This is a genomic window from Microcosmobacter mediterraneus (assembly GCF_031846265.1).
In the GTDB taxonomy this organism is placed as follows: Bacteria; Bacteroidota; Bacteroidia; order Flavobacteriales; family Flavobacteriaceae; genus Microcosmobacter; species Microcosmobacter mediterraneus.
Genome location: NZ_JAVRIA010000004.1, coordinates 173014 through 230684, shown reverse-complemented (window position 1 = coordinate 230684; position 57671 = coordinate 173014). Strand labels below are relative to the sequence as shown.

51 protein-coding genes (2 of these 51 only partly in view) are annotated in these 57671 nt (G+C 32.9%); 26 read left to right on the top strand and 25 right to left on the bottom strand.

Annotated features, from left to right (window positions below):
* Together RM697_RS09285 and RM697_RS09280 are read left to right on the top strand one after the other, a co-directional pair.
* Window positions 1–3852, top strand: partial view of a T9SS type B sorting domain-containing protein gene (locus RM697_RS09285; RefSeq protein WP_311427606.1) — the end only. 4359 nt of this gene lie to the left of the window's left edge; 3852 of the gene's 8211 nt are visible here — the last part of the coding sequence; the start codon falls outside the window, past its left edge; it ends in the stop codon at window positions 3850–3852.
* A gap of 30 nt (window positions 3853–3882) precedes the next feature.
* Window positions 3883–4866, top strand: coding sequence for a PorP/SprF family type IX secretion system membrane protein (locus RM697_RS09280; protein ID WP_311427605.1), 984 nt, complete (start codon window positions 3883–3885; stop codon window positions 4864–4866).
* A 2-nt stretch (window positions 4867–4868) separates the two neighbouring features.
* Here the strand turns inward: RM697_RS09280 and RM697_RS09275 are convergent, their stop codons facing one another.
* Entirely contained in the window at window positions 4869–5729 is an 861-nt protein-coding gene (locus RM697_RS09275; protein ID WP_311427604.1) for a winged helix-turn-helix domain-containing protein, read from the bottom strand.
* A 120-nt stretch (window positions 5730–5849) separates the two neighbouring features.
* On the opposite strand from RM697_RS09275, the gene RM697_RS09270 reads away from it, so the two are divergent.
* Window positions 5850–6413, top strand: a complete 564-nt coding sequence (locus RM697_RS09270; protein ID WP_311427603.1) for a YceI family protein — start codon at window positions 5850–5852, stop codon at window positions 6411–6413.
* A 9-nt stretch (window positions 6414–6422) separates the two neighbouring features.
* Window positions 6423–7019, top strand: coding sequence for a hypothetical protein (locus RM697_RS09265; RefSeq protein WP_311427602.1), 597 nt, complete (start codon window positions 6423–6425; stop codon window positions 7017–7019).
* Between the two features lie 3 nt (window positions 7020–7022).
* Here the strand turns inward: RM697_RS09265 and RM697_RS09260 are convergent, their stop codons facing one another.
* Genes RM697_RS09260 through RM697_RS09250 form a run of 3 tightly spaced genes read right to left on the bottom strand, consistent with a single transcriptional unit; the run spans window position 7023 to window position 10077 of the window.
* Window positions 7023–8873 carry an adenylate/guanylate cyclase domain-containing protein gene (locus RM697_RS09260; RefSeq protein ID WP_311427601.1) on the bottom strand — a complete coding sequence of 617 codons (1851 nt, stop codon included), beginning with the start codon at window positions 8871–8873 and terminating at the stop codon, window positions 7023–7025.
* A 39-nt stretch (window positions 8874–8912) separates the two neighbouring features.
* A complete protein-coding gene (locus RM697_RS09255) occupies window positions 8913–9491 on the bottom strand; it encodes a hypothetical protein (protein ID WP_311427600.1) in 579 nt (192 codons plus the stop codon).
* 22 nt (window positions 9492–9513) lie between these two features.
* The gene (locus RM697_RS09250; RefSeq protein WP_311427599.1) at window positions 9514–10077 is read right to left on the bottom strand and encodes a hypothetical protein; all 564 of its coding nucleotides are present in this window, start codon (window positions 10075–10077) and stop codon (window positions 9514–9516) included.
* A 171-nt stretch (window positions 10078–10248) separates the two neighbouring features.
* Here RM697_RS09250 and RM697_RS09245 point away from each other — a divergent pair, with 171 nt between their 5' ends.
* Window positions 10249–11172 (top strand): peptidoglycan DD-metalloendopeptidase family protein, encoded by a 924-nt coding sequence (locus RM697_RS09245; protein WP_311427598.1) that lies wholly within the window; start codon window positions 10249–10251, stop codon window positions 11170–11172.
* On the opposite strand, the gene RM697_RS09240 is transcribed toward RM697_RS09245, so the two are convergent.
* The 3 genes from RM697_RS09240 to RM697_RS09230 all read right to left on the bottom strand — a co-directional run bounded on the left by RM697_RS09240 (window position 11169) and on the right by RM697_RS09230 (window position 13943).
* Window positions 11169–11570, bottom strand: coding sequence for a DUF2452 domain-containing protein (locus tag RM697_RS09240; protein WP_311427597.1), 402 nt, complete (start codon window positions 11568–11570; stop codon window positions 11169–11171). The two genes, RM697_RS09245 and RM697_RS09240, sit on opposite strands and share 4 nt — an antisense overlap.
* Before the next feature lie 2 nt (window positions 11571–11572).
* Window positions 11573–12214, bottom strand: a complete 642-nt coding sequence (locus tag RM697_RS09235; RefSeq protein WP_311427596.1) for a protein-L-isoaspartate(D-aspartate) O-methyltransferase — start codon at window positions 12212–12214, stop codon at window positions 11573–11575.
* Between the two features lie 70 nt (window positions 12215–12284).
* The gene (locus RM697_RS09230; RefSeq protein ID WP_311427595.1) at window positions 12285–13943 is read right to left on the bottom strand and encodes a SulP family inorganic anion transporter; all 1659 of its coding nucleotides are present in this window, start codon (window positions 13941–13943) and stop codon (window positions 12285–12287) included.
* A gap of 222 nt (window positions 13944–14165) precedes the next feature.
* On the opposite strand from RM697_RS09230, the gene RM697_RS09225 reads away from it, so the two are divergent.
* From RM697_RS09225 to RM697_RS09205, 5 genes are all read left to right on the top strand, one after another.
* Window positions 14166–15128, top strand: coding sequence for a Gfo/Idh/MocA family protein (locus tag RM697_RS09225; protein ID WP_311427594.1), 963 nt, complete (start codon window positions 14166–14168; stop codon window positions 15126–15128).
* Window positions 15129–15137: 9 nt separating this feature from the next.
* Window positions 15138–16025, top strand: coding sequence for a 3-hydroxybutyryl-CoA dehydrogenase (locus tag RM697_RS09220; protein ID WP_311427593.1), 888 nt, complete (start codon window positions 15138–15140; stop codon window positions 16023–16025).
* A gap of 84 nt (window positions 16026–16109) precedes the next feature.
* Window positions 16110–16508, top strand: a complete 399-nt coding sequence (locus RM697_RS09215; protein ID WP_311427592.1) for a YcxB family protein — start codon at window positions 16110–16112, stop codon at window positions 16506–16508.
* A gap of 2 nt (window positions 16509–16510) precedes the next feature.
* The gene (locus RM697_RS09210; protein ID WP_311427591.1) at window positions 16511–17734 is read left to right on the top strand and encodes a DUF1015 domain-containing protein; all 1224 of its coding nucleotides are present in this window, start codon (window positions 16511–16513) and stop codon (window positions 17732–17734) included.
* Window positions 17735–18400, top strand: coding sequence for a YggS family pyridoxal phosphate-dependent enzyme (locus RM697_RS09205; protein WP_311427590.1), 666 nt, complete (start codon window positions 17735–17737; stop codon window positions 18398–18400).
* Window positions 18401–18444: 44 nt separating this feature from the next.
* Here RM697_RS09205 and RM697_RS09200 read toward each other — a convergent pair whose 3' ends face one another.
* Entirely contained in the window at window positions 18445–20061 is a 1617-nt protein-coding gene (locus RM697_RS09200; protein WP_311427589.1) for a thiol-activated cytolysin family protein, read from the bottom strand.
* A gap of 20 nt (window positions 20062–20081) precedes the next feature.
* A complete protein-coding gene (locus tag RM697_RS09195) occupies window positions 20082–21014 on the bottom strand; it encodes a hypothetical protein (protein ID WP_311427588.1) in 933 nt (310 codons plus the stop codon).
* Between the two features lie 384 nt (window positions 21015–21398).
* Between RM697_RS09195 and RM697_RS09190 the strand changes: the two genes are divergently transcribed.
* From RM697_RS09190 to RM697_RS09180, 3 genes are all read left to right on the top strand, one after another.
* Window positions 21399–23165, top strand: a complete 1767-nt coding sequence (locus RM697_RS09190) for a tetratricopeptide repeat protein (RefSeq protein ID WP_311427587.1) — start codon at window positions 21399–21401, stop codon at window positions 23163–23165.
* 19 nt (window positions 23166–23184) lie between these two features.
* Window positions 23185–23604 (top strand): thiol-disulfide oxidoreductase DCC family protein, encoded by a 420-nt coding sequence (locus RM697_RS09185; protein WP_311427586.1) that lies wholly within the window; start codon window positions 23185–23187, stop codon window positions 23602–23604.
* Window positions 23605–24150: 546 nt separating this feature from the next.
* A complete protein-coding gene (locus tag RM697_RS09180) occupies window positions 24151–24936 on the top strand; it encodes a M15 family metallopeptidase (protein WP_311427585.1) in 786 nt (261 codons plus the stop codon).
* On the opposite strand, the gene RM697_RS09175 is transcribed toward RM697_RS09180, so the two are convergent.
* From RM697_RS09175 to RM697_RS09165, 3 genes are all read right to left on the bottom strand, one after another.
* Window positions 24933–25553, bottom strand: a complete 621-nt coding sequence (locus RM697_RS09175; protein ID WP_311427584.1) for an L-threonylcarbamoyladenylate synthase — start codon at window positions 25551–25553, stop codon at window positions 24933–24935. The two genes, RM697_RS09180 and RM697_RS09175, sit on opposite strands and share 4 nt — an antisense overlap.
* A 52-nt stretch (window positions 25554–25605) precedes the next feature.
* Window positions 25606–26301, bottom strand: coding sequence for a hypothetical protein (locus RM697_RS09170; protein ID WP_311427583.1), 696 nt, complete (start codon window positions 26299–26301; stop codon window positions 25606–25608).
* 114 nt (window positions 26302–26415) lie between these two features.
* Window positions 26416–28746: an ATP-dependent helicase gene (locus RM697_RS09165; protein ID WP_311427582.1), complete on the bottom strand. Its 2331-nt coding sequence runs from the start codon at window positions 28744–28746 to the stop codon at window positions 26416–26418.
* Window positions 28747–28882: 136 nt separating this feature from the next.
* On the opposite strand from RM697_RS09165, the gene RM697_RS09160 reads away from it, so the two are divergent.
* The 3 genes from RM697_RS09160 to RM697_RS09150 are packed head-to-tail and all read left to right on the top strand — an operon-like array spanning window position 28883 to window position 32241.
* On the top strand, window positions 28883–30151 hold the full coding sequence (locus RM697_RS09160) for an amidohydrolase (protein ID WP_311427581.1): 1269 nt from the start codon (window positions 28883–28885) through the stop codon (window positions 30149–30151).
* A 3-nt stretch (window positions 30152–30154) separates the two neighbouring features.
* Complete coding sequence (locus RM697_RS09155) at window positions 30155–31717, top strand: FMN-binding glutamate synthase family protein (protein WP_311427580.1); 1563 nt, start codon at window positions 30155–30157, stop codon at window positions 31715–31717.
* Window positions 31718–31722: 5 nt separating this feature from the next.
* A complete protein-coding gene (locus RM697_RS09150; protein ID WP_311427579.1) occupies window positions 31723–32241 on the top strand; it encodes a DUF7935 family protein in 519 nt (172 codons plus the stop codon).
* Between the two features lies 1 nt (window position 32242).
* Here the strand turns inward: RM697_RS09150 and RM697_RS09145 are convergent, their stop codons facing one another.
* The 7 genes from RM697_RS09145 to aroC form a co-directional block, all read right to left on the bottom strand.
* Window positions 32243–33403: a peptidase MATCAP family protein gene (locus RM697_RS09145; protein WP_311427578.1), complete on the bottom strand. Its 1161-nt coding sequence runs from the start codon at window positions 33401–33403 to the stop codon at window positions 32243–32245.
* Window positions 33404–34234, bottom strand: coding sequence for an N-formylglutamate amidohydrolase (locus RM697_RS09140; protein ID WP_311427577.1), 831 nt, complete (start codon window positions 34232–34234; stop codon window positions 33404–33406).
* A 4-nt stretch (window positions 34235–34238) separates the two neighbouring features.
* Entirely contained in the window at window positions 34239–34571 is a 333-nt protein-coding gene (locus tag RM697_RS09135; RefSeq protein ID WP_311427576.1) for a hypothetical protein, read from the bottom strand.
* 1 nt (window position 34572) lies between these two features.
* Entirely contained in the window at window positions 34573–35397 is an 825-nt protein-coding gene (locus RM697_RS09130) for a sulfurtransferase (RefSeq protein WP_311427575.1), read from the bottom strand.
* Window positions 35390–36427 carry a glutathione synthase gene (gene gshB, locus RM697_RS09125; protein ID WP_311427574.1) on the bottom strand — a complete coding sequence of 346 codons (1038 nt, stop codon included), beginning with the start codon at window positions 36425–36427 and terminating at the stop codon, window positions 35390–35392. The genes RM697_RS09130 and gshB overlap by 8 nt, the downstream gene beginning before the upstream one ends.
* Window positions 36428–36488: 61 nt before the next feature.
* Window positions 36489–37811 (bottom strand): dicarboxylate/amino acid:cation symporter, encoded by a 1323-nt coding sequence (locus RM697_RS09120; RefSeq protein ID WP_311427573.1) that lies wholly within the window; start codon window positions 37809–37811, stop codon window positions 36489–36491.
* Between the two features lie 42 nt (window positions 37812–37853).
* A complete protein-coding gene (gene aroC, locus RM697_RS09115) occupies window positions 37854–38918 on the bottom strand; it encodes a chorismate synthase (protein ID WP_311427572.1) in 1065 nt (354 codons plus the stop codon).
* Window positions 38919–39104: 186 nt separating this feature from the next.
* Here aroC and RM697_RS09110 point away from each other — a divergent pair, with 186 nt between their 5' ends.
* The gene (locus RM697_RS09110; RefSeq protein WP_311427571.1) at window positions 39105–39959 is read left to right on the top strand and encodes a UDP-2,3-diacylglucosamine diphosphatase; all 855 of its coding nucleotides are present in this window, start codon (window positions 39105–39107) and stop codon (window positions 39957–39959) included.
* Between the two features lie 26 nt (window positions 39960–39985).
* On the opposite strand, the gene RM697_RS09105 is transcribed toward RM697_RS09110, so the two are convergent.
* Window positions 39986–41383, bottom strand: a complete 1398-nt coding sequence (locus tag RM697_RS09105) for an FAD-binding oxidoreductase (RefSeq protein WP_311427570.1) — start codon at window positions 41381–41383, stop codon at window positions 39986–39988.
* Window positions 41384–41602: 219 nt separating this feature from the next.
* Here RM697_RS09105 and RM697_RS09100 point away from each other — a divergent pair, with 219 nt between their 5' ends.
* Window positions 41603–42085: a hypothetical protein gene (locus tag RM697_RS09100; protein ID WP_311427569.1), complete on the top strand. Its 483-nt coding sequence runs from the start codon at window positions 41603–41605 to the stop codon at window positions 42083–42085.
* On the opposite strand, the gene RM697_RS09095 is transcribed toward RM697_RS09100, so the two are convergent.
* Both RM697_RS09095 and RM697_RS09090 read right to left on the bottom strand, forming a co-directional pair.
* Window positions 42086–43108, bottom strand: a complete 1023-nt coding sequence (locus RM697_RS09095) for a threonine aldolase family protein (protein WP_311427568.1) — start codon at window positions 43106–43108, stop codon at window positions 42086–42088.
* 1 nt (window position 43109) lies between these two features.
* On the bottom strand, window positions 43110–45509 hold the full coding sequence (locus RM697_RS09090) for a zinc-dependent metalloprotease (protein ID WP_311427567.1): 2400 nt from the start codon (window positions 45507–45509) through the stop codon (window positions 43110–43112).
* Window positions 45510–45579: 70 nt separating this feature from the next.
* Here RM697_RS09090 and prfB point away from each other — a divergent pair.
* The 4 genes from prfB (at window position 45580) to RM697_RS09070 (ending at window position 50047) form a co-directional block, all read left to right on the top strand.
* Window positions 45580–46684, top strand: a protein-coding gene (gene prfB / locus RM697_RS09085; RefSeq protein ID WP_311427566.1) for a peptide chain release factor 2 whose coding sequence is annotated in 2 segments (ribosomal slippage) — window positions 45580–45642 and window positions 45644–46684 — 1104 coding nt in all. Because the reading frame shifts where the segments join, the coding sequence is not laid out codon by codon here.
* Window positions 46685–46688: 4 nt separating this feature from the next.
* Window positions 46689–47111, top strand: a complete 423-nt coding sequence (locus RM697_RS09080) for a hypothetical protein (protein ID WP_311427565.1) — start codon at window positions 46689–46691, stop codon at window positions 47109–47111.
* A 5-nt stretch (window positions 47112–47116) separates the two neighbouring features.
* A complete protein-coding gene (gene arsC / locus RM697_RS09075) occupies window positions 47117–47470 on the top strand; it encodes an arsenate reductase (glutaredoxin) (protein ID WP_311427564.1) in 354 nt (117 codons plus the stop codon).
* Between the two features lie 96 nt (window positions 47471–47566).
* Window positions 47567–50047: a TonB-dependent receptor gene (locus RM697_RS09070; RefSeq protein ID WP_311427563.1), complete on the top strand. Its 2481-nt coding sequence runs from the start codon at window positions 47567–47569 to the stop codon at window positions 50045–50047.
* A gap of 92 nt (window positions 50048–50139) precedes the next feature.
* Here the strand turns inward: RM697_RS09070 and RM697_RS09065 are convergent, their stop codons facing one another.
* From RM697_RS09065 to RM697_RS09055, 3 genes are all read right to left on the bottom strand, one after another.
* Window positions 50140–50316, bottom strand: coding sequence for a hypothetical protein (locus RM697_RS09065; protein ID WP_311427562.1), 177 nt, complete (start codon window positions 50314–50316; stop codon window positions 50140–50142).
* Between the two features lie 221 nt (window positions 50317–50537).
* Window positions 50538–51593, bottom strand: coding sequence for a hypothetical protein (locus RM697_RS09060; RefSeq protein WP_311427561.1), 1056 nt, complete (start codon window positions 51591–51593; stop codon window positions 50538–50540).
* Window positions 51594–51883: 290 nt separating this feature from the next.
* Window positions 51884–52684, bottom strand: coding sequence for a DUF6090 family protein (locus RM697_RS09055; RefSeq protein WP_311427560.1), 801 nt, complete (start codon window positions 52682–52684; stop codon window positions 51884–51886).
* A 370-nt stretch (window positions 52685–53054) separates the two neighbouring features.
* On the opposite strand from RM697_RS09055, the gene fumC reads away from it, so the two are divergent.
* The 4 genes from fumC to RM697_RS09035 form a co-directional block, all read left to right on the top strand.
* Entirely contained in the window at window positions 53055–54452 is a 1398-nt protein-coding gene (gene fumC, locus RM697_RS09050; RefSeq protein WP_311427559.1) for a class II fumarate hydratase, read from the top strand.
* 41 nt (window positions 54453–54493) lie between these two features.
* Window positions 54494–55900 carry a T9SS type A sorting domain-containing protein gene (locus RM697_RS09045; protein WP_311427558.1) on the top strand — a complete coding sequence of 469 codons (1407 nt, stop codon included), beginning with the start codon at window positions 54494–54496 and terminating at the stop codon, window positions 55898–55900.
* 83 nt (window positions 55901–55983) lie between these two features.
* Window positions 55984–57219 (top strand): imidazolonepropionase, encoded by a 1236-nt coding sequence (hutI, locus tag RM697_RS09040; protein WP_311427557.1) that lies wholly within the window; start codon window positions 55984–55986, stop codon window positions 57217–57219.
* Window positions 57203–57671: the 5' portion of a hypothetical protein gene (locus tag RM697_RS09035; RefSeq protein WP_311427556.1), read on the top strand. The gene runs 101 nt beyond the window's last position; only the first 469 of its 570 coding nucleotides appear in the window; its start codon is at window positions 57203–57205; the stop codon falls past the right edge of the window. The genes hutI and RM697_RS09035 overlap by 17 nt, the downstream gene beginning before the upstream one ends.

The window sequence follows — 57671 nt, the reverse complement described above, 5'->3', positions numbered from 1 at the left end:
ATTAATGTTACTGCTACTGTAGACTGTGCCACTGGAGGGCAAGCTGTGGTAAGTATTGGCTCATCTTTACCAAGTGCAGGACCATTTCATTTTAGTATTTATCAAGGTCCTATTTCAGTATATCCTAATCCACCAGGATCGTGGATTCCTGAGGACTCAGTAGGTAGTCAATCTGCTACTTTTAATGGTCTTATTCCTGGTGTTACTTATACCTTTATAGTTTATGACGAATCTACATTATGTAGCTATTACGAACCTGCCACTACTCCAGTCCCTACGAATTCAACTCTGACTTTAAGTGCAGTGAGCTCTAATAATATTACGTGTACTGGTAGTGCTGATGGCAATGTATCCTTTACAATTAATAGTATTTATACAAGTTCTGTAAATGTTGACTATGAAATATTTGATGCACTATCATTAAATTCTACAGGTATTACTGGTTCTGCAGTTGTACCTGCTAATGGATCACTTTCGGTAACTGATTTAGGTCCTTTACCATTTGGGAACTATTTTGTATCAGTTACAGAAACATCAGGAGCAAATTCTGGTTGTGGAGTTGTTACTATACCTTTCAATATAACAGAATCTGCAATACTTTTAGATGTGGCAGTTACCATAGATCAGAATGCAAATTGTAATACTAATTCTGGTGTAATTAGTGCTGTTGCACAAAATGGTACAGCACCTTATCAATATCAAATCACAACTACAGCAACAGCACCTTTAGCAACTGATACAGGATGGAATACTACTAGTACATTTAATGCAGATGCTGGTGATTACTATGTACATGTTTTAGATGCTTATGGTTGTATTGTTTCTAGCCCTGTTGTGGTTTTACCAATGGATCAAACTCCAGTAATTTCAGCAACTACAAATAATCCATGTACTCTAACTGATGGTGATTTTGAAATTGATGTTACTTTAGATACAACAGGAACTCCTCCATACAGCTTTAGTATTGATGGTGGAGCATTCCAAACTCAATCTGCCCCTTTTACAATTTCTAATCTTTTTGCTGGAATCCATACTATTGAAATACAAGATATTAATGGTTGTGGCAATTTAGTTTCGGTTGATATTCCTGAACCTTTAAGCATCTCACCAACTATAAATACAGATCCATCATGTAATGATGATGATGGTGAAATAGCAGTAGCCACGCTAGGTGGATCTGGTACGTTTACATACACAATTAGTCCTAATCCTGCTTCAATTAGTTTGACAGGTAATGTGTTTTCTGGAGTTCCTTCAGGAATTTATACTATTACTATAACAGATACTGTAACCTTGTGTTCAGAAGATGTTACAGTATCCCTTGCTGAAGCTATTCCACCAACTTTAACAGCAGTTGGAACTTCTTTAATATGCTTTGGTGATAATTCTGGGAGTATAGATTTAACAGTTAACAACTACAATGGAGCTTATACATATGAAGTATTTAATGCTTCAGGAACATCGTTAACTGGACTTGTTAATGTAAACACGTCAACTAATCCAATTACTATTAATGGGTTACCAGCTGGTAACTTAACAATAACTATAACAGAAACTGAAGCACCATTTTGTTCAGCTTCTACAACTACAATTATTTCATCTCCAACAGATACCTTGGTATTAGACGCTACAGAAACTTCAAATGTTACTTGTGATAACAATCAAGGAACTATAACAGCAATTGCGTCTGGTGGATGGGGAAATTATCAATACGAATTAACAGGTGACGCAACAGTTCCGTTTTCATCAAATGGAACCTTTACAAATCTCTCTGCAGGAAATTATACAGTAAATGTTATCGATGATCAAGGTTGTATAGATTCTATATCGCTTACATTAACAGAGCCTGGACCAATTGACGCAACTTTTACTACAAGTGCTAATACTTTAGCATGTTTTGGAGACCAAAATGGATCAATAACTGTGACCAATGTTACTGGTGGTCAAGGCGTAGATTACATTTACACGCTCAATACCATTTCACCAACAGTAAGTACTTCTGGACCACAAACCTTTAATGTATTCAATAATTTAAGTGCTGGAACTTACTCAATTACTGTTTCTGATGGAAATGCTTGTATATTAACTTCAGTTGATATTAGTATTGCTGAACCTACACCAATTGCAGCTAATTTAATAGCAGCAACATCTCAGACATGTTTAACAGATGCTACACTAACATTAAGTGCCTCTGGAGGAACAGGAACTTATAGTTATAGTAATGATAGTTCTTTCTCTACTGTTATAGGAACATTTAGTACATCAACAACGTTTTCAGTAACACCTGGAACTTATCAATATTATGTAAGAGATGCTAACGGTTGTATTACAAATGTCTCTAACAGCATTACTGTTGAGCCACTATTAGACCTAGAAATTAATTTACAGTCTATTAATCCAACTATTAATTGTGCTGGAGATAATACAGGTTCAATTGTAGCTAATGCTCAAGGTGGTTTAGGCAACTATATCTACACACTCGAAGATACCTCAGGAACACCTATACCAGCAACACAAAATAGTCCTGGTGTTTTCACTGAATTAGTCGCAGGAACATATGTAGTTACCGTAGAAAGTGGAGATTGTAATGAAGACTCTGCTCCTATTACTATTACTGAGCCAACTGCACCTTTAGATGTAGACTTTAGTGTTACAGAAATTACATGTAGTGGTAATGATGATGGTATCTTAGATATTATCGCTATAGGAGGAACAGGTGTTATTAAATATGCTATTTCGCCACAGCTTAATCAATTTTTTGAAACGAGTACGTTTGAAAACCTTGCCGCTGGAACTTATACTGTAATTGTACAGGATGAATTAGGATGTTACATCACCTTTGATTTTACAATTGATGATCCTGAGCAAATCATTTTAAGCATTGTTCCTAATTCATTAATTGAGGAAACTTGTGAAGGTGAAAGTAATGGTGAATTTAGTATTGATATATCTGGTGGAACACTTCCTTACAGTGTAAGTTTAGATAATTATGATGGGCCTTATACAACTGGTGGAGCTACACAAACGGTATTCGATTTTACTAACCTCATTGGTGGTGATCATTCAGTTTTTGTAAGAGATGCTCAAGGTTGTGAATCTGAATGGAATATTACCTTTCCAGGACCAATCACTATTAATCCAACTTTAGATATTGAATACTTATGTGAAAACAATAGTCTAATTAATACAGTTACTGTAACTGTTGATGAGAGTATAACAGATTTATCTGAAGTTGATTATGCTTTAAATGGTGGTGATTTCCAGACCAGCAACGTATTCACTAACGTAGTTCCTGGAACAGATCATTATATTGAAGTAAGACATATTACAGGTTGTATTGTTATTACAGAATTTTTTGATATTGAAGATTACACACCATTGTCTTTATTACTAGAACAAGGACAAGATCCAGGTGAATTTACAGCCAACGTAACAGGTGGAATCGGTACTTACCAATTTACAATGAACGATGAAGATTATGGAACAACAAACGTTTTTGTTGTTACTGAAGAAGGCACATATACAGTAGTTGTAACAGATGAAAGTGGATGCCAAGCGGAAGCAATAATTACCATAGATATTGTTGGTCCTTGTATTCCAAATTATTTTAGTCCAAATGGAGATGGTACAACAGATACTTGGTCTCCAGGTTGTATAGAAGATTTCCCTAACCTAACATTCGACATTTTTGATAGATATGGACGTAAAGTAGCTACATATAGAGCTGGCGAATATTGGGATGGAAGATATAACGGAACCGAACTACCAACTGGTGATTACTGGTACGTTGTAAGAACTAATGATTCACTACTCGATAAAGAGTATGTAGGACATTTTACACTTTACAGGTAATAAAGCTAAGTGAATTATAACACGAAACAGATGAAGAAATTTACACTATATATACTTTTACTGGTCTTTAGCAAGAGTTTTGCTCAAGAACTTAACTTACCAGTATTTACGCAGTACTTAGCAGACAACGCTTTTGTTATCTCACCTACATATGCAGGAATTGGTGACAATTTTAGAATACGAGCTAATGGATTAACACAATGGGTTGGTATTAAAAATGCACCAGATAATCAGTCTCTCTATGCAGATTTTAGAATCTCAAATAGGTCTGCAGTAGGAATTTCTGCCTACAATGATAGAAATGGTAATACAAGACAAAAAGGGTTAAAACTTTCTTTTGCACATCATCTTACATTAAATTATACAACAAAATCTTTTTTATCCTTTGGAATCTCATATAATATAAACGCGTTTAGAATAGCTATTGAAAACTTTAATACAACAGACGATATTCCTATTGTAGACCCTAGTATTGTTGATGATAGATCAACATCTAATAGTAATTTTGATGTTGGTATTTTATATCGTTATAAAGATTTTTATATAAGTTTTAATGCCAATAATATTTTAGGTAAAGACATAGATCAATTCTTTGAAGAAGAACCAAGTAAGCTCTTGAATTATCAATTGTATACAGGTTATGTATTTACAAATCCTTACAACAAAAAAATAGAATACGAGCCATCCTTATTTTATCAAAGGTTTGACAGTGATGGTCGTTCTAGCACAGATCTTAACTTTAAGTATAGAAAGTGGAATAGAGATGGCGATTATTACTGGATTGGTGGTTCTTACAGATTCCTAAACGATCAGTTTTTCAAACCTCTAAACGTTGGTCCTATGGCAGGTATTATGCATAACGGATTGTACTTTGCTTACGCTTATCAATTAACTATTAACGATTTATCTAGGTTTAACTCAGGGACACATGTTATTACCATTGGTATTGACTTTATGCAAGGTGCAAGTAATTGTCCTTGTACACAAGGTACTAGTTGGAGAAAATATAGATAAGGCTAAGATATCTCAAGCTTATAACCAACACCATGTACGTTAGTTAGCTTTATGGAATCATCGTCCTGTAGTTTTTTTCTGAGTTTAGAAACATAGGTATCAAGACTTCTACCTACAATAACTCCATGGTCTTCCCAAACACGTTTGGTTAACTCGTCTCGTTTAACAATAGTATTGGTATTGGTTACAAATATTTCTAATAACTCACACTCTTTTTTAGATAAGCTAATTTCATCAGTTGCCTTAACTAGTTTATTTTGTTCAGGATAAAATTTAAAACTTCCTACTGTAAAAGAAACTGTATCAGTATCATGCAACATAGCTTGTCTTTTTTTATAAAAATATAGAATAAGTAATGTAACCACTAATAAGACATACCCAAAAAAGAAGCCTTGTCGTGTAAATGGCACCTCTATATTCTTACTAAATTTAACCTTAATAAGATAACAATTATAAGGTAAAACTCTACCACTACAAGGGATTATAGTACTTTCCTCGTCAACAGTAATTTGATAACTATAAGCAACTTCGTTATCTGAACATTGTATAACTTCTACTCTGTAATACTTTGGCAATTTGGCAGCTTCAATACTTTGCCTCACATTAGAAACTAAATCTGAAGGTTCAAATGATAAGTGAGAACTAAACGATAATTGAAACGTCTTGGGCTCAATTTCTAAAACAGGTCTAATTAACGATGTAGAATCATTAATTTTTAATAATAAGGTGTTACCAACATCGCGTAACGCAATTTTTGTACGCTCCGAAAATTCTTCATCCTTGTCTTCTGAACATGAAGATAACATTGCTATTAATGAGAAAGCAACAACCTTTAAGAAATAATATTTAGCATTCAATGTCATAAACACTGTAAAGAACATACAATTCTGCGAGATTTTACAACTGTTGACACTTCTTTTACATTTTTTTGACATTTTTAACCTGAGTCCATTCTAGTTTAGCCTCATAATCAATAAAAAAATATGAAAACAAAAACTTTACTCATTGTATGTATACTATTTGCATCTGTATTTAGTTATGCACAAGAAAAACTTAACATAGACAACTCTAAAAGTGAATTAAAATGGTTTGGAGAATACACCTTCTATTTTGGTGGACACAACGGAACCATAAATTTTAAAGAAGGCTATTTTATAAAAACAAATGATGTGATTACTGGTGGCGAATTTAGCATTGATATGACTAGCATTGCATGTGATGATATTGAAACAAAAGATGCCAATGAAAGCTTAGTAAACCATTTAAAAGAACCAGATTTCTTTGACGTAGTAAACTATAAACTTGCAACATTAAAGATTACTAAAGTTAAGTATCACGACAATTACAGCATGAAAATTTATGCAGATCTTACCATTAAAGGTGTAACCCAACCGATTAATTTTCAAGCAAAAGTAAATTATGATAAAAAAGAGATGACTACACGTTTTAAGATAGACAGGCAACTCTGGGGAATTGATTATAACAGTAAACTTAGAGATGGCGCTATTTCTGATGCCATTGGGTTTGAAGTTAAATTAAGTTTATAACTTTAGGGTATGAAAAAAGGTCTTATTATTTTACTATCACTTCTACTCTACTCAACATTAAGTTTTAGTCAAGAAGATATTGAACCTACATTATTAAAAGCAGATACTACTTGGTTTAAAGAAAGTATAAAATTTCCAATTGGTTTTGCCAGAGAGATACCTTACAAAGGCTTTGGAGATTTGAGATTTGCTCCAGGGTTTACCAAGGCAGATCATCCAGAATTATGGAGTTATACTTGGGCTTGGTGTTTAGATAATATTAAGGATGTTACAGTACAGGAATTAGAAGATCACCTAGAACTATATTTTAATGGCTTGTTGGGTTTAAATTCTGAAGAAAACAAATTAAAATATCAATCAACTGTGGCGTTGTTTATTGCTAAAGATATAACCGAAAACACCTCAAAATTTATTGGCAAAATTAAAACCTATGACACGCGTTACACCAAAAAGCCACTAACACTCAATGTAAGTGTTACTGCAAACTTTTGTAAAAACGAAAAGAAAAGCATACTCGTATTTAGGTTATCTCCTAAAGCTTTTGATCATGAAGTATGGCAAAAACTTAATGCAGTGGTATTAGAGAAACCAGGTTGTGATTTTTAAATCTTAGCCAACATAATCCACAAAAAACATGTCTATTTTGCCTTTACCTTTAGCTTCTAGAGCGCCACGCTCTGTAAACTCAAAGACATCGTATTTTTCTAAAGCTTTTTTGGTGCTTTGACTAATATTAACACGTCCTATTTCACTAGAGCTTTCCATACGTGCCGCAGTATTTACTGCATCGCCCCAAATATCGTACTGAAATTTTTTGGTACCAACAACTCCAGCAACAACTGCACCAGTATTTACACCAATTCTAATATCAAATTTTGCTAATTTATGATTAATACTACGCTTGGTTTTCTTTACAAACTCAGCCATTTCTAATCCTGCTTGGCAAACTTTTGCTGCATGATCCTCTAGAGGATGCGGTAAACTACCTGCACACATATAAGCATCTCCAATAGTTTTAATTTTCTCCAAGCCATATTTCTCAGTGATAGCATCAAACTCGGCAAAATAATGGTCGATACTTTTTACAACGTCTTCTGGACTTAATTTCTCACTCTGTGAGGTAAAGCCTTTAAAATCTGTAAACAGAATGGTAACATCATCAAACTTTTTAGCCTCAACCTTACCTTTTTCTTTAAGTTCATGAGCTGTTTCCTCTGGAAGTATATTAAGCAATAACTTCTCGGAGCGTTCCTTTTCATGTGCAATAACCTCGTTGGTTTTCTTGATATATTTATTGCTTTTAAATAATGATCTTGCTAAAAATGCAATGAGAAGAAGAACAGCTATTACAGCATAGAGGATTATTTTTTGTGTTTTGCGTTTTTCATCGATTAATTCAAGTTCTTTTTGCTTTAATCCAACTTCAAAGTCTTTTAACTCTTTTGCGCTTTTTTGTACATCAGAGATATTACGTACACTATCGTTGTATGTATGGTAAGTTTCATAAAACTCTAAGGCATCTTTAAAATTTCTGCGTCTTTTATAAATATCATATAACCTAAAGTTAGCTTCACCAATTTCATCTTTTAAGCCAAATTGCTTGGCTATATCTAAACTCTTTTTAGCGTATTCTACAGACTTGGCTTTATTGCCTTTGTTTTCAAATACATCTGACATGGCATTGAGATACACACAAATGGGCTGATAATCGCCATACTCTGTCATAACCTCAATAGCTTTATTTAGATTACTTTCAGCATTTTCTAAATCTTCTAATTCGGCATAAATCAATCCTATATTTCCAAGACTATAAGCTTCATAAGGTTCCCATTCTGGTTTAGCACCAAATATTTTCTGTGATTCTTGAGACAAGTAAAGTGCAGAATCTAACTTTTTTTGATTGATATATTCATCACCTAAATTAAGTTGAAGACTAGCTAAATTTAATGAATCATCTGCATTTTCTAAATGCTCACCCATTTCATTTAGTGCTTTTCTGTAATACAACATTGCTGTAGTGTTGTCTTCCATTTCAGAATACACATCAGCAATTGAAATATTAATTACACCTTTTTCGTCTTCAAGCGCATAATTATCTGCAGTTTTTGCAGCCTCAATATAGTTTTCTAAAGCCTTGGTAAGATCGCCTTTCATTTGGTAGGCGTTACCTTTTTGGAGGTATCCAGAATATTCATAACTACCAGAATCCTTACTTTTGGCTGCTATAATAAGTTCTGAACTAAAGTTTAATTTTTTATCAGCATTAGTCTCATTATCTGCTAACTGTTTTAGCAAGTTAAGCTCTTCGGAATCATCAAAATTTCCTTCATTATATATCAGTTCTAAACTATCACTTTTTATTTGATTTTGAGCTGTTAAAGACAATATACTAAACCAAAAAAAGCCAAGTAAAATGGCTTTTTTTGATATAATAGAATGTATGTTCTGTCTTAACAACACCAATTGTAATTTTAGATTATTTTGAGTTTAAAGCTAATACTAATTTCTAGATTTAATTTTAATTTTAGGATCAATAATAAAAGGGCCTCTATCTGTTTCACCTTCACGAGCGATATAAACTTCCATTGAATATTTATAATTAATGTCAAAATCATCTTCAGCATCTACAGATGTCATGGAGAATGTAGTATAATACTCTAGAGCACTAAGAGTGTCATCACACTCAGGATCAGGTGTACCATCATCTTTTACACAATTAATAAAATCTAAATATTCTGCTAGAGTAACTTCATCAACTTCTTCTCCAACGTCATCAAAAAATACAATTACATCATAGAATAATACATCACCAGAAGCAAAACCAGTTGGCTGACCTAATGTTAAAATATCTCCTATTTCTAGCTCCACTTCCCAGTCAGCTGAGGAAACTCCTATTGGCTGACCAAAATTTACAAGATTAGTAATATCAGAACCATCAGGTAACGCTAATACTACATTAACATCAACAGAAATGGTAGGAGTTATAACTACTGGTGCATTATCACCTCCATCATCATCAGAGGAACACGTAAAAAGTAAAACTGTAAATAAAAGTAGTAAGGGTTTAAAAAATTTCATTATTTAATTTTTAATATAAAGTTTAGTTTCTCGCTTTAATCTTAATTTTTGGGTCAATAAAATAATAATTTGGTAATAAATCGCCATTTACTTGTATCATAACACGAATATCATATTTATAATCCAAATCATTATCATCATCAGCATTTATTGCTACTAATTCAATTTTGTCATAAACATTAAAACCTGTACCAGGAAAATTAGGATCTTCAACCTGCATTGCATCATCAGGAACTATAAAACTAATAACGTCTTCAGCTTCAGGAGCTGGTGTAGTTCCAGTGGGATCAAAATAATCAACTCTTGAATAAAATAATACATTATCTGAGTCCAACCCTCCTGGTTGTTCAAACCTTAAGACACCACCTTCTTCTAACTCAACTTCCCAGTCTCTGGTGGAAACACCTAATGGCTGACCAAAATTGACTAAATCTGTAATGTCAGATCCGTCTGGCAAAGCATTAATTGCATTAATATCTAAAGTGATATTTGGAAGAATAGTAATTATTGAGTTACCATCATCATCAGAGGAGCAAGTAAATAATAATAATGAAACTAAAATTAGTAAGGGTTTGTGAAATTTCATTTTATATATAATTAATTAATAGCAAGCGAATATAAACAAAATTATTGTTTATAACTCTAACACTACATTAACACAGATTAACGATTTTTTGTATAATTTCGTCGATCTAAAACAAACAAATGAGCATTTCAATCCTATATAATTATCTATAATATTTGATTTTAAGTAACTATGAAATCATTCTATTCCCTCATATTTTTATTAATTGTAGTACATCTACATAGTCAAAATATACCAAAGCCAGAGGTTTTAAATATTGATTTTTCTGTCTTCAATAATGAAGAAAAAACTACTAAAAAAGATTCTATTACGAGTAAAATCGTAATAGATTCTGTTCACTTACCAAACATAACATCTGAGTATTGGATCCATACCGTTTACAATCCATACAAGAATATGTCATTAAAATTTCCTTTATCTATCAAATTTAAAGATAGTACGTATGCGCAACCTGTTGACAACGATATGGTAGTGACATCTCGTTTTGGATGGCGACGAGGTAGAGCACATAAGGGAATCGATATAGATTTAGTAACTGGTGATAGTGTTTATGCAGTACTTGATGGTGTGGTAAGGTTTGTAAGATATAGTTCTGGCCATGGCAGAACCGTTATTGTTAGACATTATAATGGATTAGAGACTGTCTATGCACACTTATCTCAATATGGTGTAAAAGAAAATGACACCATAATAAAAGGACAATATCTTGGTAAAGGCGGAACTTCTGGGAATGCTAGAGGAAGCCATTTGCATTTTGTTGTTAATTACAAAGGTGTATCCATTAATCCTGAATATATATTTAAGTTTGACAACTCTAAAGCAATACGCTCAAAAGAATTATGGATTACCAAAAAATGGACAAGAGCACATTTTCACAACTCTAAACGTCAGAGTAAATTAGAATTATTGACCTCTAAAGATGAAGCTTTAGCAAGTTTAGAAAAACAACGCAAAATATATATTGTAAGACGTGGTGATACATTATCTAGAATATCTAAACGTAATAATGTACCTATTTCTGCTATTTGTAAAACAAATTTGATAAAACGAAATGCTACCTTGCGTATTGGTCAAAAATTAGTTTTAGAGCTTTAATCTATCTTCTCCCAAAGCTTATCTGCAGTTAGTTTAAAGCTTCCTAAGTAATCAAAATTACAAGCTTCTGGCTCTATAATAGATAAAAAGGACTCTTGCTTAGAATTTTTATATAAATGATAAGTTTCACCAACAATAGGCTCTATATTAAACTTGGCGTTAAATAAAAGCTGGTTATACTCATAGTTTTCAATCATCTCCTCATAAGCAGATTTTAATTCTTCATATTTTGCCTTGAGCTTATGATTTACAGCATGCATTTGATTTTGTTTCCAACTTAAAGTATCTGGCATACTAATTTGAGGTGCTCCTAAATCTGAAGCAAAAGGTTTTAAAAAAGCATCATACTTCTCCTCTTCCTCATTATAAACAACAATATCTGGTTTTTTCTTACTCATTATTAACTTTTATCTTCTAACAAAGGAACAAACCTAAAATCTCCAAAAGTTTCTTTTTCAAAAGTCTTTTCTTCTTTTCTTATATAAAGTGTCATTACCTGAGTTTCCTCACCCACAGGTATTACTAATCGTCCACCAATTTTTAACTGTTCTAAAAGTGGTTTTGGTACAAAAGGTGCACCAGCTGTAACAATGATGCCATCAAAAGGTGCTTCTTCTTGTAATCCTTTGTAACCATCACCAAATATTAAACGCTTCGCTCTGTAACCTAACTTAGGCAGAAATTTAGATGTTTTTTTGAATAATTCTTGCTGACGTTCAATACTAAAAACTTTGGCACCTAATTCTAATAATACTGCGGTTTGATAACCGCTTCCTGTACCAATTTCTAACAATTTATCACCTTGCTTTACTTGTAGTAACTCACTTTGAAACGCCACTGTGTAAGGCTGAGATATCGTCTGATCTGCAGCAATAGGAAAGGCTTTATCTTGGTAAGCATGGTCTAAAAAACTAGAATCCATAAACAGATGGCGAGGTATTTTAGACATAGCATTTAAAACACTAACATCCTTTATACCTTTAGATTTGAGAGTTTCAATAAGTTTAGCGCGTAATCCTTTATGTTTAAATGTGTCTTCCAATTTAGTGGCTTAATTAAAATGCTAAATTACGTATTAGATCATACTAATAAAAACTATCTTAGTATAGAAATCAACTAGTTTTGAGGACTTTTTTAACAAGATCATAAGCTTCATCTATTGAGTCACATATACTTTCTTCATTAATTAAATCAGGAATAATATCTATTGATACAAGTTTATCTTTTGGTTGCTCTTGTAAAGCGGTTAATATAACTTCTACACCTTTCTTTTCTAGATCTAAAACTGCATTTTCTAAAGCATATAAACCAGACTGATCTATATAAGGTACACGATCCATTCTTATAATTAAAGCCTTGACTTCGTCTGGAATATTTTTAATTTCATTTTGAAAATGAGATGTAAACCCAAAGAATAAAGGACCATATAAATGCTTAATGTAAACTTTGTCTTTGTATTTATTGTAAAACTCCATTTCGTCTTGCCAAGGTTGCTCGCCATCAAAACCTGCAAGCGTACCAACTTCCATCCCTTCTTCACTAATATCACTAGCACGTTTCATAAACAATAAACAAGCTAATAATAATCCCATTCCTACAGCTTGTATTAAACTACCAAATGTAGTTACCAGTAATACCAAAATAAGCACAAAAGCATCTGCTCTTGGTACTGCTAATAAATGCTTTAAGCCTTTGGTATCTATGATTTTGAAACCAATAGGTATTAATAGACCAGCTAAGACTGAAAGCGGAATATAACCAGCTAGTTTTCCTAAACCTAGAAGCACTGCTAATAATACAAGCCCATGAATTGTACCAGATAGTCTTGTTCTACCTCCAGAATTAATGTTAACTACTGTGCCTTTGGTTGCTCCAGCTCCTGGGATACCACCAAAAATAGCTGCAATAGCATTACCTATACCTTGACCAATTAATTCTCTATTACTATTATGTTTAGTCTTAGTCATATTATCAGCAATGACTGAGGTTAGTAATGAATCTATAGAACCTAAAACAGCTAAAACAGTTGCATATTCTGCAATAAGTCTATACGCTCCAGAATCTACTGTAAGTATACCATCTATTTGCAAAGTTGGTAAACCAGAAGGTATTTCTCCAATGATAGGTACATCCCATTTTAAAAAATAGCCAACTATTGAGGCCACAATTAGAGCTACCAATGCACTAGGAATGACTTTTGTTATGTAAGGAAATATATAATAAATAAGCACTGTTAACCCACCTAAAGCCAATGCTTGCCAATTAAAATCAGTAAATAATCTTGGCAAATCTTGAATGACGAACCAAGTGGATTTAGCAGAATCTAGACCAACAAACGGAAAAATCTGAAGTATTATTATAATTAAACCAACACCACTCATAAATCCCGAAACTACAGGATAAGGAAAGTATTTTACATAGCTAGCTATGTTTAAAAAGCCAAAAATAATTTGAAATATACCTCCAAGTAAAAACGTAAGAATAATGATTGGCATAGCTGCTTCAAGGCTACCTGTAAGCTCAATAGCTGCTGCAACTAATGCTGCGGAAACCACTGTCATTGGACCAGTAGGACCACTAGCTTGTGTAGCAGTACCACCAAAAATGGCAGCAAATATACCAATAGCAATGGCGCCATATAAACCAGCTGTAGCTCCTAACCCAGATTGCACTCCAAAAGCTAAAGCTAAGGGCAAAGCTACTACTCCTGCTACTAATCCTCCTGTAAAATCTCCTTTAAGGTATTTAGAATTGTAATATTTAGAAATCATTAAATCTTGTTTTAATTGTATTCTTTAATAAAACAAAGATACAAACTGATGGCGTTAGTAATTTTACATTTATAAGTAATAATATTATGTAAGTATTAACAAATGATAATTACAATATAAAGTTTTATGATAAAGAATTTAGCAAAACAATAACATCTTAATATCTTAGTATGCTAACCAGAATAGACTTAAAAATCTTATTTTTGTTGAAAATGTAAATTCATGTTAAAAGCTGGTGTTTTAGGTGCTGGACATCTAGGTAAAATTCATCTTAGACTATTAAATCAATCTGATAAATATGACCTCATCGGATTCTATGATGCCGATGAAGCTAATGCTAAGCGTGTAGTAGAAGAATTCGGTTATACCTATTTTGATTCTATAGATGCTCTAATTAAAGCCGTTGATGTTGTTGATATTGTAACACCTACACTCTCTCACTACGATTGTGCTAAAAAAGCAATAGCACATCGCAAGCATATTTTCATTGAAAAACCGATAACAAATACCGTTGAAGAAGCAGAACATATTAGAGAGTTACTTTCTGAACATAATTTGAGAGGTCAAGTAGGACATGTAGAGCGATTTAATCCAGCATTTATTGCAGTAAAAGATAAAATTGAACAGCCAATGTTCATTGAAACACATCGATTGGCTGAGTTTAATCCAAGAGGTACAGATGTGCCTGTTGTTTTAGATTTAATGATACACGATATCGATATTATACTAAGCGTTGTAAAATCTAAAGTAAAAAAAGTATCTGCAAGTGGAGTCTCTGTAATTAGTGACACACCAGATATTGCTAATGCACGTATTGAGTTTGAAAACGGTTGCGTAGCTAATTTAACTGCGAGTCGTATATCTTTAAAAAACATGAGGAAATCTCGTTTTTTTCAAAAAGATGCTTACATCTCAGTTGATTTCCTTGAAAAAAATTGTGAAGTCGTAAAAATGAAAGATGCTCCAGAAAATCCAGGAGATTTTGATATGATTTTGCAAAATGCCGAAGGCATAAAAAAGCAAATTTATTTTGACAATCCTGAGATAGAAAATAATAACGCTATTTTGGATGAGTTAGAAACCTTTGCTAATGCCATTAATACTAATAAAACTCCAATTGTAACTTTGCATGATGGTACTGAAGCATTGCGAGTTGCCACAATGATTATCAATCAATTTAAATAATAGTACATTATGAAAAATGTTGCAGTAATTGGTGCTGGAACCATGGGAAATGGTATAGCTCACACTTTTGCACAATCTGGTTTTAAAGTAAAGCTCATAGATATTAGTGAAGATGCTTTAAAAAAAGGAATAGCAACCATTACCAAAAATCTGGATAGAATGGTTTCTAAAGAAAAAATTACTGAAGTTCTTAAACAGGAAACCTTAGGTAATATTTCTACATATACAAGCATAAATGATGGTGTGCAAAATGTTAGTCTAGTTGTTGAGGCTGCTACTGAAAACATTAATTTAAAGTTGAAAATATTTAAGCAACTAGATGAAGTCTGTGACAAAGAAACCATTTTAGCAACCAACACATCATCTATATCTATAACTCAGATTGCTGCAGAAACTTCCAGACCAGATATGGTCATAGGCATGCACTTTATGAATCCTGTGCCAATTATGAAATTGGTAGAAATTATTAGAGGATACAATACAAGTGATGACGTTACTAACACCATCATGGAACTGTCAAAAGTTTTAAGTAAAATTCCTGTTGAAGTTAACGATTATCCAGGATTTGTAGCCAATAGAATTTTAATGCCAATGTTAAATGAATCAATTGAAACTCTCTACAATGGTGTTGCAGGAGTTAGTGAAATAGATACAGTAATGAAACTCGGGATGGCGCATCCAATGGGACCACTACAACTAGCGGATTTTATAGGCCTCGATGTTTGTTTATCGATACTCAATGTTATGTATGAAGGCTTTAAAAATCCTAAATATGCACCTTGTCCATTACTCGTTAATATGGTAAGAGCAGGCAAATTAGGCGTTAAATCTGGTGAAGGTTTTTATGATTATTCAGAAAGTAGAAAAGCGGAAAAAGTTGCGAAACAGTTTGTTTAGATAACTATCATTTATTGATTTTTTTTGATGATTAAAACTAAAACTTATAGTTTATCAAATAAGCACTATGCAAAGATTGTATTAATGACAAGATTTAGAAAGTCTTGGTGGATATATCTTTTGTTAATACTTGTCGCTATTTTAAATCTTAATAAATTCAAAACAGATAGTTTTTCTTCATTTATAGTAATTTTTGGATTTTGCTATCCATTATTTATTACTGTGTATCTTTATTTTTGGTCATTAAGTAATAATAGTCTTAACAAACCAATACATATGTCTTTTGATAATTCTGTGCTTATTATTGAATCAGAAGGTACAGAATCTAAAATTCCAATTTCTAATATCCAAAAGGTTATTAATTATAAGCAATTTTGGTTATTATATATCTCAAAAGGTCAGTTTATTAATGTAAATAAAGATATCTTTTTTAAAACAGAAGATTATAAAAACTTCACCAGCTTAATTAATGCTACTAACTAATTATGGCAAAAATAATTCCATTTAAAGCAGTAAGACCTACTCGTAGTAAAGTAGGTTTGGTCGCTTCTAGATCATACGATAGTTATACTCTAGATGAGCGAGACTCTCGTATGAGTTATAATCCTTACTCCTTTTTACATATTATTAATCCAGGATTTAAATACGATCAAAAGCTTACAGGAGAAGAACGCTATCGTTTAGTGAGAAATCGGTATCTAGAATTCAAGGAAGATGAAGTGTTTATACAAGACGATAAACCATCATTTTATGTCTATAGAATTGAAGATCGTTTTGACCAAGTATTTAATGGTATCATCGCAGCCTCTAGTGCTCTAGACTATGAAAAAGATATCATAAAAAAACACGAAGATACCCTAGAAAAAAAAGAAAAACTCTTTAAAACCTATCTCAAAACTGTAGGCTTTAATGCAGAACCAGTACTCCTCACTTATCCAGATAATGCTGTAATAAAAGACATCATTATTGAAACTCAAGACGCATTTCCTGAATATGAGTTTACAATGACCTATAGAGATACGCATTACTTATGGAAAATAGAAGATGAAACTAAAATACAAGCCATACAGAAAGAGTTTGAGACTATCAATACTATTTATATAGCAGATGGTCATCATCGCTCAGCATCATCTTATCTAATGTCTAAAGATGATTTAGCAAATGAGAAAAAATCGTATAATTTTTTCATGAGTTACTTAATTCCTGAATCTGATTTAAGAATACACGAGTTTAATCGCTTAATTAAAGATTTAAATGGTTTAACTAAAGAAGAGTTTTTAATTCAATTAGATAGTATTTTTAGAATTGAGAATCGTGGCGAATTGCCTTATCACCCAAGTAAAGCACATCATTTTAGTATGTATTTAGATGGTGAGTTTTATTCTCTGTATTTGCGTAAAACCATATATAAATTTGAAAATGAGTTAGAAAAGTTAGATGCACAGGTGCTTTACAAAACTATATTGAAACCAATCCTTGGTATTGATGATTTACGTAACGATGAACGTATTAAATATATTCATAGCAGGAATGAAGCAGTAACGCTTAAAACTGAAATAGATAGTGGTAATTTTAAAATAGGATTTGGCATGGTCTCTGCAACCATACACCAAATGAAAGCCATCGCTGACGCTGGCCTTAAAATGCCACCGAAAAGTACATATATAGAACCTAAGCTACGAAGTGGATTAACGATTTATGAGTATTAAATGATAAAAGATAATCTTCAGCATATAAAATCTCAGCTTCCAGAGCATGTAACTTTAGTTGCAGTTTCTAAAACCAAACCTGCTTCAGATATTATTAAAGCTTATGACGCTAGACAACTTGTTTTTGGTGAGAATAAAATTCAGGAAATGGTTGAGAAGTATGAGCAACTTCCTAAGGATATTCAATGGCATATGATTGGTCATGTGCAACGCAATAAGGTGAAATACATGGCGTCTTTTGTGAGCTTAATTCATGGTGTAGATAATTTTAAGCTCCTAAAAGAAATTAATAAGCAAGCCAAAAAGCACAATAGAACCATTGATTGTTTACTTCAAATAAAAATAGCTTCAGAAGATTCTAAATTTGGCATGAGTAAAGATGATGCTGAAACTATTTTATCATCAGAGGAATTTTCAGTATTACAAAATGTCAAGGTTGTTGGCCTCATGGGAATGGCAACGTTTACTGATAATCAAAGTCAGGTTAAAGAAGAATTCATATTTCTAACAAACACTTTTAACAAGTTAAAAACACTGAAAACTAAAAACTGTAATCTGGAGACTATATCCATGGGAATGAGTGGTGATTACCAATTAGCTATAAAATGTGGCAGCAATATGATACGTGTTGGAAGTAGTATTTTTGGAGCTAGAAACTATAACTAAAAAGCGAGATTTTATCTCTAAAATCTCGCCTTTACTAAACTAACTTAATCCGGATAATTATCGCATCCACTAGAATTACTTTGAGGGTTAGTACATGCATAACATATTGCAATATCACCATTGCCCCAACCAGATGGATTGTAACCACGTAAACATATCTGAGTACCAACATGACCTGGAGTATCTGTATCAAAATTCTCCCAACCGCCAACACCAAGTGTTCCATAATATTCTAAATCGTATTCCACATCCCAAGCGCCATCAGGAATGGTAAATGTTTCCTGATCCTCATCAGTTATAGTGTTCCAACCAGAATCGTAATTCACCTCCTCACCTGCTTCATTGTAGGTATACCATATGCGGATCCTCATGTTTCTAACTTCAAAGTCATTATAAACTTTAATAGGCTTATTGTCAAAGTCAGTTCTTCCACATTCTGTAGCCGTATATGATTCTGAATAGCCCATTTTTGCTAAAGAGTTATCTTTTAAATATCTAATAGTATATGAAATTGGTACTCCAGGATTATTTCTGCTGTATAAAGCATTTTCGCCAGTAATAATATCATTAAGTACTCCTGGACTAATATCCTCCTCATCATCATAAACCAAGTTTACAGAACTCGCAGCAACTTCAGCATTTCCTCCTAAGGTCAAAATTTTAATAGAAGATGTTTTTAATACATCACTCAATTCTGAATCTATTGTAGCATCAATGTCCACACCAGCTGCATACTCTAAAGCTGCGTCCAAGGAGGCATTAGTTTCATCGTAGGTAGTTTCCATACGAAGCATAATAATACGTCCATAAGATACTGAGCTGACATAAGCTGGTGGTCTTTCATTATCAATAAGACTCTGTACTTGTTCTAATGAAACATCATTTCCAAAAACAGAAGCCACACTTGCTGGGTTATCCATAGTTACATCGTAAAAAACTTGCTTAAACACCATAGTAGCAACACGTGTTTCTGAAGTAGAATCGAATTGTAGTTGTGAGGCAACACTATTATCTGCCCAAGCTAAGTTTAAGCCTACATCCAAGCCTAATTGAACAGAAGAGTACAAGGTTGCGGAATCGTAAGTAGAGCCAGCATCATTAACATAGCCTTCACCATCAGGATACTGTCCGTTGTTTTCGTTCCACCACTCCAATGCATTATCGAGCTTAGCACCAAATTCTGCATTAGAAGCAGGATTATCAACTACAATAGTACCTTGATCACCAATGCCTGGTAAATCTAACCTTAACGTGGCAGGACCTCTATTTATGGACAAAGGTGTTGGTGTCCCAAAAACCATCTGCTCGTCTCCAATAACCAAAGCTCCAGGATAAACGCTAGAAAGGTTTGGTCTTAATATGGCTATGTTTTCAAAGTTTGAATACAAATCATAGTCCGTTGTCGTGCAAGTTAAAACCTGACCTTCTAAAGGAGGGTTAGTATTAGTTTGTGGAACTCCTGGTACACGAAGACTCGGCTCTAAACCTGTATCTTGCTCATTTAATAAATCTTGCTGATTGTAATCTAAGCCCATGATATATTCTGCTATACTTTGCGCATCAGGGTTTATGTTTGGAACATTTTCTATTTCTTCCTTACTGCAGCTTACAAAAGCTATAAGAACTAAGGCTATAATTTGATAATATTTATTTGTTTTCATGATATTCTTTGATTTTGTTATTAATCCCATTGTTTTAGTGTTGTACTTAAAGCTTGATTAAGAAATACAGTTCCTGATGCTGTATTATCTAAATTTTCTACATCGCCATTTCGCCATTTATAACTATTTCCATTACTGTCTCTTACACCTATTGTTCCTGATGCATACATGCCTATGAAGCTTTCTGAAGTTGTAGGTGTACTAGACCCTTTAAGTACAAAGTGAGTGAACTCATCGTTATGCTCTGGCAGTGTATTTCCTAAATCAAAATAAGCACCACCTGCATCATCTTGAGACAACTTGACTTTACTTGAATTCACATTATTAATCCATGAATAGTATTTAAAAGCAAACACATAACTGTTAGAAGGAATTGAATTGCCATTATCGTTTGCTATAGTTCTGTTTCCAGTGTAATTTTCAACTGAGCTGCCAGAAAACATTTGGCTGTCACTAGCACCACTTTTAGAAGTGTCCATTACATAGTTAGCTAAATCATTATACTCACTTTCTTTGATCATAACCCAATCACCATCATTGGCGTTTTCGTAAGCTGCACGAGAGTCTCCATTTAAAAAAGCCCAAATATCATCTACGTCATTAATGTTTACAACAACAGAAAAAGTTTCAGTTTCTGTACCATTACTTGCCGTTATTTCAGCTTCGAAAAATTCATTGGTTTCATAATCAAATGCAAGCCAATCGCCAACTGCAAGTTGATCATTAACAATAATTAAGGATTGAGATACTGTTTGAGATGAAATGGTATAACTAATATTTCCATCTAAACTAGACATAAGTTCTGTTAAAAAAGTGCCAGAGCTTGGGTATTCATCAACAGCAATGGTTATATCACTGTCAGAATCTTGATCGTCTTCACTATCATTACTACAACTATAATTAAATAGTATTAATAAGACAAGGAGAACCTTGATTAGGGAATTTGTTTTCATAATAACTAATTTTGTGGTTAATGTTTTTGTAGTGAGCTTAAATTGGATAGTCTGCAGCCTATTCCAAATTAAGACACCACAAAATGTGTTTATCGACTTAACGATGACCCAAAACTATCTAGTAGTGAAGTCTAATTCTAATTTTTGGCATGGACAAAGTATGGACAAGCTTACAAAAACATGGACAAAAAAGTGATCTGGCTAGTAAAATTAAAACATGCTAACATCTGTTTATCAAGTATTTAAAAAAATATTAATCAAAAATCACATAGATTTTATCCGGACAAGGTTAAATTTGAAATTCATATACCATTGTATAGTCAGCATTTATTTCTTTAAGTTTACACAATCTAATTTCTGGAAAAATCACTTAAAATTCTCACTATGAAAACCATCTTTTCAATACTTTTTACGTTATCATTTTTATTTAATTATGGTCAAGCAATTAATAAAAAAACCTCTGCTAAGATTGACAGTATTTTACAAATAGTTAATTCCCAGAAAGGAAATGAACTTCTTAAATCTTATGAAGAATTAAGTAAGCTATATATAGGTAATAAGCCGGAAGTTGCCATTAAATATATTGACTCGCTATTTAATGCGTCAATAAGTAGCGATAATCTAAAGTATTCTACCAAAGCTGAAATAATGCGTGCCTTTTATCTCATGGAAAAAGCTGAACTTAAAAAAGCTGAAGACTTATACATTAAACATATTCCTGTATTAGACAGTCTTAATTTAGGGGCAGATGTTGCCAGCGCATATAGTATGCTTGGTGTTACTCAAATGCAAATAGGAAACTTTGATAGTGCTTTAGATTCTCAATTAAAAGCATTAAGAAAGGCGCAAAGTTTAGAATACTCAGATAATAAATTATCAGGATTTTATTTGAACTTAGCAGGTGTTTATATGCATGTTGGCAATAATGACTTAGCCATAGACTATTTAGAACAAGCAGAGACAACATACGTAAACTCTAAAAATCAACCTGGATTAATGCGCGTAAAGGCTAACATAGCCATGCTTCAATTAAGAAAAAAAGATTATCAAAAAGCCATAGACAAATACAAAGAATCTGCAGCCTATTTTAAAGAAGTAAATGACACCCATTCCTTAGCAAGAATGTATAATTTTATTGGTCAAGCTTATAAGCGCGCTTTAGACTTTAATAATGCAAAAATATGGTATAATAATGCTTTAAAGATCACGAAGGAAAACAATTGGCCTAAAATATCAGCACTAGCTTATAGGGATTTAGGGAGAGTAGCTGGTCTAGAAAAAAATGACAAACAAGCACTGTACTATTATCAGAAATCATTAGAGGTTAATAAGAAGGCCAAGAGTAAAAGGGGAGTATTAGATGATTACAGTTTAATTTCTAAATACTATGTTAGAAATAATGATTATAAAAGTGCTTATGAAAATCAAAGACAATTTGGCATTGTCAAAGACTCGATTTTTGGAAAAGAAAATATGGATAAAATAAACGAGCTTCATTTACAATTTGAAACTGAGAAAAAAGAAGCAGCTTTAGCCTTACAAGAAGAAGAAATTAAAACCTTAAACGTACAAGCTGAAAATGATAGACTAACCAAAACGCTCTATGGCATAGGTATGTTTTCGTTTTTAGCCATTGCAGGACTCCTCTATTTTGGATTTAAGCAACGTATTAAAAAGAACAAAATAGAACAGGAAAAACAAGAGGAAATCTACAAACAAGAAATTGCTTTTAAAAAGAAGGAGTTAGCCAGTCAGACTTTACACCTAGTGCAAAAAAGTACATTTATCCAAGAGCTTAAAGAGAACTTAGAAAAAATTAAAAAATCACCAGAATTATTTAAGGTAGAGTTTAGGCGATTGGTCATGTTATTAAAAAAGGAAAGTGCCGAAGACAAAGATTGGGAAGTTTTTAAAAGTTACTTCTCTGAAGTTCATAACAACTTTGATCATAAGATAAAATCAATAGCTGGAGATATTTCTGAAAAAGAAATGCGTTTGGCTTCGTTCTTAAAAATGAATTTAACTACCAAGGAAATTGCTTCCATGCTTAATGTATTGCCAGATAGTGTTTTAAAATCTAAATATAGACTTAAGAAAAAGTTAGGATTAAACAAAGAAACAGATCTTACAGAATATTTGAGCTCATTGTAATAAGTGGTATCTTTGCAGTGTGAATTTAGAACTGCCAAAAAATAAACAATTAATTCTTTTTGATGGTGTCTGTAACCTCTGTAATAGTTCTGTAATCTATGTTATTAAACACGATAAAAAAGATTTATTTAGGTTTGCACCTTTACAGTCTAAAGTTGGGAAAGCAGTTATAGCAAAATACAATATCGATACTTCTAAAACAGATTCCATACTACTCTATTCTGAGGAATTTGGTTTAAAAATTAAATCGTCTGCAGCCATTGCTATTGTATCAAAATTAGGTTTTCCAAGAAATTTAATAGTCATATTTAGAATACTGCCTACTTTTATTAGAAACTGGTTTTACGACTTTATAGCCAAAAATAGATATAAGTGGTATGGCAAAAAAGATGCCTGTATGATTCCTACTCCTGAGTTGAAAAATAAATTTTTAGCATAAAAAAACTCCAGACTAGCATCTGGAGTTTTCTTCAAAATTTAACAACTAACTTAAAAACTAATTTAACCTAACAAAATTTTAATGTTTTCAAATCTTATTGAGGGAATGATCTGATTAATAGCACATTATTTTGTTACTGTAAATGTATATAATGCTCTAATTACTAAACTAAAATATCGTTATAAAGCCAAAAAAAATTGTTTAAAAAAATAGAATTGTAAAAATCTTCTACAAGATGCAGCATTTTTATTTCGCTCAATCAAAACATCATTTCACTCATCTAAAACACCGATTCCCTAAACGGTTATTTTTTTAAGACTAACGGTATACTATCTTTATCCTATTGATAAATTGGTTTAGTCAATTGGTTGATTTTTTTATTATCAATACACTTAAAAACCTCAAAGCAATGCAGTTTAGCTCGAGCCTTATTTCGGTTAGTAAGGAACGAATCGAGTTCTTAACTATTAAAAGTCTAATTAATAGTTAAGCATCTTTAAGATAGAATTGATGCTACGCTTTGAGGTTTTTCTTATTTTTAAGGACATGAAGAACCACCTCAAAATACTTTGTGTTCTTATAATAATTTGTGCCTGTAAGCAACACAAACAAGAACATACTAAAATTGTTAATGAAAAAAACGATACTCTAAAACCTAAAAACATTTTAGCTAAACTTGCTACACCAAAAATTAGTAAAGAACGATTGCTCGGTAAAATTGATTATAAAAATGATTCTTTATTTGTTTTAGTAGAATCAAAATATGTATCCAAGCCATTATATCTAAATACAGTTTGTTTTGATAGTTTTAAACTCATGTTCAATGCTGCCAAAAACGATGGTATCGATTTAAAAATTATCTCAGGAGCAAGGAACTTCAACTATCAAAAGCGTATTTGGGAAAGAAAATGGCAAACATTTTCAAATTTAAATCCAAAAGAACGTTCTCAAAAAATATTAGAGTATAGTGCTATGCCTTCTACTTCAAGGCATCATTGGGGAACAGACATAGATATTAACAGTCTAAGTAGCAGCTACTTTAATTCAGGTAAAGGTGCAATAGAATATAACTGGCTTTCTAAAAATGCTAATCGTTTTGGATTTTATCAAGTTTATACCTCAAAAGAAAGCGGAAGAACTGGATACAATGAAGAACAATGGCATTGGTCTTACTTACCAATTGCATCTCAGTATTTAGATGACTACAATGCAATAATAACTGTAAATGACATAATTGGATTTAATGGCGCTGAAACTGCTGAGAGTTTAAACATTATTAGTGACTACGTTAATGGAATATCTAATGAAGCTCAATATTATAATAGAGACTAAAAGATTTCTAAACTCCCTTTACCTTCTCTTATTACTTCTGGAACATCCTTTGATAAATCTATAACAGTTGAGGCTTCATTATCGCCATAACCACCATCGATGACCATGTCAACTAGCTTATCCCATTTTTCTAAAATAAGCTCTGGGTCTGTTGTATATTCAATAATCTCATCGTCATCGTGTATAGATGTTGAAACTATTGGATTACCAAGTGCATCAACGATATCTAAAGCAATAGCATTATCTGGCACTCTAATACCAACTGTTTTTCTCTTTTTAAAAGGATTAGGCAAAGTCTTAGCGCCAGGTAAAATAAACGTATAAGGTCCAGGCAAGGCACGCTTTAAGATTTTAAACGTAGTCGTATCTATTTGTTTTACATAATCACTGAGATTACTTAAATCTTTACATATAAAAGAGAAATTAGACTTTTCTAACTTTACGCCTTTTATTTTAGCAACACGCTCTAAAGCTTTAATATTAGTAATATCACATCCTAAACCGTAAACTGTATCTGTTGGGTAAATAATTAAGCCACCAGATTTAAGCACATCTACTACTTTCTTAATTTCCTTAGGGTTGGGATTTTCCTTGTAAATTTTTAATAATTGTGCCATAAAACGCTTAATGAATTAAAATAACTAAGACATAATTAAGAACTAAACTTTACTAAAATCGGTTTCCACCTCCTGGAGGTCTTCCTTGTCCACCATGCATTTCTCCTCTTCTATTTTGACTATTTGCTTCTTGTTTTGGAGGCACTAATTCTTTTCTTATCTTATTTTGATATTTAGTCCATTTATTAAATTGTTTATCATTTAGTATGGCCTTTAATTGATTATTTAGTTCTTCTTCTTCTTTTAAAACTTCCATTCTCACTATATCAATTTTATCCTTACTTAACTCCACATAATTTCTTATGGGATCACCTTTTTTAGCCTTATGTTCCCTAAAATCTTCATTATTTCGGTTTTGACGATTATTCATTTGACGGCCTCCTCTATTTGATCGCTGTCTTGAATCCATTATTAATGTATTCATAAATATATTTATACTATCAAAGTTTTGAGAGTTTAATAAACTAAGTTCATCCATTCGTTTATTATAGGTTACAATTGTTCTAATTACCTTTAACTCTAAATCTTTGTCTTTTTTAATTTTTATTTTTTGGACTGCTTCTTTTACGTCATAAGAAAATACTCCAGCCAATTTGAACGCATCAAACTCTGGTATTTCATTTTGTTGTTGACTACGATTCATTTGACCACCTGGTGGTCCACCACCATTTCTACCACCTTGTCCACCTGGTTGAGCGTAAGAAAAATTAAAAATTAATAGTCCTGTAATTAATATTAGATATTTCATAACATTTGTGTTTAATTGTACAGAACTTTAGATACGTTTTACATTAAAAACTCTCGCAAATTATCTTTTTTAACTACAGCTTAACATTGATCTTCTGTAAATAAATTCAATACATTAACCAATAACTTCAAGTTTAGCAAAACGAAGTAACAACTTTTTCTTACCTCCATTTTCAAAATTAATTTCTGCTTTAATATCTGCACCTTTACCTTCAATACTTAATACTTCGCCTTTACCAAAACGCTGATGATTTACAAAATTCCCTACGGTAAGTTTACTATCAAAAAGATTAGTTGCAGCCGAAGAACTTGAGATTTTCTTTAAATTTTTAGGCGTGCTAATTTTAAATGTCTCTGCACGTTTCTCAGCGGTTTTCCGTTTTGGTGATCGTTGTGTAGGCTTTTTAAATCTAATCTTATTTGGCTCAACGTCTCCAAAAATAGAGGCGTCTAACATAGGATTAAAACGACGCTCTTCTATTGGTGTAATATTATCTAAATATTGCTCGTCTATTTCTTCAATAAAACGACTTGGTTCGGCATCTATTAATTTTCCCCAACGATACCTAGATAAAGTATATGTAAGATAGGCCTGTTTCTCTGCTCTAGTTAAGGCTACGTAAAACAAACGTCGTTCTTCCTCTAATTCGCTTCGTGTATTCATACTCATAGCGCTTGGAAACAAATCTTCTTCCATACCAACAATAAACACATAAGGAAACTCCAAACCTTTTGCTAAGTGAATGGTCATTAAAGCAACATGATTAGGATCGCCTTTATCAGCGTCTAAATCTGTTGCTAGTGCAACGTCTTTTAAAAATTCTGGTAATGATCCTGTTGCATCTGCAAGCTCTTTTTGACCTTCAACAAAATCTTTAATACCGTTAAGTAATTCTTCAATGTTCTCTAAGCGTGTAATACCTTCAGGTGTTCCATCTTTATTGAATTCTCTTATGAGTCCTGAAGCTTTAGTTACGTGTTCTGCCAATTCAAAAGCATTAGCATTTTTATTCATAACCTGGAAGCTCTCAATCATGGTTACAAAATCTTGAAGCTTTCCTTTTGTGCCAGAATTGATTTTAATTTCAATCTTATCTATATGTTTCATCACTTCAAAAATGGAGCGATCATATCCATTTGCAGCAACAATGAGCTTATCTACTGTGGTTTGTCCTATACCTCTTCCTGGAAAATTAATAACCCGTTTTAGAGCTTCTTCATCAGCGGGATTTATAATTAATCTCAAATACGATAATACGTCTTTAATCTCTTTGCGTTGATAAAACGATAATCCACCATAAATTCTGTAAGGAATATCTCGTTTACGCAAAGCATCTTCTATAGCTCTAGATTGAGCATTGGTTCTATATAATACTGCAAAATCACTGTTAGGTAATTGATTATGCATCTTATTTTCAAAAATGGTACTCGCAACAAAACGGCCTTCATCACCATCTGTTAATGATCTATGCACTTTTATTTTAGCACCTTCTTCATTAGCTGTCCAAACTATCTTATCTAGTTTAGTCTGGTTTTTATCAATTATAGAGTTAGCAGCATTTACAATGTTTTTAGTAGAACGATAATTCTGCTCTAAACGAAAGACTTTGACATCATCATAATCTCGCTGAAAATTGAGAATATTATTAATATTTGCACCTCTAAACGCATAGATACTTTGAGCGTCGTCACCAACAACACAAATATTCTGAAACCTATCTGATAAAGCTCTAACAATTAAATATTGAGAATGATTGGTATCCTGATACTCATCCACTAAAATATATTTAAAACGATGTTGATATTTAGCCAATACATCTGGAAAGCGCGTTAACAATTCATTAGTTTTTAATAATAAATCATCAAAATCCATAGCTCCTGCTTTAAAACAACGGTCTACATAATTTTTATAAATATTGCCAATTTGTGGTCTACGAGCAGTAGTATCAGCTTCAATTAGTTCAGGATTGTTAAAATACGCCTTAACAGTGATTAGACTATTCTTATATGATGAAATACGAGAACGCACTTGCTTATATTTATAAATATCTTTATCAAGATTCATTTCCTTAATTATTGAAGAAATAAGGCGATCAGAATCTTGAGTATCATATATGGTAAAATTGCTTGGATAGCCTAATCGGTCAGATTCTATTCGTAAAATTTTTGCAAATACGGAATGAAACGTTCCCATCCATAAATTCTTTGCTTCACTCTCACCTACAATTTTGGCAATACGACCTTTCATTTCACGTGCTGCCTTATTGGTGAAAGTTAATGATAGTATATTAAACGGATCAACACCCTGACTCATTAAATAAGCAATCCTGTAAGTGAGCACACGTGTTTTACCAGATCCTGCACCAGCAATAACGATCATTGGACCATCCTTTTGCAAAGTTGGTGCTAGTTGTGCTTCATTTAATTGACTTAAATATGTATCCAAATCTTATGAAATTAATAAGTCTTAAAAATAACCATTACACTTGGTTTATATGGCAATACAACCAATAAATTATAAACACTTATCAACGCTTTTTTTAAGTTGAATTTTAATTATCTTTAGCTTCAAAACGTACACTATGAAATACTTTATTTTCTTTTTTTGTTTAGGGACATTTTTCACGTTCTCGCAATCTAGTTTAGAACAAGATATTACAGATATAGAAGATAAGTTAATTGAATGGCGACGAGATTTTCATCAAAATCCAGAATTATCTAATCAGGAATTCAAAACTGCTGAGAAAATTGCAAAACACCTAGAATCTCTTGGTTTAGAAGTTGAAACAGGTGTTGCTATTACAGGAGTAGTTGGTTTATTAAAAGGAGACTTACCTGGAAAAGTAGTAGCATTAAGAGCAGATATAGATGCGCTTCCTGTAACTGAAGAGAGTGATTTACCATTTAAATCTACAGTAAAAACAACGTTTTTAGGTACAGAAACTGGTGTTGCACATGCATGCGGACATGATGGACATACAGCAATTTTAATGGCTGTTGCAGAAGTTCTGTCTAAACACAAAGACAAAATAAAAGGTACTGTAAAATTTATTTTTCAACCTGCTGAAGAAGGAGCACCTCCTGGTGAAGAAGGTGGAGCAAAATTAATGATTAAAGAAGGCGTATTAGAAAATCCTAAAGTAGATGTAATATTTGGTTTGCATTTACGATCTATGGTTGAAGTTGGCGAAATTCATTACAAACCTGGAGGAGCTATGGCTGCTGTAGAACGCTTTGTAGTAAACATAAAAGGCAAACAAACTCATGGTGCTGCACCATGGTTTGGTGTTGATCCAATACTCATCTCTGCAAAAATTATTGAAGGTTTTCAGACTATAATAAGTCGTGAATCAAAACTTATCAATGAAGCAGCTGTAATTTCCGTCGGAAAAATATCAAGTGGAGTTCGATTTAATATCATACCAGAAACTGCAGAACTTATTGGAACCATTCGTACTTTAGATCCAGATATGAAAGCGTTGATTAATAAGCGTATGACTGAAATGACAGAAACTATTGCTAAAGCTTATGGTGGTGAGGCAACTATTTCGTTTGAAGATCAAACAGCTATCGTATTTAATGATCATGCATTGGTCAACCAAATGTTGCCTAGTTTAAAAGAAGCAGCAAGTGATGATAAAGTAATACAAATTAAAGCAGAAACCATAGGTGAAGATTTCTCATATTTTCAAGAAGAAGTTCCTGGATTTTATTTTTACCTCGGCGGAATGACTAAAGGCAATACAAAAGCTAATGCTCATCATACGCCAAGTTTCTTTATTGATGAAAGTGGTCTTCTACTTGGAGTTAAAGCCTTTACTCAATTAACTTTAGATTTTTTAAACCATTAATTTATGGATTCTGTATTAGAATATTTAGGAAAGATTCCTTGGTGGCTTTGGGTTATAATTATAATCATATTAGTCGCTGTAAAAGATGTACTTTTTCAAAAAACCAGTACTATAAAACATAACTTTCCAGTTGTTGGTCACTTACGTTATTTATTAGAAAGTATTGGTCCAGAAATGCGTCAGTACTTTGTGGCTAATAACAGAGAAGAGCTTCCTTTTAATCGGATAGAGCGTGGTTGGATTTATGCTTCTGCTAAACAAGAAAATAATTACGAAGGTTTTGGTACTGATAGAGATATCTATGCACATCAGCATATTTTTATCAATAACGCCATGATGCCTTATAAGCTTAAAAAAGAGCATCCTAACACCTCTGATATGTCCTTTGTGCCTTGTGCAAAGGTTATGGGAGCATTTAATAATAGAAGGCGTCCATATAGGCCAGCTTCTATTATTAATATCTCAGCAATGAGTTTTGGGTCTTTATCTGCTAAAGCTATAGAGTCTTTAAATAAAGGTGTTAAAATAGCTGGAGCATACCACAATACTGGTGAAGGAGGTTTATCGCCTTACCATAGTCATGGTGGTGATGTGGTTTTTCATTTTGGTACAGGTTATTTTGGAGTACGTTCTGAAGATGGTGGATTCTCTATGGAAAAAATGATTAAGCTCGTTGAAAATAATCCCTTTGTAAGAGCTATAGAAGTTAAACTATCACAAGGTGCAAAACCAGGAAAAGGTGGTGTTTTACCAGGAAAAAAAATAACTAAAGAGATTGCTGAAATCAGAGGTGTTGAAATTGGTAAAACCGTTTTATCTCCACCTAACCACAAGGCTTTTTCTTCTGTGCCAGAATTGGTAGATTTTATTGAATCTATTGCTGAGGCTACAGGTTTACCTGTTGGTATTAAAGCTGCAATAGGCAAATTAGAGCAATGGAAAGAGCTCGCAGATATTATGGTAAAAACCAATAGAGGTCCAGATTTTATCGCTATAGATGGTGGCGAAGGCGGAACAGGCGCTGCTCCTCCAAGTTTTGCAGACCATGTGTCTTTACCTTGGATTTATGGATTTAGTGATATTTACAGACTATTCCAAAGTAAAGGATTAACTGAGCGCATTGTATTTGTTGGTAGTGGTAAATTGGGTTTCCCTGCTAAAGCTGCTATGGCTTTTGCTATGGGAGTTGATGTTATTAATGTAGCACGAGAAGCTATGATGAGTATTGGTTGTATTCAAGCTCAAATATGCCATACTAACCGTTGTCCTGCTGGTATTGCCACACAGAGCAAATGGTTACAAAACGGAATTAATATACCTCTTAAATCTGAACGTTTAGCGCAATATTTTAAAACTTTCAAAAAAGAACTCATAGAAATTACACATGCTGCTGGTTATGAACATCCTTGCCAATTTAATATGAGTGATGTAGAAATGAATGTAGATGATCATCATCTAACTAAGAATTTTGACAAAACATTTAATTACAAAAAAACTCCTGTAGAATTTAAAGGCATGCAACATTTAAAAGATTGTGATTATCTTGGCGGAAAAAAGAAGAACTAATTTTTATGGAACAACAACTCATCAATCTTTTAATGTATACCATTCCTGCATTAGTTACTGGAGCTATTGCTTACATGTTTTTTAAAGAACACGTACAGAATGAAAATAACAGACGTAACTTTTTAATTACAAAAGATTTACAAAAAGAAGGATTCCCAATTCGTTTACAGGCCTATGAACGAATGACTCTATTTCTGGAGCGAATAAAACCTTCAAAACTATTAACTAGAGTAAGTCCAACATCTTCTGATAAAGAAAGTTATGAGTCTCTACTTATAGCAACTATTGAACAAGAATTAGAGCATAATTTATCCCAACAAATTTATGTAAGTGATCAATGTTGGAGTATTATCATGGCAGCAAAAAATGCAACTATTCAGCTCATTAGAAAAGGAAGCATGCTAGAAAAAACAACAACTGCAGATAAACTTAGAGAAGTCATTTTAACCGAGATGATGGAGAAACAATCACCAAGTAATGCTGCACTATCTTTTATAAAACAAGAAATTAGCGAGTTTTGGTAAGTTACTTTAGACCCTTTAAAATAAACTCTAAATCTTTATTAGCATTATTATTCTTGGTATAAGCATCTGTATAAAATTTTGGAGATATTGCTAAACCAAGATTAATAGATTCTTTAATCGTTTCTATATACTCTAGAGATACTTTACCAGTGAGCAACAATCCAAGATCATTATCATTTTGTGCATATTTAAAAACCTTTTTTAAACCAGAAAGGTAAAGATGATCTTTTGTAAAGCCTCCTCCTCTATGCACACGCAAGGTTACTGAATAGGCCTTATCTCTATTGAGTTTGTATTGATTATGCAATAAATCAAAGGTGTCAGAAAAACTATAACCTTTATGTAAACTGTCTACAGCTATGGTTCTAAATGCTAATTCTTTTAAGCGCTGTAAGGTTAGACAACCAGACATAAACTCTGAGTAGACAGCTAATCCTTCTTGTGTTTCTACATTATTAGGAAACCCGTTTGAAAACACCTTTAAAGGTTGGCTTAGTCCATTAAACGTTGTGACCATGTGTACACCTATTTCATGATTGGCAAGTACCTTTAACTGATTCTTACTGTATTTATGGTTTTTACGTAATACCAAAGTTTGGGTGTTATTTAAAACCATTGCAGCAGCAGAAATATGTGTTGACAATTTTAGATTATACTTAAAATCATAACGTATACTAAACTCTTCAAAGTAAGCTTTAGCTTCATGCACATTATACAATGGCAGCATGTCTTCATTAAAATCTTCGTCATCAAATCGCAAAATAAATTTTGCGTTATCAATATCCTTCTCAGTTGGTGTTCCAAAACTTTTAAGACTGTTATAATAGAATTTTCTGCCTTGACCAATAGTTTCAATACACTCTATTAAACCAGAATAGCCATAGATAATATCTTCATACAACTGTCTAATAGATTCATTTTCAATACGCTCTAAACGTTGCGAATAGAACAACCTATGCAGTTTGTAGCCATTGAAATTAACTTTCGGATATTTAAAAATGGGCTCGTAATTATATTTAGATGAAAAGAATTTTTTCTTTTCATTCTCAATATTAAGAGGATTTATATACCGAAGTAATTCAATATTCTTAACTAACCGATTAAGGTTGGCATCAATATCAAATAAACTTTGGTATTCGTCTGTGGCCGAAATTTGAGGCATTTAGCTTTTGTGTTTTTGATAAAAATTATAAGCGTGTTCCGGAAGTTTATAGCGCAATTGTTGCTCAACAGCTGCAACGACTTCAGGATAATTAACGTAAGAATATTCATCACAATATACTTTCGCAATTTCAGTTGCCAAAACTAAGGTATTCTTGAAGTTATTAGTAATAAATTTTAGGAAATAACCATTACCTTGAAAGGTGTCATTGATTTTGGAAGTAGATTTTATACTATGAGAAAATGTAATCTCTGATAAGCTTTGTCGCCATAATTCAATGTCTTTTCCAAAACGCTCATTATCTACATTTGATGTTCCTAAATTCCAAGTTGGCACTTCCCTATCCCAACGCTTCCAATTGTAACTGTGCATGTCATAAACTACACAAACACCAAACTTACTTTCAATTTTATTAATTAAAGCATGTACTACCTTATAAAAGTTAGTGTGTTTGTCTAAACTTTTCTGCTTCATTTCTTGGGGAAGTGGATTATGCCATAACTGCTTTCCCCAAGCCGTTTCAAAAACAGCATCTTCAGGAGCACGATTTAAGTCGTACTCAAAGCGAGAATCTAAGCCAGCAATAACTATAGGATGTGAAGCAATCATATTTTTGGTTTCAGGATCTTCTTCGTACCAACGTTCATATTCGGTATGTATACAGTTATCCCAAAGCTCTTCCCTAAACTGATGTCCATCATGCACAGCACCACAAACGTAATGCACATAGGTATCGATCTTTAAAGTGAATGAATAATCTTCAGAAACGGCATGAAATGTTTCCTCAGCTTCTATCTTTGATATAATTTCATCTATGCTAAGTCTTTCCATAGTATTAATTTAATATCTTTTTTAAGTATGCATACATAAATTGTTCTACGCTATCAAATTCGCCATCTGCAAAAAACAACACTTTTATATCTACAAAGAGCATGGTTAAATCATCAGCAGAATAATGGTGAGCTTTTAATCCAGATATGATTTTCTGAATACTTTGGTAATCATTATCAGCATCAAACTCGTCATGGATTTTCTGAAAGGTTTGCATGTCTACTTTGGATATAATGACATTACGCTCATGATTATCTTCATCTAAATTTGAATGCGATGCATAAAGCAATATGTATGCAATGAGTTCGTCTTTTGTCCAATTAGTTTCTGATTCCATATTACTTCGTTAATGTTCCATATTCTGTCCAAGAGCCATCATAAACACTAAGTTTTTCATAACCTGCTATTTCTGCTGCTAAAGCTAGAATACAAGCTGTAATGCCAGAGCCACATGAAAACACTAATGATTTATCATTACTTTCAAAAGTATCAAAAATAGTTTTTAATTCAGCCTTAGGTTTTAGACAATTTCCATCTAGTAATTGAGTGAATGGCAAATTTTTAGAGTTTCGTATTGTTCCACTTCTTAAGCCATCGCGAGGCTCAGGCACCTTACATTCAAAACGGTCCTGAGATCGTGCATCTAATATTAAAACATTGGGATTATCAGTTAATTCTTTGATATCCTTATAAAAGCACATCTTGTCATTATCATACTTTACAGATAAATCACTTACTAAATGCGCTCTAGTATCTGAAGATGATACTACTTTAAACCCTCTTGCCTTCCATTCTGGTAGTCCACCATCTAAAACATAAACATTACTAAAGCCAAATATTTTGAATAACCACCAAACTCTAGGACTCCAATACAAACCTTTATCATCATAGACCACAACTAAGGAATTATTATTAATTCCTAGCTTTTGAGCTTCATGTTGAAATTGCTCAAGCGATGGCATGGTATTAGGGAATTTTCCAGATACATCACTAAATTTACCTTTGATATCTAAAGGAATTGAGCTTGGTATATATTCCGATAGAGATTCTGGAACATTACTTTTTACACTAGCATCTAGTAAAACTAAATTTTCAAGGTGTAAATTTTTATGCAACCAATTACAACTAACAATAGGCGAAGATTTAAGCCCATTATTAAGCATCTTGTACTGTTTTTCGTAAACGTGTACGTCTATCAAAGGCCTGTAACTTATCTACAACTTTACTCTCAAGGAAGTCTATTACTTTTTCTTCTACTTTTATCTTTGGTTTGTATACTTTATTAATATAGGTGATGCCTCCAGGAGACATAACATTGACTTCAACAAGTTTGCCACCAATGACATCAATACCTACAAAATAGAGTCCATCATTAACTAATTTCGGACCAATTTGTTTACAAAGTGCTTTCTCAGCTTTGCTTAAGGCATGTTTTTGAACACTTCCACCAGCAGAGACATTAGATCTATGATCGTCTTTACCTGGAACGCGTTTCATGGCACCTACAGGCTCTCCATTAAGCAATAAAATTCTAACATCACCTTCATCTGCACCTTCAATATAATCTTGAAGAATAACATAATTTGATCCTCCATCACCACTTGTAACATAGAAATCCAATAATGAATTAATATTGTTCATTGCCGATTTTTCAATAAGAATTACGCCTGAACCTCCAAAACCATTCAATGGTTTAATAATCATCTTGTCAGATTTTGACTCTCTAATTTGTTGAATTAAATAATCCTTATTTTTTGATACATGTGTATTAGGAATAATATTACTATGTGCATCTCCAAAGGCTGCTGTGTATAATTTATTGTTAGCTTCTCGCATGCCTTGCAAGGAATTTACTATAAACACATCATCTTTAACAGAATCTAAGAAGTTAAGCATTATAGGATCTAACGGCGGATTTGCTCTAAAGAAAATCGCATCAAATCCAGCTAATGGTAACATTTCTTCTCTTAGCTCTGCTTTGTTATAAAATGCCTTTAAAGAGCCTGGAACTTTTTCCATTCTGCCAATAACTGTGCAGAATGCACTCGTTACACTATCTCTAATGGTTAAGTTTGCTGGTGTACACATCGCAACACCATGACCTCGTTTGGCACATTCCTTAATTAAAGCTAAGCTTGTATCATTTTCGGCATCAATCTGTTCCCAAGGATACATTATAAAGCAAACATTCATATCTCTTAATTTTAGTCCGTTATATTAACTTAAAAATACTAAACTTTTGTTATAATTTAAACTATTTAACCGCATCATAATGGTCATCCCATTCTTTAGGTTTAGGATCGTGTAATTTACCTAAAGGCTTCGCAACCATCATAGACACTGTGGCATCTCCAGTAACATTAACCACAGTTCTGCACATATCTAAAGGTCTATCTACAGCAAAAATTAGTGCTATACCAATAGGTAATAATTCCGCAGGGAAACCAATAGTTTCTAATACCACGACCAACATTACAATTCCTGCACTTGGCACTGCAGCACTTCCAATAGAGGCCAATACAGACGTGCCAATAATTACCAATTGATTTGTAAATGTTAAGCCTTCTGGCCAAAGCACTTGCATAATAAAAACTGCTGCAATACCTTGGTATAAACTGGTACCATCCATATTAACTGTTGCTCCAACAGGTAATACAAACCCAGAGACTTCTTTATCTACACCTAAATGCTCTTCCACACGCTCCATAGTTACAGGAAGTGTTGCTGCACTTGAGCTTGTTGAAAACGCTAATAATTGAGCAGGACTGATTTGCTTTAAGAACCACAATGGTGATTTTTTTACATAAACACTTATAAGAATGAGGTAAAAGCCAATTAACAATACTAAGCCTCCAAAAACACAAGCCGCATACCATAAAAGTTTTACTAAAATTTCGGCATCATCGAAAGAAATAATAACATTTGCCAATAATGCAAAAACAGCATATGGTGCAAATAGCATGATTAAATCTACCATTTTCATGACGACCTCATTAAGTGAGTCGAAAAAATCTACCAAAGGTTTTGCCTTTTTTTCTCCTATGAGCAGTAAACAAATTCCAACAAATAAGGCAAAGAATATGACTTGAAGCATAGAAGCTTCAGTTAGAGATTTAAAAATATTACTCGGAAAAATATCGACTAAAGCTTGTAGTGGTCCAGCATCCTGTTGTGCACTAGCTTTTTCTAATTTATCTGTTACACCAGCATCATTAGCATATTTTAATTTAATTTTTTCAATAGTATCCTCTGGCATACCATTTCCAGGCTGAACCGTATTTACAATACTTAGCCCAATAATAACTGCAACCAAAGTTGTAGCCATATAAATAACTATAGTACGCAAACCCATTGATTTTATTTTAGAAATATCTTTTAAATCAGAAATTCCCTTAATCAACGAGGCTAAAATTAATGGCACTGCTATTAACTTTAAAAGGTTAATGAAAATTGTTCCAAAAGGTGATATCCAATCGGTTACAAATTGTTGATTATCTAAAGAATTCATTATAAAACCAAAAATGACTCCGAGAACCATTCCGATAATAATTTTCCAGTGTAATGCGAGTTTTTTCATCAAAATCTATTTTGATTTCCACAAAAGTGGAAAACTTATTCATTATAATCTACTAACTTTATCTAATAACATATAATCCGCTAAAACCAATGCAGCCATAGCTTCAACGATTGGTATCGCTCTTGGTACCACACAAGGATCGTGTCTGCCTTTGCCTTGCATTTCAACAATATTACCAGAACTATCTAAAGTATCTTGTTTTTGTATAATCGTAGCAACTGGTTTAAAAGCTACTCTAAAATAAACATCCATACCATTGCTAATTCCGCCTTGAATTCCTCCAGAAAGATTCGTTTTGGTACTACCATCATCATTGAACAAATCGTTATGTTCACTTCCTTTCATGCGAGCACCACAAAACCCACTGCCATATTCAAAACCTTTTACAGCATTAATGGATAGCATGGCTTTACCCAGTTCTGCATGGAGTTTATCAAAGACAGGTTCTCCTAAACCAACTGGTACATTTTGCAACACACAAGTTACAGTACCACCAATAGTATCGCCTTCTTTTCGTATTTCTTTAATCTTAGATATCATAAGCTCTGCAGTATCCTTATCTGGACAGCGTATAGCATTATTTTCTGTATTAGAAAAATCTAAGTCTTGATAAGATTTCTCTAAAAAAATATCACCAACAGAAGATGTAAAAGCATTAATTTTAATAGTACTCAATAGTTGTTTTGCGATGGCACCTGCAACAACTCTACAAGCCGTTTCACGTGCAGAGCTACGACCTCCTCCTCTATAATCTCTTACACCATACTTTTTTTCGTAAGTATAATCTGCATGACTTGGCCTGTAAACGTCCTTTATATGAGAATAATCTTTAGATTTTTGATTGGTATTTTTAATAACAAAACCTATTGGAGTTCCTGTGGTTTTACCTTCAAATATGCCAGAATAAAATTCTACGGTATCTGGCTCTTTGCGCTGCGTAACAATCTCTGATTGGCCAGGTTTACGACGATTCATTTCATTCTGTATTGCATCAAAATTGAGTTCTAATCCTGCTGGACAACCATCAATTATACCTCCTATAGCTTCACCATGAGACTCTCCGAATGTGGTCAGTTTAAATAATTTACCGAAGGTGTTTCCCGCCATTAAAACCTGTTTTTTTGCTAATGTAATTGTATTCTAAGAGAATCAAAAATCACAAAAGAATTTAATGCTAAAATATTAATTAAAATTCCATAACATTTAATTAACCAAAAGCTAAGCATAAATTAATTAATAGGTAAACTTTAAATAATATATGTGTTAGTTATTTGCAGTAATAAAATTGCCCTATTGAAACTTAAGCGTAAAATAGAAGTTGCTGTAATTTCTGATGTTCATCTTGGAACTTACGGTTGTCATGCCAAACAAGTACTCACTTACCTCAATAGTATAGAACCTAAAACATTAGTTTTAAATGGTGATATTGTAGATATATGGCAGTTTAGCAAACGTTACTTTCCTAAATCGCATCTAAGAGTTATTAAAAAAATAATAGACATGGCTTCTGAAGGTACAGAAGTTATTTATGTTACAGGAAATCATGATGAGATGTTACGTAAATTTAGTAACACTTCAATTGGTAAGATTTCTATAGTAGACAAAACTATTTTAAAGCTAGATGGCAAGAAAGCATGGGTTTTTCATGGTGATGTTTTTGATATTTCAATACAGAATGCAAAATGGTTAGCTAAATTAGGTGGTTATGGTTATGATATGCTCATTCTAATTAATCGCTTTGTAAATTGGTGCTTAAAGTCTTTAGGCAAGGAAAAATATTCACTTTCAAAAAAAATAAAGAATAGTGTAAAAGGCGCTATTAAATACATCCATAATTTTGAAAATGTTGCATCAGACTTAGCTATTGAAAATGGGTACGATTATGTAATTTGCGGTCATATTCATCAGCCAAAAATGGAAATAAAGAAGACTAAACATGGTCAAACCATGTATTTGAATTCTGGTGATTGGGTTGAGAATTTAACAGCTTTAGAATATCAGTTTAAGCGTTGGAAGATCTACAACTACAGTGCGGATAAATTATCACCTTTCTTTGCTGATGAAGATATAAAGGATATGGAAGTTAAAGATCTTATTGCAGCTATTACAATAGTTGATAAACCACTAAAAAAAGCATCTTCGGATTGAGTGAAAATATAGCTTAAAGTAAACCTCTATTTACCATTCATATCCAATATTTTTCCACGATTTAAAATCTGTTTAGGATCCATTAGATGTTTTAATTGTTTCATGAGTGTGATCTCTTCTGTAGTTCTGCATAAATGCAAGTAATCTTTTTTATGTAATCCAATACCATGTTCGGCAGAAACAGATCCTCCTAAAGCTTTTAGAGGCTTATAAATAACTGAATTTATTTTTTTTCTTAACGAGTCATCTTCACTTTCTTTTCCAATGATAAAGTGAATGTTTCCATCTCCAACATGTCCAAAAGGAAAAATATGAGCTACGCCGTTAATTTTCTCTAAATCTTCTGTAATAGAAGTAATAGTTCTTCCGATTTCATTAACAGGTACACTGATATCAAAATGCTGATCATACTTACAAACTGCTACCAAAGCGTCAACATTTTCTCTTATGTGCCAAAACCAATTCAACTCGGACTTAACGTATGCTAGAGCAGCATCTTCAATAAGTGCGCTATTTAATGCGTCTTCCAAAAGATTTTCAAACCGCAATTGGTCTTGTTGTTGATTACTTCCTAAGCTTTCCACTAAAACATAATAATTATAATCATATGGTAATGGAGTTCTATCAATAGATGGATCTTTTGTTAATGTTATAAACGAATTTTTCCAAATAAGTTCAAAACTACTCATGGTGCCAGCTAATCCTTTATCCATAAAGCGCATAAACTCAACAACATTATCATAGTTATTAATGCCTACAAAAGCACAAACTTGACTTTTGGGTGACTCAACCAATTTTAATACGGCTTTAGTGACAATACCAAGTGTGCCTTCAGATCCAATAAACAGCTGCTTTAAATCATAGCCTGAGTTATCCTTAATAATCTTTTTTAATGATGTTAATATAGTGCCATTAGCCAGCACAACCTCCAAACCAAGTACTAAATTCCTTGTCATTCCGTAACGTATTACCTGAAGTCCTCCTGCATTTGTTGAAATTGATCCTCCGATTTGCGCAGAACCCTTTGCACCATAGTTTAGCGGAAAAAGCATTCCACTCTCAGTAACTTTATTTTGTATATTCTCAAGGATAGCACCAGCTTCAACTGTTATGGTTCTGCTCTGTAGATCAGGATTTTCTATAGTGTTCATACGCTCCATAGAAATTACAACCTCTTCTTCATTAGTTTCAGTACTTCCAACAAGGTTAGTTAAGCCACCAAATACTGTAACTGGTTGATTAGCCATATCACAAATTTTCATAATCTCTGAAACTTGAGATGTTGACTCTGGAAGCAGTAATGCTCTAACAAAGAGAGGTTTATCCATATGCCAAATATGATGATAACGTTCTTGTAAATCAGAACCTTTAAGTATTTGATCTGGCTTAAGAATATTAAAAAATGATTCAATGATAGAATTCATAAGATTGCTTAAAAAAATAGAGTATTAAACTAAAAAGCTTCAAAGTCTAAATTTAGTTATTTAATTAATTGTAATACTACAAAATTAAGGAAGCTAATATAGTTTTACTGTTAATTAAAAATCATAAAAAAAGACTATTAATTAGTTTTTGGCGTTATTTTTGAAACGTAAAATAAAATTTTAAATCGTATTAATTCATCAATTAAAAATTAAAAACTTATGAAGAAATTATGTTTAATTAAACTGTGTTTATTTGGGTTTGCAATAGGTAACTCTCAAGAAATATCCGACAATGCCATTGGTTTACGATTAGGTGATAGTGATGGCTTTGGCGCTGAAATTTCGTATCAACGTGCTCTAGGAGATAACAATAGACTAGAAGTAGACCTAGGTTGGCGAAGTGGTAACAACTTTGATGGCTTCAAATTAGCTGGCTTGTACCAATGGGTTTGGAACTTAGATGGAAACTTTAATTGGTATGCTGGAGCTGGTGGTGGATTAGGAAGTTACAGTTTTGATAATTTACCAGCTGGCATTGATGATAGTGAAACGTTTTTCTTTGTTGCAGGAGATATAGGAATTGAATATAATTTTGACATTCCTTTATTGCTATCATTAGATTTTAGACCAGAAATTGGTTTTGGAGATTTTAATGACGACTTAGATTTTGATATTGCTCTTGGAATTCGTTACCAATGGTAATTATAAACTAAGCGTTTTTAATGTAGTTAAAAGATAGTCATGCATTTGATTGGTATAATCTAAATGTGTGACTATTCTTAATTTACCACCACCCATTCCTATTAGCTTAATACCCTTATTATGCAATATTTCAAAGAATTGTTGTTCGTCAACGTCTTCAGCTAGTTCAAAAATCACTATATTGGTTTCTATAGGTTCTACTGTTTTAATTGCAGTATGTTGAGCTAGTACTTCACCTATGTCTTTAGCTTTACTGTGATCGTCTTTTAATCGCACTCTGTGATGATCTAAGGCATACAAACCAGCAGCAGCCAAATAACCAACCTGTCTCATATTTCCGCCAAATACTTTTCTGAGTCTTACAGATTGTTGCATAATATCGTCGTCACCTATTAAAACCGAACCTATAGGACAACCCAAACCCTTACTTAAACAAACAGAAATAGTATTAAATAATTTACCATAGTCCAACTCTGTTTCCCTCTTTTCTTCTAGGGCATTCCAAAGTCGAGCACCATCTAGATGATACCCTAATTTATGATTATTACAAAGCGATTTAATATTTATTAATTCATTAAAATCCCAACACGCTCCTCCTCCTTTATTGGTTGTGTTTTCGATAGCTATTAAACTAGTTTGACTGTAATAAAAAGCATCTGGATTAATAGCGTCTTTAGCTTGTTTTGCAGTAAACATACCTCTATGACCATCAACTAAATTACAGGATACACCACTGTTAAAACTAACTCCTCCAGCTTCATAATTATAAATATGAGCATATTTATCGCAAATCACTTGTTCACCTGGATTGGTGTGTAATTTAATAGCTGTTTGATTTGCCATACTACCTGAAGGAAAAAATAAAGCTCTAGGTTTACCAAAGAGATTTGCTAAACGGTCTTCTAAAATTTTTACTGTAGGATCTTCATCAAATACGTCGTCTCCAACTTTAGCACTCATCATGGCATCTAACATACCTTTAGTTGGTTTGGTAACTGTATCGCTTCTTAAATCTATTATCATATTAATTAGTTGTAAAGGAACATAAATCACTTCCTATAGGTGAACCATCTGGTATTTTTGGCGAATTAATAAGTTTAAAATCATCAGGATTCTCATAAAAATCTGCGATAATTCGTTTAAATTGTTTACCATAAACTGTATTATCTAGTACCCTGAGAATATCTTCAATTGCCTTTTGAGCATAAGCATTGACTTGGAAATGTACACGATCAGAAATTGCTAAATTCATCAAATGCTTTAGTGCATTAAAAGAAATTAATTGGTGCACTTCAGACTCATAAGTATCGTATTCTATTTGCTTAAAGGTTGTATTTATTAACGCATTAAAAACATCATCAACACCTAATTGTAAATTATCTAAGCCTTTTTGCTGAATCAATCTATTCATACGTTCAGGATGCAGTAGTAGTCCTAAAGTCATATCACTTGCAGTAGAAGCAGCACTCAAAGCATCAAATGACACTCCAGATTTACTGCTAAACGATTCTCGTCCTCTCCAATAACCATAAGCTCTAGGCGGAAATAAACTAAGTTTGTCTTTTGGAATTGATAATGTTTTAGCACTAACAGTACTGAGCACACTCTCTAAGGCTATACGTTGCTCTTCTTTAGAAATAGACTTAACTGTAAATTGATTATCATTTTTAACCGCGTAGTTATAATCTAAGCCTCCTACTAATTTTACAGCAGCTTCGGTTTGATAACGATGCGAAAAATATAATGGCACAAACACATCTTCTAATACAGAATATGGCTCACCAGATCTTATATTGTCTTTAGAAAAATTGGTAATGGCTTGTTGTCGTACCTCTAAATATCGGTTTAATTCTTCAGATGCACTTTGCCCATTATCCCATAGATGAGCTAAAGCATGAGCTCCTCCTTTTGCTCTTGCATCACTATCTGTAATAAATCTTAAACCATCAGAATAAGCATTCTGTAGAATAGAGTTTAATGCTAGTTTTTCATCAGTATTAGTTGGGAAATCTGAATAACTATAAGCCACTGTAATCTTATCCCAATCTCCAATTTTTGTATCGTAAGCATCACTTAAATCTATCTCACCATTAGTTAGTTTTATTAAAGGATGAGGATAATCCATCACTGAAGCTCTACCATTTGTACTTGCTGCAAAATTATGTGCAAATCCAAGTGTATGTCCAACTTCATGTGCACTTAATTGTCGTATTCTGGCCAAAGCCATCTCTAACATTGGCTGATAATTATCATCGCGTTCTGCAAAAGGTTTATTGAGCAAAGCTTGGGCAATCATAAAATCTTGTCGTATTCTCAAGCTTCCCAAACTTACATGACCTTTAATGATTTCTCCAGTTCTAGGATCAACCACACTTGCACCATAACTCCAACCACGTGTTGAACGATGAACCCATTGAATCACATTATATCTACAATCCATAGGATCTGCATCTGCTGGTAATATCTTGACTTGAAAGGCATCTTTAAACCCAATAGCTTCATATGCCTGATTCCACCAGCGAGCTCCATCTAATAAAGCTGAACGTATTGGTTCTGGAGTACCAGAATCTAAATAATACACAATGGGTTCTTTTGCTTCACTGATAGAAGCATTAGGGTTTATTTTTTCAAGACGATGTCTAATAATAAAGCGTTTTAATATTGGTTCCTGAACAGGTGTTGCATAATCCATGTATGTTGTTGAAATGGCTCCACTCCTAACATCAAAAACTCTTGGTTTATAATTACGATCAGGCAACTTAATAAAACTATGATGTTGTGTAACAGAAACTAATGAGGCTGTTGGTGTTACACTTCTAATGTTTCGTCCTGTAGGCTGTCCTGCAAACGTTAATAACGCATTAAACTCTACATTTTTAGGGAACGCCTTAGTACGCTTTAAATTAAGTGCGCTTTTAGATTTATCTAACTTATAATTACCTTCCTTAGAGCGTTTTAGTGTTTGTACTACACCATGTGTATCTTGCATTAAAAATGGAGTGAAATCTATAATAAACTCACCATTATCGCTTTCAAGTATAGGAAAGCCAAATAACACAGACTTTGCGAAAGCTTGTTCAATACTTTCGCGTTCTAAGGCATTATCAGTATTTGCTCTGTATTGCAAATTTGGCTGAATTAACATCAACTTATTCCCAGCTTTTTGAAACTTAACTAAACGTTCATTGCCTAATTGACCACGATCTAATCCAATATCATTACTTCCAATTCCGCTAGAGAGAGAGCTAACGTAAAGAAACTCTTCATCTAATGCTTTTACCTTTAAATAAATTTTATCTGTAGATTCTTCGTAATGAAAGTCGAAAAACCCTTTAAAATCTTGAAGTTTTTTATCCTTTAGCATCTGACCGAAAGAAGAAAAAGACAAAGACAAAACCAGAATAACAATAAGTTTAAATCGCATAGTAAAAAAATTAAAATCTAAAATTACGTATTATCTTTATAAATTCTATTTTTGTTTAAAATTTAAAGCAATGATTACTTCAGATAATATCAAAGACCTTATGCAGCGTGTTTCTGCATTGAGGCAATATCTTTGACATTGACAAAAAAACAATTGAAATTTCTAACGAAGAAGAACAAACCTTCGATCCCAATTTCTGGAATGACTCTAAAGCTGCTGAGCAAGTGATGCAATCCCTTCGGTCTAAAAAGAAGTGGATAGAGGATTACGAAAAATCTAAAACTTTTACTGAAGATTTAGAGGTCTTGTATGAATTTTATAAAGCAGAAGAAATAAGTGGCGAAGAATTAGAATGTCAATTTACAAAAGCTGAAACATTTATTGAAGATTTAGAGTTTAGAAATATGCTCTCAGAAGAAGGTGATAACTTAAGTGCTGTATTACAAATAACAGCTGGAGCTGGTGGAACAGAAAGTTGTGATTGGACAAGCATGCTAATGCGCATGTATTTAATGTTCGCTGAGAAAAGTGGTTACAAAGTCAAAGAACTTAATTTCCAAGAAGGTGATGTTGCTGGTATAAAAACAGTAACCTTAGAGATTAATGGAGAATTTGCTTTTGGTTGGCTAAAAGGTGAAAATGGTGTGCACAGATTAGTAAGAATTTCACCATTTGATAGTAATGCAAAACGTCATACTAGTTTTGCTTCAGTATACGTATATCCGTTAGTTGATGATTCCATTGAAATAGATATTAATCCTGCAGACATTGAAATTACTACAGCACGTTCTAGTGGAGCTGGTGGACAAAATGTAAACAAAGTTGAAACTAAGGTACAGTTATTGCATAAACCTTCAGGAATACAAATTCAATGTTCAGAAACACGATCGCAGCACGATAATCGTGCTAGAGCACTTCAGATGCTGAAGTCTCAACTCTATGAGATTGAATTACAAAAACAAATGGCACAACGCGATGATATTGAAGCTGGGAAAATGAAAATTGAATGGGGAAGCCAAATTAGAAATTACGTCATGCATCCTTACAAATTAGTAAAAGATGTTAGAACCAGCCATGAAACTGGAAACGTTGATGCTGTAATGGATGGCGATATAACACCATTTTTAAAATCCTACCTTATGATGATGGGACAAAAAGAAAAATCTAATTTATAATCTTATGAAAAAAATTATACTATCTGCTATATTTTTATTTGGAATTTGCACAGCAATATACGCCCAACAACGCTTACCTCCTAGAGCATTAAATAAAGAACAACAAGTAAGACAGAAACGTAAACTCGAAGAGAATAAAGCAAAATATATTCAAGGTATATTAGATCAATTAAATGCTGACGACTTTCAAAAAGAGATTATTAAACAAAAACTCAATTCATACTTTGATGAGAAGCTAAAAATCTACAACGTAGAGAAACCATACTTTCAGCGTGAACAGGAGTTAAAGGATTTGGACGAAAGCCATTTTAAGGATTTAGAAGATTTAGTATCTAAAGACGTAATAGAAGATATAAAAAAAGCTATCAAAGGAAAATTAGATAAGAAAAAAGAAAAAAAGAAACGTAAAAAGAAAGACAAACAATAGCTTATATGAGTACTTCTACTGTTACAATATATCACAATCCAAGATGCAGAAAGTCTAGAGAAGGTTTACAGTTCTTGGAAAATTCAGGTCAATTATTTGATATAATTAAGTATTTAGATGATGTACCCTCAGCATCAGAACTTAAAAAAATAATAGCAAAATTAGATATTAAACCCATAGATTTAATTCGTAAAAATGAAGCGTTATGGAAGGCTGAATTTAAAGGTAAAACTCTCTCAGATTCAGAAATTATTTTCGCCATGGTAAAGAATCCAAAATTAATAGAACGACCAATTATTATTAATGGTAATAAAGCTGTTATTGGAAGACCTACTGAAAACATTAATGATATTCTTTAAACGCTACTCTTTTCCTTTAACATAAGATTAACCAAACTAGGCACAAGTTACAGTAATTTTGCACATCTAAATAGGCACAACTACTAACCACTTGTTATGATATTAAGACAATTTACTGCACTACTTATTCTTTTTACCTCAGTTATATTGCATGGTCAAACTGATGTGAAAGTAACAGGAAAAGTATTAGAAAAAGATACCAAAGTACCTCTAGAATACGCCACAATTGCTTTTAAAAATAAAAAAGATAATACCATAACAACTGGTGGTATTACCAATGAAAAAGGAGAATATACAATAGATGTACCAAAAGGATTGTATGATATTTCTATTGAATATATTGGTTATAAAACAGTAAACTTACTCAATAAACTACTCAATACAGATACAAATCTCGGTACCACATCTCTTGCTCTAGATGTTGAGGCTCTTGGAGAAGTTGAAATCATTGCAGAACGCACAACTGTAGAAATTAAACTCGATAAAAAAGTATACAATGTAGGTAAAGATCTAACGGTTCGTGGTGGTACAGTAAGCGATGTATTAGATAATGTGCCTTCAGTTTCTGTAGATGTCGAAGGTAATGTTGCCTTACGTGGTAATGACGATGTTCGTATTCTTATTAACGGAAAACCTTCTGGTTTAGTTGGGCTTAACTCTACTGATGCTTTACGACAATTACCAGCAGAATCTATAGAGCGTGTAGAAGTTATAACATCACCATCTGCACGATACGATGCTGAAGGATCTGCCGGAATTTTAAATATCATTTTAAGACGAAGTAAATTACAAGGTTTAAATGGCGCTATAACTGTAAATGGTGGTTATCCTACATCTGCAGGTATTTCAGGTAATATTAATTACAGAACAGGTGATGTAAATATCTTTAATACGTCTAATTATAATTACAGAGAATCACCAGGAAATGCTTTTAGTGATACCGAATTTTTTAATGGAGATGATCCTAGTTCTTTCTTAATAGAAAATAGAGACTTCGACAGAACCAGGAAAGGGTTTAGTACTAATACAGGTATTGAGTGGTATATTAATGATACAAGCTCATTAACTGCGTCTTTAGTGTATAGAGATAGTGACACAGAAAGTAATACAACTAATATTGCCGAAGAGTTTGATAGCAATAACACCTTAACCAATACAACAATACGAAAAGACCCTGAGTTTGAAGATGACAAAACTGTGCAGTATGCACTTAACTTCGATAAGCAATTTAAAGGCAATAGTCAGCATCGTTTAACCTTTGACTTTCAATTCGAAGACAGTAATGAGTCTGAAGCCTCTTTAATTAATCAAAATGGTTTTGATGTAGAAACTGTTGCTACAGATGAAGCACAAGAACGAATCTTATTACAAGGAGACTATGTGCAACCCATTAATGAAACTGGTCAGTTTGAATTTGGTTACAGAGGTGAATTTTTTGATTTAATAACGGATTACCTTGTAGAGTCTAGCTTTGATAATGGTCAATCATTTCAAGTGAATATTGACCTTAGTAACTCTTTAAATTTTAAACAATTTGTAAATGCCTTTTACACGCAATATGGTAATAAACTAAGCGAAAAATTATCGTTTTTATTGGGATTACGTTTTGAAGGTACCAGAATTACCATCGATCAGTTTACAAGTAATCAATTTGAAAAAAAAGAATACAATCAATTATTCCCAACGCTTAATCTAGCCTTTGAGATATCTGAAGATGAAAATATTACGTTTGGTTACAACAGACGTATACGTAGACCTCGATCTCGTTTTATCAATCCTTTTCCTTCGCGAAGTAGTGCTACTAACCTATTCCAAGGAAATCCAGATTTAGATCCTAGTACATCTAACGCAGTTGATTTAGGCTATTTTAAAGACTATGGTAAACTTTCTTTAAATGGCTCTATTTATTTTCAACGTGCACAAGATGCCTTTAATTTTGTAGCCTTAGAAACAGATAACTTCTATAGTTTTGAAACAAACCAAACCATAAATATAAACGACCCAAATTTTGATATGCTTAATCAGCAATTCGATTTAATTCCTGTTATTAAACGTACACCTATTAACTTAGCAACAAACGATCGTTTTGGTTTTGAATTCACACTAACCTACAGACCAACCAAAAAATGGAATTTAAACGGAAACTTCAACTTGTTTAACTCTAGTACAAGAGGCGATTTTGAAGGTCAGAATTTTGACGCAGATAACCTAAGTTGGTTTGTTAGACTTAATAACAAATACACCTTACCAGGAAATATAGATTGGCAAACACGACTCTTTTATAGAGGTCCAAGCGAAACAGCACAAAGTGTTAATAAAGGTATTTTTTCAACAGATTTAGCGTTTAGTAAAGACTTATTTAAAGACAAAGCATCTATTGCATTAAATGTTAGAGATGTTTTTAATTCTAGAAAACGTAGGAGTGATAATTTTACGGATAGCTTTGAGTCTACAAGTGAGTTTCAACGAAGAGTACGCTCATTTAATTTAAGTTTTACGTATCGCTTTAATCAGAAAAAACAACGCGAACGCGGTCGAGGAAACGACTCTGGTGATGGTGACGATTTTGAAGGCTAAGCACAACATCTCATATTAAAAAAGCATTAATGATATCAAAACAAAAAAGGAAACTCAATGAGTTTCCTTTTTTTATATTTATTTATAAGATCTTAAACGTTAGCTTTTTTTGCTTTCTTTTCTTCTCTAATTTCTTTTAAACGCTCAATAAGAGATCCACCAATCCAGTAAGGAATAACAAAGGTTAATAAAAAGATCATTAACCAAAATCCTATGGTTAAAATGGTTAAGAATGCTAAAAACCCTAAATACTGATCAAATTCAAACATTGTGCGCTATTTAATTAAATATTGGTACAAAGATAAAACCTTTGATTTGTATTTACAATAGCAAAATAAAGATTTGTTAACAGTAAATGAACATATGCAGTTTTTATAACGCTTAACGTGATTGTGTATGGTTGGTTGCTGGAAAATCAGTTATGATTTTCAGATGAAGACACAAGTTAATTATTTCTTTGGAATTAATTATAAATGTTGTTGTGCTTTTGTTATTTTATTTTTTTATGAAGTGCTGATATCGTATCCTTTTCTCTAATTCTGTTAAAAGTAAGTGCTGAAATATCACCCTTTTCATCTTCTATAAATTCTATATAACTACCTTTGGTATCAATTGAAGCTGCAAATTTATTATCAGCTATATTAATTAGCTTAAAACCATTTCCGTTACCTAGAGTTAAGTAATAGTCTTTAGATACAAATTCCATGGTATTAGAAGGATTGTCTACAAATTCATAAATTCCAGTATACTTTTTAAGTTCATTTTCTTTTGGAAAATAAAACCGTTCTACAATTTCTGAAAATGGTTCATCGAACATTAATTCATTATGAATTTTACTGTAAGCAATAGAAACATTCGTCTTTAGTGTATTCATATGACCCAGTAAATGATCTATTATATATTGATGCCTTCTTACGTCATTTAAATGTTTAGGATTATCAAGCATGTAGTTTACCTTCTGTCGAAAATGCGTACTATCTGTATTGGAATACCAATCAAAAGATGATTGGTACTTATCTTCAATCTCATCCACAAAGTTTTTTACCTCTATGGCAACTTCATTTACAACAGGCACCTCTTTGCTATAAACATCTTGAAGCATTTTAACTATTGGCATATATTCGTCTGGTATAATTTCAATATTAGCCACCAAACGCTCATAGGCTTGATTTTCAAACTGGAAGGGTTCAAATTCATATGTTAACAGGCGTCCTAATCCGTAATGTCCTTGACCACTTAACTCATAATCTTTATAGGATAAATTTTTGGTCAGAAGCATAGTATTCAATGAGTCTTTAAATTCACAGAACCCTATAAACCTATTAATAGGGTTAGCCATATCGCTTTCCAAATTAAAGTATACACTTTTTAAAATACTTTCTACATGTTCGCGATTGGTTTTTTCTTGACTTTTTAAATTTATTTGTAAAGCAATCAAAATACCAATGACGACAAGAACAATCTCTCCAATTGCATATTTCAGATACTTCCCAGTTTTTCCTTCTGAAAGAAGAGATTTACGAATTTGCCTAAAGAATTTAATCATGTGTAGAACTTTTGTTTTTTCCGCAAGCGGCTATCTCACCCAAATGTCCACTGGACATTTGATTTTGCAAGACAAAATTAAGTTTCGATAATCGAAAGAATTTTATCATATTATATTTCCCGAGAAAGCGGGAATCTTATGGTTGGTTATAATGAAGTACAAGAGTTTTGTGTATGTTTTCGTTGCGATTCCACTAAGTTAGCAAATAAACAGGAACCTATTGTTCAGAAGCGACAAAAATTCCGATAGGAATTTCCGAGCAATGAACTATTCACGTTGTTGTACTTTCCTTATTTTTCTAATTCTTTGTTAATTAGTGAAATTATATCTTCAATTTTTTTCTTTACGCCCTCGGATTGTTCATTAGTATAAATAGTATTACTTATCATTAATGCTAAGTAATCTTCAAAATCTGGGTGATTCAGTAAGGGTTTAAAATCAACTTGAGTAAATAAATCTATAACTGAATTATGACCTTCAGCTATTACAAAAGTTGTTCGTTTCTTAATATACTCGTCATTAAACATTTCTCCAATAACTCTCCCAATTTGATAATGTTCCATTATAAAAGGTGTTAATTGTTCTTCAACCTGATTATAAATTACCATTTCTTCCTCACGAAGTTCACCTAAAAAACTTGGAAAAGAGGTGATGTTATTTCTTAATGAATTATTAGTTATCAGATATAATTTTCCTGAACTTGTAAGCTCTGTTGTGACACCGAGCTCTGGGTCGAATGTAGGGCGCAAAAGAATTCTTCCTATATGTAAATTAAAGCTATCTGCAACAACGTTTAGCTTTTCATCATTTTTATAATTTAGCAGTTTGAAAGAGGATGATACCGTTGCGTTCCTTATTGAGATTTTTTGATTTAGTTGAAATAAATTGTTTGTGTATTCATTTAATAACTGAACTAAGATTTGCTGTTCTTGGGAGCGATTTTGCCTATTCTGATTCCAAGTATTAATTTGCAGAGCAATAAGAATTCCTATAACCACCAAAACAATTTCACCAATAGCATACTTAAAATATTTTCCAGTTTTATTTTCACTCATAAGGTTGTATCTAATTCGTCTAAAGAACTTAATCATATTTCAGGATTCTATTTTTTCCGCAAGCGGCTATCTCACCCAAATGTCCACTGGACATTTGATTTTGCAAGACAAAATTAAGTTTCGATAATCTAAAGAATTTTATCATTGGTTAGCGGTTGTTTATAATGAAGCACAAAACTTAGATAAGGACTTTTTTAATTGTATTTATCGGATGTTCACTTCGGGATGCTCATTGTTAAAAGCGAAGTTAGATTTTTTTAATTTTAAAATCAAGACAACCCATTCTAAATGAGGACTGTATTTATTAACAGTTACTGTATATAAAATATAAAACTGTAAGCAACAATACATCATATAAGTTGTAATTTTGCAATACTCAAATTAAACTACAAAATAGAGTCAAGTAATGGACTACAGAATAGAAAAAGACACCATGGGAGACGTTAAGGTCCCATCAGATAAACTTTGGGGAGCGCAAACTGAGCGCTCACGTAATAACTTTAAAATAGGAGCTTCAGGGTCTATGCCATTAGAAGTAATATATGGTTTTGCTTACCTTAAAAAAGCAGCAGCCTATACCAACTGTGAATTAGGTGTTTTACCTATTGAAAAACGAGATGCTATTGCAGCAGTGTGCGATGAGATTTTAGAGGGCAAACATGATGATCAATTTCCACTAGTGATTTGGCAAACTGGTTCTGGTACACAAAGTAATATGAATGTTAATGAGGTTATTGCTAATAGAGCACACCAATTGGCTGGAAAAGTTATTGGTGAAGGTGACAAAACCATAACACCCAATGATGACGTCAACAAATCGCAATCTTCTAATGACACCTTCCCTACTGGTATGCATATTGCTGCATACAAGAAAATTGTAGAAGTAACCATTCCTGGTATACAACAACTTAGAAATACCTTAAAGCAAAAATCTGAAGATTTTAAAGCTGTTGTAAAAATTGGTCGTACACACCTCATGGATGCAACTCCTTTAACACTTGGTCAAGAGTTCTCTGGTTATGTTTCGCAATTAGACCATGGTCTTAAAGCTTTAGAAAACACGTTGCCTCACCTAGCTGAGTTGGCACTTGGTGGCACAGCTGTTGGTACAGGGTTAAATACACCTAAAGGTTATGCCAAGCGTGTGTCTGAATTTATTGCAGAATTTACAGGTTTACCTTTTGTTACTGCTGCTAATAAGTTTGAAGCTTTGGCTGCACATGATGCCATTGTAGAGAGTCATGGTGCCTTAAAACAATTAGCTGTCTCACTTAATAAAATTGCAAACGATATACGTATGATGGCTTCTGGACCACGTTCTGGGATTGGTGAAATTAGTATTCCTGCTAACGAGCCAGGAAGTTCTATAATGCCTGGGAAAGTAAATCCGACGCAATGTGAAGCCTTAACTATGGTTTGTGCACAAGTTATGGGTAATGATGTTTCTGTTACTGTTGGTGGAACGCAAGGTCACTATGAACTTAATGTGTTTAAACCTATGATGGCAGCTAACATATTACAATCGGCACAATTACTAGGTGATGCATGTTTGAGTTTTGATGAGAATTGCGCCTCTGGAATTGAGCCAAATCGTGATGTAATTAAAGAGTTATTAAACAATTCCTTAATGCTTGTAACGGCTTTAAATACTAAGATTGGTTACTACAAAGCTGCTGAGATTGCAAATACAGCTCATAAAAACGGAACCACCTTAAAAGAAGAAGCTATAAATCTTGGTTACGTTACTTCTGATGAATATGATGAATGGGTAAAACCAGAGGATATGGTTGGTAGCCTAAAATAAAATCGTAACTTTATGATAATCAAATTTTAAACTTAACTTATATGAAACAACAATTACTCACAATTTGTGCAATTTTATTAGGGTTTACTCTTACAGCTCAAACAACGTTTTTACCACTTCAAAACATAGATCCAAGCACAGGTGCAGAACCTTACGAGATTGAAGCTGGAGACTTAGATGGTGATGGTGACATAGACTTAGTCATGGCAACAAATACTAACCCTACAAACGTAGATAATACTATACGCTGGTATAGTAATGATGGCTCTGGTAACTTTTCTATTGAAACTGACGTATCTACATCAATACGATGGGTTGATGGATTAGAGGTTGCTGATATCGATGGTCAATTTGGCTTAGACATTATTGCATCGTCTGCTAACCAAGGTAAATTGGTTTACTTTTTAAGTGATGGTGTAGGTGGTTTTGGACTTGAAGTTTCTATAGATGCAACCTTAACAGGTGGTCCTGGAGAAGTTGTAGCTGGTGATATTAATGGCGATGGAAACACTGATATTGCAGTTGCAGTATTTGGAAATAAAACCGCTTGGTATTCAGGTGATGGAACAGGTAATTTTACTGCTGAAACAGATATTGAAAGTGGTACAAACAATCCGTTTTACATGGATATGGCAGATTATGATGGTGATGGCGATTTAGATGTTGTTGTTGGGTTTTTTACTGGTCAAAGTATCGAAGTGTATTACAACCAACTCATAGAACTAGGTTCTGTATCTTGGATTAAGGATACTGAAACCGTAGATAGTGGTGATGCATTTTTATTACATGTGCAATTTGCAGATGTTAATAACGATGGTGATATGGATATCATTAAAGTTGATAATGGTGGAGCTGGTGGAGATGTTGATTGGTATGATAAGGAGAAAGATATGCCAGCAACTATAAATAACGTTTCTAATGCCTCTATTATTGATAGACCTGGAGAAGTTATTGTTGAGGATATTGATGGTGATACTTTTAATGATGTTATTCTTACCGATTTTGGGACTTCTGATGATGCCATTATATGGTTTAAAGGTGCTAATAATGCAAATCCTAGTAGTACACCAACTACTATAACGGATAATAATTTTCAAATGCAAGCCTTAGCTCTAGCAGATTTTGATGGTGATTCAGATTTAGATATTGCAAGTATTGGTAATGCTAGTGAAACCGTATTTTGGCTAGAGAATGAATTGATTACACTTAGTGTTAATGCTTTTGAAACTAACGCCATTAACATGTATCCAAATCCTTCAAAGGATTATGTAAGCTTTAATGGAATACAAGATTCTGCTAATCTTACTATTTACAGTGTTTTAGGAGAGCAAGTTTTACAAGCTTCTGTCAATGACAATTCACCTCTAAATATTTCAAACTTGGCTAGTGGTGTTTATGTTGTTAAATTTGAAGGGAATTCGGTTACTCAACGCTTAATAAAGCAATAATTGAAATTACAGATATAAAAAAGACGCTGGCAATTTGCTAGCGTTTTTTTTTGGCTTAATTTTAATCCATAATAATACACTTCATGTCTATACTTATTACCAATATAAAAGAGCTCGTTCAAGTTAGAGATAGCAATGTTACGTTAGTGTCTGGTAGTAATATGAAGCACTTGCCTATACTTACCAATGCCTACTTATATATAGTTGATGATACTATAGTAGAATTTGGTGATATGAAGGATTGCGAAAATATTGAGGCAGAAACTACAATTGATGCCACAGGAAAAGTAGTTCTTCCAACTTGGTGTGACTCTCATACGCATATTGTCTATGCAGGAAACAGAGTGTCTGAATTTGTAGATAGAATCAATGGATTAAGTTATGCAGAAATAGCTAATCGTGGTGGTGGAATATTAAATTCAGCTAAAAAATTACAAAGCAGCACAGAAGATGAGCTTTATGAGCAAGCCTCTGAACGCTTAAAAAATCTCATAAAACTCGGTACAGGAGCAATAGAGATAAAATCTGGATATGGATTAACCGTTGAAGCAGAATTAAAAATGCTTCGTGTTATTAAACGCCTTAAAAAAGAATTTCCTGTTAAAGTAAAACCTACGCTTTTAGCAGCACATGCTATTCCAGAAGGTTATAAGAATAATAAAACAGCGTTTATTGATTTGGTTATTAATGAGTTAATCCCAAAAGTAGCCAAGGAAAAATTAGCCCAATATATTGATGTTTTTTGTGAAAAAGGGTATTTTGATCTAAAGGATACTGACAGAATTCTTGAGGCTGGCAAAAAATATGGCTTTACTCCAAAAATACATGTTAACCAATTTAATGCTTTTGGTGGTATAGCGCTTGGTGTTAAACATAATGCTTTATCTGTAGATCATTTAGAAGAGCTTAATACTGAAGATATAGAAGCTCTTAAAGGTTCTAATACAATACCTGTTGCTTTACCACTATGCTCTTACTTTTTAAGTATTCCTTACACACCTGCTAGAGATTTAATTAATGCAGAATTACCTCTAGCTATTGCATCAGATTATAATCCTGGTTCCACACCAAGTGGTAATATGAACCAAGTTGTGAGTGCTGCCTGTATAAAACTAAAGCTAACTCCTGAAGAAGCTATTAATGCAGCGACTATTAATGGTGCATATGCTATGGAAATTAGTACTATGTACGGAAGTATTTGTAGAGGTAAAAAAGCAAATGTTATGATTACTAAAGCTATACCTAGTTATCAATATTTACCATACGCATTTGGTGATCACTTAATAGAAACTGTGATTATTAATGGACAAGTATACTAACTTAAAACTTCACTCTTCAAAACCTATAAGCACTGCTTTTAGAGCATTAGGTAAATATACGTTTACTGATGCTTGTAACTATTTACAACACTTATACTATCAAAGAATTTCTGATAGAAATAATTACAATCTTGTATTAAGTGAACACTGCGGAACATGTTCTAGTAAACATGCTTTATTAAAAGCTTTAGCCATTGAAAATAAATTCAGTTCTTTTAATTTATGCATTGGCATCTATAAAATGAATAGCTTAAATACTAAAGGTATTGGCACTGTTTTAAACGACTATAATTTGCAATATATACCAGAAGCACACACCTATTTAAAAGATGGTGATTCTATACTAGATATAACAGGATTAGGAGAATCTAATCAAAGATTTTCTAAATCTTTATTATACGAAGAGTCTATTAGTCCTGAGGATGTTGGTGATTACAAAGTAAATTTGCATA

Excerpts from the sequence above, each read along its gene's own strand:
- RM697_RS09280 (WP_311427605.1), top strand. The coding sequence starts at position 3,883 with ATGAAGAAATTTACACTATATATACTTTTACTGGTCTTTAGCAAGAGT.
- RM697_RS09275 (WP_311427604.1), bottom strand. The coding sequence starts at position 5,729 with ATGACATTGAATGCTAAATATTATTTCTTAAAGGTTGTTGCTTTCTCA.
- RM697_RS09270 (WP_311427603.1), top strand. The coding sequence starts at position 5,850 with ATGAAAACAAAAACTTTACTCATTGTATGTATACTATTTGCATCTGTA.
- RM697_RS09265 (WP_311427602.1), top strand. The coding sequence starts at position 6,423 with ATGAAAAAAGGTCTTATTATTTTACTATCACTTCTACTCTACTCAACA.
- RM697_RS09255 (WP_311427600.1), bottom strand. The coding sequence starts at position 9,491 with ATGAAATTTTTTAAACCCTTACTACTTTTATTTACAGTTTTACTTTTT.
- RM697_RS09250 (WP_311427599.1), bottom strand. The coding sequence starts at position 10,077 with ATGAAATTTCACAAACCCTTACTAATTTTAGTTTCATTATTATTATTT.
- RM697_RS09245 (WP_311427598.1), top strand. The coding sequence starts at position 10,249 with ATGAAATCATTCTATTCCCTCATATTTTTATTAATTGTAGTACATCTA.
- RM697_RS09240 (WP_311427597.1), bottom strand. The coding sequence starts at position 11,570 with ATGAGTAAGAAAAAACCAGATATTGTTGTTTATAATGAGGAAGAGGAG.
- RM697_RS09230 (WP_311427595.1), bottom strand. The coding sequence starts at position 13,943 with ATGATTTCTAAATATTACAATTCTAAATACCTTAAAGGAGATTTTACA.
- RM697_RS09225 (WP_311427594.1), top strand. The coding sequence starts at position 14,166 with ATGTTAAAAGCTGGTGTTTTAGGTGCTGGACATCTAGGTAAAATTCAT.
- RM697_RS09220 (WP_311427593.1), top strand. The coding sequence starts at position 15,138 with ATGAAAAATGTTGCAGTAATTGGTGCTGGAACCATGGGAAATGGTATA.
- RM697_RS09215 (WP_311427592.1), top strand. The coding sequence starts at position 16,110 with ATGACAAGATTTAGAAAGTCTTGGTGGATATATCTTTTGTTAATACTT.
- RM697_RS09210 (WP_311427591.1), top strand. The coding sequence starts at position 16,511 with ATGGCAAAAATAATTCCATTTAAAGCAGTAAGACCTACTCGTAGTAAA.
- RM697_RS09205 (WP_311427590.1), top strand. The coding sequence starts at position 17,735 with ATGATAAAAGATAATCTTCAGCATATAAAATCTCAGCTTCCAGAGCAT.
- RM697_RS09200 (WP_311427589.1), bottom strand. The coding sequence starts at position 20,061 with ATGAAAACAAATAAATATTATCAAATTATAGCCTTAGTTCTTATAGCT.
- RM697_RS09195 (WP_311427588.1), bottom strand. The coding sequence starts at position 21,014 with ATGAAAACAAATTCCCTAATCAAGGTTCTCCTTGTCTTATTAATACTA.
- RM697_RS09190 (WP_311427587.1), top strand. The coding sequence starts at position 21,399 with ATGAAAACCATCTTTTCAATACTTTTTACGTTATCATTTTTATTTAAT.
- RM697_RS09180 (WP_311427585.1), top strand. The coding sequence starts at position 24,151 with ATGAAGAACCACCTCAAAATACTTTGTGTTCTTATAATAATTTGTGCC.
- RM697_RS09175 (WP_311427584.1), bottom strand. The coding sequence starts at position 25,553 with ATGGCACAATTATTAAAAATTTACAAGGAAAATCCCAACCCTAAGGAA.
- RM697_RS09170 (WP_311427583.1), bottom strand. The coding sequence starts at position 26,301 with ATGAAATATCTAATATTAATTACAGGACTATTAATTTTTAATTTTTCT.
- RM697_RS09160 (WP_311427581.1), top strand. The coding sequence starts at position 28,883 with ATGAAATACTTTATTTTCTTTTTTTGTTTAGGGACATTTTTCACGTTC.
- RM697_RS09155 (WP_311427580.1), top strand. The coding sequence starts at position 30,155 with ATGGATTCTGTATTAGAATATTTAGGAAAGATTCCTTGGTGGCTTTGG.
- RM697_RS09150 (WP_311427579.1), top strand. The coding sequence starts at position 31,723 with ATGGAACAACAACTCATCAATCTTTTAATGTATACCATTCCTGCATTA.
- RM697_RS09145 (WP_311427578.1), bottom strand. The coding sequence starts at position 33,403 with ATGCCTCAAATTTCGGCCACAGACGAATACCAAAGTTTATTTGATATT.
- RM697_RS09140 (WP_311427577.1), bottom strand. The coding sequence starts at position 34,234 with ATGGAAAGACTTAGCATAGATGAAATTATATCAAAGATAGAAGCTGAG.
- RM697_RS09135 (WP_311427576.1), bottom strand. The coding sequence starts at position 34,571 with ATGGAATCAGAAACTAATTGGACAAAAGACGAACTCATTGCATACATA.
- RM697_RS09130 (WP_311427575.1), bottom strand. The coding sequence starts at position 35,397 with ATGCTTAATAATGGGCTTAAATCTTCGCCTATTGTTAGTTGTAATTGG.
- gshB (WP_311427574.1), bottom strand. The coding sequence starts at position 36,427 with ATGAATGTTTGCTTTATAATGTATCCTTGGGAACAGATTGATGCCGAA.
- RM697_RS09120 (WP_311427573.1), bottom strand. The coding sequence starts at position 37,811 with ATGAAAAAACTCGCATTACACTGGAAAATTATTATCGGAATGGTTCTC.
- aroC (WP_311427572.1), bottom strand. The coding sequence starts at position 38,918 with ATGGCGGGAAACACCTTCGGTAAATTATTTAAACTGACCACATTCGGA.
- RM697_RS09105 (WP_311427570.1), bottom strand. The coding sequence starts at position 41,383 with ATGAATTCTATCATTGAATCATTTTTTAATATTCTTAAGCCAGATCAA.
- RM697_RS09100 (WP_311427569.1), top strand. The coding sequence starts at position 41,603 with ATGAAGAAATTATGTTTAATTAAACTGTGTTTATTTGGGTTTGCAATA.
- RM697_RS09095 (WP_311427568.1), bottom strand. The coding sequence starts at position 43,108 with ATGATAATAGATTTAAGAAGCGATACAGTTACCAAACCAACTAAAGGT.
- RM697_RS09090 (WP_311427567.1), bottom strand. The coding sequence starts at position 45,509 with ATGCGATTTAAACTTATTGTTATTCTGGTTTTGTCTTTGTCTTTTTCT.
- RM697_RS09080 (WP_311427565.1), top strand. The coding sequence starts at position 46,689 with ATGAAAAAAATTATACTATCTGCTATATTTTTATTTGGAATTTGCACA.
- arsC (WP_311427564.1), top strand. The coding sequence starts at position 47,117 with ATGAGTACTTCTACTGTTACAATATATCACAATCCAAGATGCAGAAAG.
- RM697_RS09070 (WP_311427563.1), top strand. The coding sequence starts at position 47,567 with ATGATATTAAGACAATTTACTGCACTACTTATTCTTTTTACCTCAGTT.
- RM697_RS09065 (WP_311427562.1), bottom strand. The coding sequence starts at position 50,316 with ATGTTTGAATTTGATCAGTATTTAGGGTTTTTAGCATTCTTAACCATT.
- RM697_RS09060 (WP_311427561.1), bottom strand. The coding sequence starts at position 51,593 with ATGATTAAATTCTTTAGGCAAATTCGTAAATCTCTTCTTTCAGAAGGA.
- RM697_RS09055 (WP_311427560.1), bottom strand. The coding sequence starts at position 52,684 with ATGATTAAGTTCTTTAGACGAATTAGATACAACCTTATGAGTGAAAAT.
- fumC (WP_311427559.1), top strand. The coding sequence starts at position 53,055 with ATGGACTACAGAATAGAAAAAGACACCATGGGAGACGTTAAGGTCCCA.
- RM697_RS09045 (WP_311427558.1), top strand. The coding sequence starts at position 54,494 with ATGAAACAACAATTACTCACAATTTGTGCAATTTTATTAGGGTTTACT.
- hutI (WP_311427557.1), top strand. The coding sequence starts at position 55,984 with ATGTCTATACTTATTACCAATATAAAAGAGCTCGTTCAAGTTAGAGAT.